The organism is Aliivibrio sifiae, from assembly GCF_002954715.1.
Lineage (GTDB): Bacteria > Pseudomonadota > Gammaproteobacteria > Enterobacterales > Vibrionaceae > Aliivibrio > Aliivibrio sifiae.
The window spans coordinates 1,832,344-1,890,014 of the sequence record NZ_MSCP01000001.1 but is presented as its reverse complement, the minus strand read 5'-3'; the positions used below and the strand labels follow the sequence as shown (position 1 = coordinate 1,890,014).

The window sequence follows — 57,671 nt, the reverse complement described above, 5'->3', positions numbered from 1 at the left end:
AAAAACACCGATAGTCGTTTCTTCTACAGGTCATATAAGAGGCTACTTATATAATGCAGCGATACTAAATAACAACCTTTCTTTTGCTCATAACTTGAAAGCAGTAAGTAATAGCCAAGGGATCTTAATTATTAGTAATGGTGAGATAATTGCATCAAGCCTTAAAAAAGGATCTGAAGAATATAAAGAGATAGAGAGTGTTATTTCTAATCCTAAGTTAATTTTACCTAATAAGATCTTAAACTATACCCCATTGAATATTAAGTCATTGAATGGCTCGCTATCTATATTGTCGTTAAAAAATAAAAATAATATTGAGCAACTAGAACAGCGTTTTATTTATAGTGTCATCTTGTCTTTCTTTGTTCTTATTGCTATTGCTGTTTTAGTTAGAGGCCTTTTTGAGCATAAGATACTATTAGCGTTAAATTCGTTGTTAAACTATACCAATGATGCATCGAAAAAAGACGCAAATATTCATTATTTAGGCAGTGGTATTGTTGAATTTGATCATATTGGTAAGCAGTTAGAACAAACATTTGTTGAATTAATTGAAGCAAAAGAAGAAAGTCATAGAGCTCAAGCTGCAGCTGAAAAATCAACTCAGGTTAAGTCAGATTTTTTAGCCAGAATGAGTCATGAAATTCGAACCCCTCTTAATGGTATTTTGGGTATTTCTAGTTTATTGAAGCAAACTAATTTGACGGTTGAGCAGAAAAAGCAAATTTGTATACTGCATCAAGGTGGTGAGCACTTACTTGCGGTATTAAATGATGTATTGGATTTTTCTCAAATAGAACAAGATAAGCTGAATATTAACTATGAGTTGTTCGTATTAAATGATGTATTAGAAACAATTAATGCGATATATACTCCCCTTTGTAAGGAAAAGGGCATTGAATTTATTATTGAAAATAAAGTAAATAATCAAGATCTAGTGAATTCAGATCAGGTGAGATTAACGCAAATATTATTTAATTTATTAAGTAATGCCGTTAAATTTACTGAACATGGCCATGTAAAATTAACGGTGTGCTTAGATACTCAAGGTTCTCAATCACTACTTAATCTTAATGTTGACGATACAGGATTAGGGATTTGCAGCGATGAACAATCACGTATGTTTGAACCCTTTGTTCAAGTTGAATCTACAGATATAAGAAAGGTTGGCGGTAGCGGTTTAGGTTTGGCAATAGTAAAGCAGCTGTTAGACCTACTTTATGGCAGTATTTGTGTTAAAAGTGAATTGGGGGTTGGGTCTTCTTTTTACGTAAAAATTCCTATCTCGGTGATTGAAGCGACAGAAGATCCTCCAAGTATAGAAAGTTTGAATGTTGAATCTCAATTACCAACTAATTTAAATGTATTATTGATTGAAGATAATAAATCGAATGCTTACATTGCTAAAGCATATTGTCAGAAATACAACCTAAAAGTTGAATGGGAAATATCAGCAAAAGCAGGAATCGAGAGATTACGAGAGAAGTCATTTGATCTTATTTTAATGGATAATCAAATGCCTGAAATGAGTGGGATTGAAGCCACTAAATACATACGTAGAGAGTTAAATTTAATGACCCCTATATATGCTTATACTGCTGATGTTTTAAAAGAGGCAAGTGATGAGTTCTTATCTGCTGGCGCTAATTACATCATTACTAAACCAATCAAAGAAAAATCTATTTTAGATGCTTTGTTTTTTTACAAATCAACGATTCGATCTAAGTATTAACTTTAAATTAACTGCGTTTAATGCGAACCACTTTCATGATTTCAATATCAAATCCTGCAATTTTTTCCAATGCTGGATAATAGGTTAAATTCACTTTTGCGCCTTTGAGAGACTGGTATGCTTTTGTTCTATTAAATTTAAATGGAGCATTACAGTTTTCAATCATAATGGTATGCTGTATCCAATCACCAGTATCTCGTTGCGTATGAGACGTTACTTTTACTTCTACGCTATGAGTGAGTTGTTGATGTTTATTCAGCATTTTATCTACGTCTGATTTCATTACTATTACCATGTAAAGTGTACAAAACTATGTGTCATAGTGAGAGATAAAAGGATGTTAGTCAATCAAACAAGGAGTTCATCATGTCTAAGAAAGTGTATTGTATTGCTCAGTTTTTACCAAAAGAAGGTAAATTAGATGCACTGTTTTCTGTATTACAGAGCCTAGAGCCTAATACCATGCGTGAAGATGGTTGCTTACAATATACAGTCACTCGTCAGTTACAAAGTTCATTTGCTGAAGGTCAGAGCTTTCCTATTGCATTTAATGAAATTTGGGCTGATAACACAGCGTTTGAAGCACATTGTCAGCGTGAAGAAATTAAGCAATTTTTCGAGCAGCAATGTATAGCTGAAGATGGGTTAGTGGATGAGTGGAATGTATGTATTTATACCGATGAGCCTAGTAATTTTGATGCGCCAAAATTAAGTTAAATTTTACAATCATTACATACAAAAAATGCCACAGAGTTGTGGCATTTTTTATTAAAGTGAGATTAGATTATAAATCTAAATAATCTCTGATTTGTTTTTCAATGCCTTTTGCATCTAAGCCTAACTCAGCATGCATCTCTTCCTGCGTTCCTTGGTCAATAAATTGATCAGGTAAACCAAGTTGTAATACTGGTTTAATCAGGCGATTTTTCATTAAGAATTCGACGACACCAGAGCCTGCGCCACCAGAAATTGCATTTTCCTCAATCGTGACAAGAACATCATGGTTAGTCACTAACTCACACAATAGAGCTTCATCAAGCGGTTTGACAAAGCGCATATCGGCAACGGTGGCATCTAATTGTTCTGCAGCTTCTAAGCTACTAGCTAAGAAAGTGCCGAAATTTAAAATCGCAACACGTTCACCTTTTTCTGTGATTTTTGTTTCACGAATTAGGCGGCCTTTGCCTATTTCTAATACTTGCATATCGTTAACTACTTCTGCGCCAGTAGCACTACCTCTAGGGTAACGAACTGCACTCGGGCCTTTGTGTTTGTGGCCCGTATAAAGCATTTGACGGCATTCATTTTCATCACTTGGTGTCATGATAACCATATTAGGAATGCAGCGCATAAAGCTGATATCAAAAGCACCTTGATGGGTTTGGCCATCGGCGCCAACTAAACCTGCACGGTCAATGGCAAACATCACTGGGAGGTCCATAATTGCCACATCATGGATCAGTTGGTCATAACCGCGTTGTAAAAAGGTGGAGTAAATGGCAACAATAGGGTTATAGCCGGCAATCGCCATCCCGCTTGCTAAAGTAACAGCGTGTTGCTCAGCAATGGCAGCATCAAAATATTGTCTTGGAAATTCTTTAGAGAAACGCACCATACCAGAGCCTTCACGCATGGCTGGTGTGATTGCCATTAATTTTTCATCTTCTTTTGCCATATCACAAAGAAAATCACCAAAAATGTTGGAGAAGGTTGGTTTTCCTCCTGATGATTTTGGTAAAGAATCATTGCTTGGATCGAATTTTGGTACACCATGATAGCTGATTGGATCTTTTTCAGCTGGCTCATAGCCTTTGCCCTTTTTCGTCATAATGTGTAAAAACTGCGGTCCTTTAAGGTTACGCATGTTTTTAAGAGTACGAACGAGCTCGTTCACATCATGTCCGTCTACAGGACCAATATAATTGAAACCTAACTCTTCAAACATGGTGCCAGGAACGACCATACCTTTTAGATGTTCTTCAGTACGTTTAAGCAGTTCTTTAATCGTAGGTGTACCAGAAAGAACTTTTTTACCACCTTCACGAATAGACGTATATAAGCTGCCTGATAATACTCGAGCAAGTTGATTATTTAGAGCACCTACATTTTCTGAAATTGACATCTCATTGTCGTTTAAAACAACTAACATATCAGGGTGAATATCACCGGCATGATTTAACGCTTCAAATGCCATACCTGCAGTAATTGCACCATCACCGATAACACTAACGACTTTGCGGTTTTCCTGTTCTTTTTCAGCACAAATAGCCAAACCTAACGCAGCACTGATTGAGGTCGATGAATGACCGACAGAGAGGACGTCATATTCACTTTCATCACGCCATGGGAATGGGTGTAATCCACCTTTTTGGCGGATCGTTGCCAGTTGCTCACGACGACCGGTTAAGATCTTGTGAGGGTAGGCTTGATGACCAACATCCCAGATCAATTGATCAAAAGGCGTATTATAAACATAATGTAAGGCAACGGTCAGTTCAACGACACCAAGCCCTGATGCCAAATGACCGCTAGATTTACTTACGGAATTTAAGAGATAAGTACGTAACTCATCACACAAAGTAGGTAGACTTTCTTTTGGCAAAGAACGTAATTCATCAGGCGTATTTGCCAAAGCCAGAATCGGGTATTTTGAAATATCTAGTGACATAGTATTAGCGCTTATCTGTTTTAGTTTTTACGCGCAATGACGTATTGGGCGAACGCTTGCATTGCATCCGTGTTGTAAGGGATATCATTCAACGCATCAATTGCTGTTTGGTATAATTGTTCAGCTTTCTGTTGAGCACCTTCAAGTCCTAATAGGGCTGGATAAGTACTCTTCTCTAATTCTAGATCAGAACCTTGTGGTTTTCCGAGTGTTTCTGTATCACTAATGATATCTAAAATATCATCTTGAACTTGAAAAGCTAAACCAATAGCATCAGCGTATTTTTCAAGTTGTGGAAGAATTTCTTTGCCCTTCTCACCAGCACATAGTGCACCTAATTGAATAGCACTTTTCATTAATGCCCCTGTTTTATGGGCATGAATTTTTTCTAAAGAAGTAAGGTTAACCAGTTTACCTTCTGCTTGTAGATCAAGAGATTGGCCCATACACATACCAGATGCACCAGAGGCTTTTGATAATACTCTGATCATATCTATACGCGAAGATTCAGCTTCTTTAGTTAATGAACCATTCGCTAAAATTTCAAATGCTAAAGTTTGTAGTGCATCACCTGCAAGAATAGCTGTTGCCTCGTCAAATTTAATGTGACAAGTCGCATGACCACGGCGTAAATCATCATTATCCATCGCTGGTAAATCATCATGTATTAATGAATATGAGTGAATACATTCTACGGCAGCAGCCGCATCATCTGCGAATTCGGCGCTAACCCCAAGCATGTTTGCGGTAATGTAAACCAGATAAGGTCGAGCGCGCTTACCGCCTAATAACAATGCGTATTTCATTGCTTCAGTAAGAGGTTGCTGTTGAATCTCTATTTTTTCAAGCCATTGATTCAACTGATCGATATTACGTTGTTGAAAAATAGGTAATTGGTGTTTAAGTGAATCAGTCATTATCAGTATCAAAAGGCGTTAATTCAGCATTATCATCAGCTTGTAAAAGAATATCGACGCGTTGTTCAGCATCTGTTAGTTTTTCTTGCCCAGCTCTTGCTAATGCAATGCCACGCTCAAATTTCTTTAAAGCATCTTCAAGAGGCAAGTCGCCACTTTCTAGTTGATTGACGACAGAATCCAATTCTTCTATTGCCGCTTCAAATGATAAATTTTCCGGTTTTTTTACAGCCATAATGATTCACTCTTAAAATGATCCAAGAAAGGTAACTCAGAGAGCCTAAAGGGTCAATTGAACTGGTGATAAAGTGATACATAAAAGTAAAATTTAACGGATAAGGGTTATTTTTTCATCAATATAGTAATGAAGTCATGTTTTTTGATAAAAAAATTAAACCATTCATTTCTTTGGTCGATAAGAAAGAAGCGGCAAAAAAGTGATGATATTTATGGCTTAATTTTTGCTTAGCTAATTATAAATAAACACAAGCAGCAAGATAGGGGAGCGCTCTGTGGATTTAGCAACGTTAATAGGCTTAGTTGGTAGTTTTGCATTTATTATTATGGCAATGGTACTGGCAGGTGGTTTAGCCATTTTTATGGACACAACATCGGTTCTTATCGTATTCGGTGGTTCGATCTTTGTAGTACTAATGAAGTTTACGGTAGGCCAATTTTTTGGCGCAGGTAAGATCGCAGTTAAAGCATTTATGTTTAAAACAGATGAACCTGTTGATTTAATTGTAACTATTGTTGAAATGGCAGATGCAGCTCGTAAAGGCGGTTTTCTGGCGTTAGAAGAGAAAGAGATCAGCAATTCATTTATGCAGAAAGGCATCGATTTATTAGTTGATGGTCATGACGCTGAAGTTGTAAAAGCAACATTACAAAAAGACATCGCATTAACTAACGAACGTCATGAAAAAGGCGTTGGCGTATTTACTGCTTTTGGTGATGTAGCACCAGCTATGGGTATGATTGGTACTCTTATCGGTCTAGTGGGGATGTTATCTAACATGGATGATCCTAAATCGATTGGTCCAGCAATGGCGGTTGCACTACTAACTACATTATATGGTTCTGTTATCTCAAATATGATCGCATTCCCTATTGCGCATAAATTGGAACTACGTAAAGAACAAGAAAAATTAAATCGTCGTTTAATTCTTGATGGTATTTTAGCTATTCAAGATGGCCAGAACCCACGTGTTATTGATAGTTATTTACGTAACTACTTAAACGAGAAAAAACGTGTTGTTGATACTGGCGAAGAATAAGACTAGGAGCTAATGATGGAAGATGAAGATAATTGTAAATGTCCTCCTGGCGCCCCTTTATGGATGGCAACATTTGCTGACTTAGCAACACTATTAATGTGTTTCTTCGTATTGTTACTGTCTTTCTCTGAGATGGATGTTTTGAAATTTAAACAAATTGCAGGCTCAATGAAATTTGCGTTTGGTGTTCAGAATGTTCTTGAAGTAAAAGATATCCCTAAAGGGACAAGTGTTATTGCTCAAGAGTTTCGACCTGGTCGTCCTGAGCCGACACCAATTGAAGTTATCATGCAACAAACGATCGATATTCCTCAGAAAACATTAGATTTTCATGATGGTGAGTCAGATCGTGCTGGTGGTACAAAGCGTGATGCTGGTAAGCAAACTGGGGGAGAATCATCTTCAACCTCTACGCAAACGAGTTCACAGAGCGAATCTGAATCGCAAAGTCAGAGTCAATCACAGCAAGAATTAGAAGAAATCATTAAAAAAGCGTTAGAGCGTGAGATTGATGATGGAGCGTTAGAAGTTGAAAATCTAGGGCAGCAATTAGTGATCCGAATTCGAGAGAAAGGAGCGTTTCCTGCAGGGTCTGCCTTTTTACAGCCGAAGTTTCGACCGCTTATTCGTCAAATCGGTGAGCTTGTAAAAGATGTTCCTGGCATTATTCGAGTTTCAGGGCATACCGATAATCAACCAATAGAGTCAGAGCTATATCGCTCTAATTGGGATTTATCTGCTCAACGAGCGGTTTCTGTTGCTCATGAAATGATACGAGTAAAAGGGTTTGATAGTGATCGTTTACGAGTCCGGGGTATGGCATCAACAGAGCCGTTAGTACCGAATAAATCAGCAGCGCAGCGTGCGCGTAACCGCCGTGTTGAAATAAGTATTATGCAAGGTAAACCTCATGAAAGTGATGAGGTTCCAAGTGCTCAGCAGTAACGTTACCGTAAATAGATAATGATGAAAGGCGAGTTGAATTAGCAACTCGTCTTTTTTTTCGGTATAATCTTGCGCCTTAGATTAGGTCTTAAATCCATTTAGTCTACCCTTTTTGATTGTTATTCCACGTCAGTGAAGCCTATATATGAAGTTTATCGTTAAGCCACATCCAGAAGTTTTTGTTAAAAGTGATTCAGTACGTAAGCGTTTTATTCGTATTCTTGAAACGAATTTACGTAGCATCATTAAACGCGAAACAAAAGGCGTTGAAGTGATTAACCGTCGTGATTACATTGAAGTTTCAGGTCTTGATGGCACATATCGTAATGAAGTACTTACGGCTGTTACTCATACTCCAGGTATTCACCATGTACTAGAAGTTAAGCAGAGTGCTTTTGCGGATATGCATGATATCTATGAACAATGTTTAGAGATGAATCGTGAAATTATTGAAGGTAAAACGTTCTGTGTGCGAGTTAAACGTCGTGGTACACATGAATTCACTTCTATTGAATTAGAGCGTTATGTTGGTGGTGGTTTAAACCAAGCGGTTGAATCAGCAAAAGTGCGATTAAAGAATCCTGAAGTAACCGTTAAGTTTGAAGTTGAGAATGAAAAACTGAACTTAGTTATTGCTCGTCATAAAGGTCTTGGTGGTTTCCCTTTAGGTACTCAAGAAGATGTATTAAGCCTTATCTCTGGTGGCTTTGATTCAGGTGTTTCAAGTTACTTGCATATCAAACGTGGTTCAAAAGTACATTATATGTTCTTTAATCTAGGTGGCCCAGCTCATGAAATTGGTGTTAAACAAGTTTCTCATTTCTTATGGAAAAAATACGGTTCATCAGCAAAAGTAAAATTCATTGCAGTTGATTTTGAACCTGTTGTTGCTGAGATCCTTGAGAAAGTAGATGATGGCCAAATGGGTGTTATCCTAAAGCGTATGTTTATGCGTGCTGGTGGTATGGTTGCAGAGAAGTTAGGTATCCAAGGTTTGGTTACAGGTGAAGCGCTAGGTCAAGTATCAAGCCAAACACTGACGAACTTACGCCATATTGATAATGTAACAGATACATTGATCCTTCGTCCGCTAATCAACTGGGATAAAGAAGATATCATTGATGTTGCTCGTCAAATTGGCACAGAAGATTTTGCAAAAACGATGCCTGAGTATTGTGGTGTAATTTCTAAAAAACCAACCATTAAAGCTGAAAAATTCAAGCTAGAAAAAGAAGAAGCTAAGTTTGATTTCTCTATTCTTGAGCAAGTGGTTTATGATGCTCGCGTAATGGATATCCGTGCGATTGAAACTGAAAGCCAAGAACAAGCACCTGAAGTTGAAATGGTATCAGAGTTAGGCTCTGAGGTTGTTGTTCTAGATATCCGTAGTGCGGAAGAAGAAGATGAAAACCCATTAGAGATTGAAGGGGTTGAGGTTAAACACTTACCTTTCTTTAAGATTGCGACCCAATTTGGTGATTTAGACCAATCTAAAGAATACCTTTTATACTGTGAACGCGGTGTAATGAGCCGTCTTCAAGCATTATTGTTGATTGATAATGGCTATAAAAATGTGAAGGTTTACCGTCCGTAAATTGCGGTATTTCAATAGTATAAAATGAGATAAGAGAGCCGAGTAATTAGCTCTCTTTTTTTATGTCTCAGTTTTAAATTGTTGAACCATGAAATCAATAAAGACTCTTAATCGATTAGGCATATGCTGGCTTTTCAAAAACTGTAGCATGACTTCACCGTGATAATTACCTTGTACTTCCCAGTGAGGGAGAACCTCAAGCAATAGCCCTTGTTTTAACTTTTCTTGCACAACGAAGTTAGGAAAAATACCAATCCCAAGATCATGTATGACTGCATTTAACCGCATTTCTGTATGATTAACCACAAAGCGTCCATCAACTTTGATTTGATAGTATTCTGAACCTTGTTTAAATCCCCATTTGTTATCGTGTTGCGTCTCTCCAAGAGATAAACACTGATGTTGATGTAATTCAGAAGGGTGCTTAGGTGTGTCGTTATCTTGTAAATATTTAGGGGTGGCGCAGAGTATGAGGTCAATTTTAGCTAATGATTTGGCAACTAAATTCTCTTGTGGTTGATTGGTCAAATTAAAAATTAAATCCAAATTATCATTGATAGGATCACAACATTGGTCGGTTACTTTTATTTTTAGTTTTATGTTTGGATATAGATTAAGAAACTGAATTAAAAGAGGTTGTAATACTTGGTTTCCAAATGCCTTTGGTGTCGAAATCCTCAGCTCTCCTTCTATTTCATTATTGTTTTTTTCTGAAATATTAATCACTTCTTGAGCATTATCAACGATGCTCTTACAGTAATTATAAGTTTCTTGTCCTGCGATAGTTAATGTCTGTTTTCTTGTTGTTCTTTCTAATAAGGTGGCTTGTAGAGCTTTTTCAAGACGAGATACTTGGCGGCTTACTCCCGATGGAGTCATATCAAGAACTTGTGCTGCTTTACTAAAGCTTTCTGACTCAACCACAGTTACAAAGGCGGCCATGTCTGGTAATAAGGTGACGAGTTTATTTATGTCCATGAGTCACAAAAGATTTGATTTATGTAGGGATTATTTAATTTATCAGCCTGAGGTATCTTAGTGCAAATAAGGATGTGATTTATGTTATCTCACAGGGAAGAAGAGAAGAGCGATGGAAAGGCGTATAGAAAAAGGGCGAGAGCTGCCAGTTAATCAATATTTACCTTCAGTGGTTCTACTACTTGTGGCGTTTTTTTGGGGAACAAGCTATGGAGTAGCAAAAGAAGCATTGCTATTTACTAGTGTATTCGTTTTTTTAGTCATTAGATTTGTTATGACAACACTTGTTTTATTGCCAATCGTTATTTATCAGAAAAATATAGCGCATTGGAAGTCAGTTATTCCAACAGGGGGGGGGTATTTTTGATCTTCGTTTGTGAAACGTATGGTATAAAAAATACGACGGCTTCTAATGCCGCCTTTCTTATTGGTTTATTTGTTGTTTTTACGCCATTTGTTGAATGGTGGGTGAATAAAAAGAAACCAACAAATAAACTCTTTTTATTGTCTATAATCTCTGTTATTGGCGTCTTCTTATTAACCAACGTTACTACACACCAACTCAATATAAATCTGGGCGATATTTTAATGTTAATGGCAGCCTTATTAAGAGGCTTTATGGTCGTATTTACCAAAAAGGTGATGGTCGATAAAGATGTTGACCCGATTATGGTGACAAGTGTTCAATCAAGTGTCGTGTCGATTTTTTCTATCGTATTTCTTTTATCCATCCATGGTTTTGAATGGGTTAATTTGATACCACTTGATTTGTCTTTCTGGTTATTAGCGATCTATCTTGTTTTATTTTGTACGGTGTTTGCTTTCTATGCTCAAAATTACAGTGTGAAAAAGATATCGCCAACCAGAGTGTCGATCTTAATGGGGAGTGAACCGATATTTGGTGCTCTGTTTGCTTTTGCATGGCTAAGTGAAAGCTTTACTATTGTGCAAATTATTGGAGCAAGTCTTATTGTTTCTGCAACATTTATAGTGACGAGAAAAGAAGCCGTGTCATAGGTAAAGAAAGGACCCCAATACCAGATTTATTTGGTGTTGGGGTAAATAGATAAACGATTAGATTTGATGATAATTTAAGTTTGGTAGGGTCACTAAATCCGCAGCTAATTTTGCAGTGAGTTCTTTTCCGCCCAATAATGTTACGATTTCCATTGCAAATTCAAGTGCAGAGCCTGGACCCTGGCTAGTAATTAAATGGTTTAATACATCAGTGAAGACACGTTTAATACGACGATTTTTCTCAGGGATGGCTTCCATTAAGCTTGGGTAACAAGTCATTAGAGCATCTGGATATAAATCGTGATGTTGTAATACAATAGCCGGAGCTGCACAAATAGCAGCAACCCATTTCTCATCGTATTTTTGTTGTTTTAGCATCTCAATTAATAGAGTGCTGTCACGGAAATTTTCCGATCCCTTCAAGCCGCCAGGAAGAACAATACAATCGAACTCCTCATCAGCCACATCCACTAATTTTACATCGGCGGTTAGCGTTACACGTTGTGCTGCCTTCATGGTTAATGCACCATCAAATGCAGTACTAGCAACAGTAACATCAAATTTAGCGCGTTCTAGAATATCAATTACCGTGATAGCTTCTAGTTCTTCTGTTCCAGGAGCTAAGCAAATGAGAATTTTAGTGGTCATAACAAGTTCTCTTCTAATTGTTTTATTTGATTATATAACGTTTCATTAATTGGTGTTGAAATACCATGTTGCTTTGCTTTTTGTAATAGATAGCCTGTAATGAAATCGATCTCGGTTTTTCGTTTATGAAAGCAGTCACGGTTCATTGAAGAGTAGTTCTCAGAGGTCGCTGATATTACTTGATTTACCATTGAAACTAGCTCTATTTCTTCCCATTCGATATCTTCTTTCTGTAATACTTGGTGTACTTCAGTGCAAACATGAATAACATCTTGATTAATATCTGGCTGAGATAACTGTCCATTTTTACATTGATGGATTGCTGTTAAAGGGTTTATCGCACAATTAATGGCAAGTTTTTTCCAAAGTGCAATGTCAATCCCAGGATTCCATTCAATGCTTGGTAAGCTATGTTCTAAAACATTTTGAAGGAACTGGCACTGATTGCCTGAAGCGTTAAATGGACCAATAACAGTATGCCCCATTCCAGTATGTTTGATTGTATGCGAGCTTTCTTTTAGTGCCCCATGCGTGGTGGTGGCCTGTAAGACAGGATGGTGATTAATGTGCGCTTTTATTGCATCAATCGCTCCCATGCCATTATGCATAAAGAGTAATATGGTTTCTTGTGATAATAATGGAAGTAAAGGGAGTAGTGCGCTTTCTACCTGCCAAGCTTTAACGGTAATAAAAAGCAGGTCACAATGAATAAGTGAGTCTTTGTCGTTACAAGAAAAAGAGTGTGATGAATTGTCTTTTGCATTTAAAGAAAGAGAAAGTTCAGAAGGCGTTGAGCTTCTTGTCCATAACGAGACATTATGCCCTGCTTTTTGAAGGTAGCATGCCCATAGGGAGCCAACTGCGCCGGGACCAAGAATAGTGATATTCACAGGTAAATCCAGAAAGAAGAAATAATGAGAGAAGTGTAATAGGTTTACTAGAAAAAACAAAGGCGCTCATGATGAGCGCCTTAGTAGAATAGGTATTCTAAATTAGATTAGAACTTGTAAGTAACACTTAGGTAGTGACTCACGCCTGATGATTCCCAATCGCCACCAAAGCCAGTAGCTGCACCATCTTCTAAGCCGTAGATGTCTTGGTAAGCTTTTAGACCGTAACCAACAGCAAACTGGTTTGAATGCCAGTAGATACCATTAAACATAGCGCCGCCGTTGCTCTTTGTACCAGCTTTACTATCATCCATACCTAATTGGTAATCAATGTAACCTTGGTAAGAAATGAATGAACCGTTATCGAAGAAGTAGAATGGTTTGAACCAGTTAGCCGATACTTGGTAGCCGTTCCAATCTTTAGTGTTTAAATCGTAAAGACCGTAGAAGTTAAGACCAACTTTTCCTAACCAAGGAACCATAATGTCAGAGCCTAAACCCCAGAAAGAGTTATTTACGCCACCGTTGTTGCCGCCCCAGTTAAATAGAGTTGCAACGTACAGTTCTTGGATAGGACCCATAGATAGGTCTTTACCAGTCAGTCCATCTAAAGACATGCGTGGTGCAAATTTCATGAACATTTTATCTGGAGCTGTAGACTTATCTGTGTCGTCTTGGTTTGCTAGGTTAAATACATCAACGTAGCCATAAAGATCAAAAATGCCAGAGCGACCGCCAAATTCCATTTCTAAATAGTCATGTGTATTTTCTGCAGCAGTGCTTGACGCTGGTTTCTCATCGATTGAATACATGTAGTTAAACTGCATGAATTTGAAATCATTCTTATGAGTATCGCCATCTGTGTAATCAGCAGCGAAAGCAGGAGCAGAAAGAGTAGCAAGAACAGATAGAGCTAAAAGGGATTTGCGCATAATGACATCTCTATAGTTATGTATTACTAAAGTAATTAGCGAGTAGTTTAGTACTGCTTTTAAGTTGTGCTCATATTATAGATAAAGTTCACTTTTTTAAATGCAACTTATGTAATCATGATGTTATATATAGATCTTGATCCTGTTTCTATTATTAACTTTAACAATAAGGTGATCTAAATCACTTACTTGACATTGCTCTGACAATAAAGTGTGAACAAGAACAAAAAAGCCCCCTAAATTCGGAGGCTTTAGTAGCGTACTTGTTATTTATTAAGACGCTTAAGAACGTTGAGACTTATCAAGTAGCGCTTTGAAATGCCCTTTAAGCATAAGCAGCATAACCAAACTTGGGATAACCATCACGGCAGTTAATATAAAGAATAATGGCCAACTATTTAAATAGTCAACGAGCTCTCCACTGAAAGATGCCAGAGTTGTTCTACCTAAATTACCTAATGAAGCAAGTAAAGCATATTGAGTAGCAGAAAAAGCCTCTCCCGTTAATATCGTTAAGAAAGAAACAAATGCAACGGTAGAGAAAGCGGTTGTAAAGTTATCAACAAGAATAGTCGCTAAGAATAAATGCTCGTTTGGCCCTACGTTTGCAATCAAGGCAAACATTAAATTACTTGCTGACATGGCGATACCGCCGATCATTAGGCCTTTAATGACACCAAAACGAACATTGATTAAACTGCCTAATAAAGTAAAGAAGACCGTCGCACCCCATCCAATAAGTTTTGAATAGTAACCAATTTGTTCATTACTAAAGCCAATTTCTTTATAAAAAGTAATCGACATTCTGCCTAGGAAAGCTTCCCCAATCTTAAACAAGAAAACAAAGAGTAGTAAGGTACATGCTGTTTTTACGCCATTACGATTGAAGAAATCGTAAAACGGCTCAATAACCGTTACGGTAAACCAAGCTGCAACTTTAGAATGTACGACTTTATTGTGTCGAGCTTCCGCTTCGTGTTGAAGTTCGTCACGTTTAGTTTTTGGCTCTCCAACGAGTAGAGTAAAGACCATTAATAAGGCAACAATAGCAGCCATTCCATAATAAACACCATTCCAACCAATGCTGTCAGCATTTACAAACGCTAGGTATCCAGGAAGTGAGTAGCCGGTCCACCAACCTATTACAGCCATTGCAGAAGCTTGCGGCATTTTACTTGATTCTGATTTAGGGAAGGTATCAATACGGAATGCATCAATAGCGACGTCTTGTGTTGCCGATGCGGTAGCAATTGCCAAAGCAAACATCGATGTGAGTGCTAAATTATTTGCTGGGTCTAATCCTGCAATTTGTAAGGTACAAATAAAAACGATTGATTGGCATAAGAAAATCCAACTACGACGCTGACCTAATTTATTTCCTAAAAAAGGTAATTTTACACGGTCAACAAGTGGAGCCCACATGAAATTAATAGCATAAACAGCAAAAACAGATCCAAAATAACCAATGGCAGCACGAGTTAATCCCGCATCTTTAAGCCACCCTGACATGTTTGAGCCAATAAGAACCCATGGAAAACCACTCGAACAACCGAGCATGAAAACCCAAAGCAGGCGTTTATCCATGTAGCTTTTAATGGCTGTTTTCCATTGCATGGAATGAGACATGAAACGCTCCTTGTTATTGTAAAAAGAGATAGAAAAAGCAAAGCAGCCCGAAAGCTGCTCTGTAATTTAGTTATTTTACCGTGATTATTTAATCAATGTTGCTTTAGTTATGATAATTGGCTCAACAGGTATATCTCGCATTCCATTAGGGAGTGCTTTGGTTTTCTTTGTTGCCATTTGTTGAATAACATCAAAACCTTGAGTTACTTTACCAAAAACAGCATAACCTGGTGGGCGCTGACTTCCGTTTAAAAAATCATTGTCATTAAGATTAATATAAAATTGGCGAGTGGCTGAATCAGGGTTATTAGTTCGAGCCATTGCAATCGTTGCTGTATCGTTCTCTAGCCCATTCTTGCCTTCATTTTTGATTGGACCATAACTTGATTTTTTCAGCATGTCTTTATCAAAACCACCGCCTTGAGCCATAAAGCCTGGAATAACTCGGTGAAATTGAGTGCCCACATAGCTGCCGTCTTCAACATAACGAATAAAGTTGGCAACTGAAATAGGTGCTTTCTCTGAGTTTAATTCAACAGTGAAATTACCTAGCGTTGTTTCGAATTTTACCGATTCAGCAAATGCGGCATTAGTGAATCCAAGAGCTGCGATTAATAGGGCTACTTTAGATGTCGATTTCATCATTAGAAATTACCTTTAATGTAGGTTTGTAGTTCTTCATCTACAGCAATCTTATCTAGTACTGCATTTAAAAGATCATTAAGAACCGCTTCGATATCTTGGTTATCAGCACTCATTGAGCCTGTTTTTTCTGACACACCGTTGTATGTTTTTACAAACTTCCCTTTTGGTGTCTCAGCTGTAATTTGCAGTTTAACTTGAGTTTTGATTTCATTGCTCATTAGTGAATGTTGGACACTAACTAGAGCTTCAATGATGTCTAAACGCAATGTGTTATCACTATCTACAGTAATAACAAATCCTTGTGTTTTTAACTGTGTTGCCAATGCATCTTCAAGTGTTACACGTAGGTTTTGTTTCGCGTGAATTGGTTGTACGTTTTGGCGTCCGTTATCGATAACGGCAACATACTGTGCTGTACGTAAGTCACTGCTATCTAAAGTTAGTTTTACACCGTCTACGATTTGATGTGCATTTGATGAAGCAACAGGCTGGATATCCAACTGAGGATCAGAAGGAGCGCTACATGCAGCTAAAAATAAAGCAGAAAGGGCGATAATGGCCTTTTTCATTGGGATATCCTTTTTTATTTTGATTTTTCAGCTTTAACAGCTTCTAAAATAACGAATTTTGAATTGCTAGCAATGGTGGTGACGTTTTCTTCACCAAACAAGCGACATAATTTATCATCATAATCAAGATGACGGTTTCCAATAACTAATAATTTTCCTTCTTTACATAAGATGTGCTTAGCATCACAGAACATTTGCCACGCGATATGGTCAGTAATGGCTTGTCCTTGATGGAAAGGAGGGTTACATAGTACTAAATAACTACTGTGTTTTTTAAAGCCATCTAAGCAATTGTTGGCAATAAATTGGAATTGACGTTCTTTGCCTAAATTGACTTCTAGATTACGGCGAGCAGATTCAACGGCCATAAAGCTTTCATCTACACAGGTAATACGAGCTTCAGGGTTCAGTTGAGCAGCTTTAACGCTAAGAACACCGTTACCACAACCTAAATCAATAATATGGCGTAATTCAGGATCGACTGGGATATGCTCAAGCATAAAGCGAGCGCCTTGATCTAAGCGTTCACCAGAATAGACATTAGGGTAATTTAATAAATCAATGTCTTCATTATCAACACTCCAGCATACAGCCTCTGCAATAGTTGCGGGGTTGGTCGCATTTGCATTTGAAAGCACTAAACGATGCTTCTTCCAAGCTAAAGAGGTTTTAGTTTCACCTAAATAATCTTCAAACAACTCAAGAGTTGAACTGTGAATTTCCTTAGCTTTATTAACCGCAATGATTGGGCATTCAGCAGTCATCGATTGACGAAGTTGTTGAAGCTGCCATGTTAGCATGCGGTTGTTTTTAGGGATCTGCATTAACACAAGGTCAAAACCTTGAGGCATATCTTCTGTTGATGTAATTAGCTGCACACGATTGCATTGGTTACGCTGTAGATTTTTTAAAGTACCACGTTGAGCAACGAAAGAATCGGTCATCATAGTCACGTTATGCTTTTCAGAGAACCAACAAGATAAAGCTCCAAAATTATCATTTAAGATAAGGATGTTTTTTCCATCTTCTAAGTTTAATTCTTCGACATGATTAATGATGTATTCATCACCAGCATCCCAAGCTTGTAATAATTCTTGAGCGCGTTTTGGGTAACGCTGTAAATTCAGGTTTCGATCAAATAAACATAATTCGGTTTTCATAATTTAGATCTTCAATAAGGTACGCTTCTGGCTATTGTCGCAAATGGTGTATAAAGTGGAAATAGAAGAATTCAAATAAAGAAAGGAATTATATGATTCAGCATCAAATTGAACATAAATTGCGCAATGAACTGTCGTCGTCGTACTTAAAAGTATTAAATGAGAGCTATATGCACAATGTGCCCGAAGGCTCTGAGAGTCACTTCAAAGTGATTGTAGTGAGTGATGAATTTGAAGGTAAACGTTTATTGGCTCGTCATCGAATGATAAATGCCATTCTCGCGGACGAATTAGCAAATCATATTCATGCGCTTGCTATCCACACTTATACTGAAACTGAGTGGGAAGCATTAGATACCGAAAAAGTACCATCATCGCCTAACTGCATGGGTGGTTCAAAAAGTTAACAATGAAACGAGAATGTTTAATTTTTAACATAAAGTAAATAAATGTTACTTTCAATTGTTAAAATATGAACAACTATTGATGTCATTGCTACTAAGGTGGTATTTTTTGATTTTGGACAATAATTGTGCACTGGATCTAAAATGCTTAAACCATTTCAATGATTTCTAACAATGAAGCGCAAAAAATTGTGGGAATCTGGCTATTGAACGTGGCATCCACACCATAAAAAATGCTAGAATCTTCCGCCTTAAAATAGCTTTTTTCGTCTTTATGTAAAAAGCATATTGCTAAAATGTTACGCTCATGGTGATTTTGTCACTTGGGGTTAGCAGATTAGTAATGTCGTGTCTTATATAGAATCCTTTTTCCCAATAAAATTAGTGCAAGTGCGTATGATTACAATAAAAAAGGGTTTGGATCTTCCTATTGCAGGAGTTCCAACTCAGGTGATTAATGATGGTAAAGCCATCAGTAAAGTCGCCTTGCTTGGCGAAGAGTACGTCGGTATGCGTCCTACGATGCATGTCCGCGTAGAAGATGTAGTAAAAAAAGGTCAAATTCTTTTTGCTGATAAAAAGAATCCTGGCGTTATTTTTACTGCTCCAGTAAGTGGTAAAGTTGTTGAAATTAACCGTGGTGCAAAACGTGTACTTCAATCTGTAGTTATTGCAGTTGAAGGCGAAGAGCAGGTTACTTTTAATAACTATGCAGCAAATCAGTTAGCTTCTCTTGACCGTGATGCGGTTAAGCAACAGCTTATTGATTCTGGTGCATGGACTGCATTACGTACTCGTCCGTTCAGCAAGGTTCCAGCGATCGATTCTGAAACAAAGGCTATCTTTGTTACTGCTATGGATACTAATCCTTTAGCAGCTGATGCAGAAGTGATCATTAACCAACAAGAAGAAGCTTTTGTTGCAGGCTTAGATTTATTATCTGTATTAACGGGTGAGAAGGTTTATGTATGTAAGAAAGGAGGTAGTTTACCTCGTTCTTCTCAAAGCAATGTTGAAGAACATGTATTTGATGGACCTCATCCAGCAGGATTAGCAGGTACACACATGCATTATTTGTATCCAGTGGATATAAATAATGCTGCGTGGAGTATTGGCTACCAAGATGTAATTGCTTTTGGTCAACTTTTCTTAACGGGTGAAATTTACTCGGACAGAATCGTTTCTCTAGCTGGACCTGCAGTAAATAATCCTCGTTTAGTTCGTACTATTACTGGTGCTAGCTTACTTGAATTAACAGACAGCGAAGTTATGCCTGGTGAAGTACGAATCATTTCTGGTTCAGTATTAAACGGTACCCAAGCGTCTGGTCCTCATGGCTACCTTGGTCGTTACCATCAACAAGTATGTGTACTTCGTGAAGGTCGTGAGAAAGAATTGTTTGGCTGGGCTGTCCCAGGTAAAAATAAATTCTCAGTTACTCGTTCATTCTTGAGTCACCTATTCTCAGGTCAAGTGTTTAACATGACGACAACTACTAACGGTAGTGATCGTGCAATGGTGCCAATTGGTAGTTACGAACGTGTAATGCCATTAGATATGGAACCAACAATGTTATTACGTGATCTTTGTGCTGGTGATGTTGACAGTGCAGCGCGTTTAGGTGCATTAGAATTAGATGAAGATGATCTAGGTCTATGTACTTATGTGTGCCCTGGTAAATATGAGTATGGTCCAATGCTTCGTGAGATCTTGGATACCATCGAGAAGGAAGGGTAATCGATGAGCCTTTTAAAGTTTATTGAAAAAATTGAACCTCATTTCGAACCTGGTGGAAAACATGAAAAATGGTTTGCTCTGTATGAAGCAGCAGCAACTCTTTTTTATACACCAGGTACGGTAACAAAAGGTGGTTCACATGTTCGTGATAGCGTTGATTTAAAACGTATCATGATCATGGTTTGGTTTGCAGTATTCCCAGCAATGTTTTGGGGTATGTATAACGCAGGTAACCAAGCAATTGTTGCTCTTGAGCACATGTATTCTGGCGCTGAACTAGCTGGTGTAATTTCTGGCAACTGGCATTACTGGTTGACTGAAATGCTTGGCGGTACAGTAAGTGCTGATGCTGGCTGGGGCAGTAGCATGCTACTGGGTGCTACTTACTTCTTACCTATCTATGCAACCGTATTTTTGGTTGGTGGTTTCTGGGAAGTATTGTTCTGTATGGTGCGTAAGCATGAAGTAAACGAAGGCTTCTTTGTTACTTCTATTCTTTTCGCATTGATCGTTCCACCAACACTTCCTTTATGGCAAGCAGCGTTAGGTATTACCTTCGGTGTTGTTGTTGCTAAAGAGATCTTTGGTGGTACTGGTCGTAACTTCCTTAACCCAGCACTTGCGGGTCGTGCATTCTTATTCTTTGCATACCCAGCTCAAATTTCAGGTGATGCGGTTTGGACTGCTGCTGATGGCTTCTCTGGTGCAACAGCACTTAGCCAATGGGCACAAGGCGGTCAAGGCGGTCTAGTTAATACAGTAACTGGCAACACTATCTCTTGGATGGACGCATTCATTGGTAATATCCCAGGTTCAATTGGTGAAGTTTCGACTCTTGCTTTGATCCTTGGTGGCTTAATGATCGTTTACATGCGTATTGCATCTTGGCGTATTATTGCGGGTGTAATGATCGGTATGGTTGCAGTATCAACACTGTTTAACCTGATCGGTTCTGATACAAACGCAATGTTCAGCATGCCTTGGCATTGGCACCTAGTTCTAGGTGGTTTTGCATTCGGTATGATCTTTATGGCAACAGACCCAGTATCGGCGTCATTTACCAATAAAGGTAAGTGGTGGTACGGTATTTTAATTGGTGGTATGGCTGTAATGATCCGTGTAGTTAACCCTGCGTACCCTGAAGGTATGATGTTAGCTATTCTGTTTGCAAACCTATTTGCTCCACTGTTTGATAACCTTGTAGTTGAAGGTAACGTGAAACGGAGACTAAAACGCTATGGCAAGTAATAACGATAGCATTAAAAAAACACTCGGTGTTGTTATTGGTTTGAGCTTAGTGTGTTCAATCATCGTATCAACAGCTGCTGTTGGCCTGCGTGATAAGCAAAAAGCGAACGCAGTGCTTGATAAGCAAAGCAAAATTGTTCAAGTTGCTGGCGTAACTGGTGAAGGTACTGTTCCTGAGCTATTTGCAGCAAACATCGAACCTCGTCTGGTTGATTTTAAAACCGGTGAATTTGTTGATGGTGATGCCGCGACTTACGATCAACGTAAAGCAGCAAAAGATCCAAAACAATCAATTAAGCTAACTGCTGAGCAAGATAAAGCTAAGATCATTCGTCGTGCTAATCTAGGTGTTGTTTACCTAGTTAAAAGCGGTGATACAGTATCTAAAGTTATTATCCCTGTTCACGGTACTGGCTTATGGTCAATGATGTATGCATTTGTTGCAGTTGAGACTGACGGTAACACAGTTGCGGGTATCACTTACTACGATCAAGCGGAAACTCCGGGACTTGGTGGTGAAGTTGAAAACCCAACGTGGCGTGCACAATTTGTAGGTAAGAAACTGTTTGATGAAAATCATAACCCTGCAATTAAGATTGTTAAAGGCGGTGCTCCAGCTGGTTCTGAGCACGGTGTAGATGGTCTTTCTGGTGCAACGCTAACAGGTAACGGTGTTCAACACACGTTTGACTTCTGGTTAGGTAATGATGGCTTCGGTCCATTCCTTGCTAAAGTTCGTGATGGAGGTCTGAACTAATGGCTAGCGCAAAAGAAATTAAAAAGAGCATTTTAGCGCCGGTGTTGGATAACAACCCGATCGCGCTTCAAGTTCTTGGTGTATGTTCGGCTCTAGCTGTAACTACTAAACTTGAGACGGCTTTTGTTATGACGTTAGCAGTAATGTTTGTTACTGCTTTGTCTAACTTATTCGTTTCGCTAATTCGTAATCACATGCCAAACAGCGTTCGTATCATCGTACAGATGGCGATCATTGCTTCTTTGGTAATCGTTGTTGACCAAGTATTGAAAGCATATCTTTACGATATCTCTAAACAGCTTTCTGTATTTGTTAGTTTGATCATTACAAACTGTATTGTAATGGGTCGTGCTGAAGCGTTCGCAATGAAGTCTGCACCACTTCCATCTTTCATCGATGGTATTGGTAACGGTCTTGGTTACGGTTTTGTATTGATGACAGTTGCATTTTTCCGTGAACTTTTAGGTTCTGGTAAACTGTTTGGTGTTGAAGTTCTTCCACTTGTTTCTAACGGTGGCTGGTACCAACCAAATGGTATGATGCTTCTAGCGCCATCTGCATTCTTCTTAATTGGTTTCATGATCTGGGCTATCCGTATCATTAAACCTGAACAAGTAGAAGCGAAGGAGTAAGGTCGAAATGGAACATTATATTAGTTTACTTGTTAAATCGATCTTCATCGAAAACATGGCGCTTTCATTCTTCCTAGGTATGTGTACGTTCTTAGCCGTGTCTAAGAAAGTTAAAACATCGTTTGGTCTTGGTGTTGCGGTAGTTGTTGTTCTAACAATTGCGGTACCGGTGAACAACCTTGTTTATACTTACTTACTGAAAGAAAATGCGATTGTTGCTGGTGTTGATTTAACATTCCTTAGCTTCATTACCTTTATTGGTGTTATCGCTGCCCTTGTACAAATTCTAGAAATGATCTTAGACCGTTTCTTCCCACCTTTGTACAATGCGTTAGGTATTTTCCTTCCGTTAATCACAGTTAACTGTGCAATTTTCGGTGGTGTATCTTTCATGGTTCAACGTGACTATAACTTTGCTGAATCGGTAGTATACGGTTTCGGTTCTGGTGTTGGTTGGATGTTGGCTATCGTAGCACTTGCTGGTATTCGTGAGAAAATGAAATATTCAGATGTACCTCCTGGTCTTCGTGGCCTAGGTATTACTTTCATTACAGTAGGTTTAATGGCGTTAGGCTTTATGTCTTTCTCTGGTGTTCAACTGTAGGGTAAGCACCCAATAATAAGGAATAACAAATGCAAAGCATTATTCTTGGTGTAGCGATGTTTACCATTATAGTATTGGCTTTGGTATTGGTGATTTTATTCGCTAAATCTAAACTAGTACCTTCAGGTGACATTACTATCTCTGTAAACGGCGATCCTGAAAAAGCGATCATTACACAACCTGGTAGCAAATTACTTAACGCTCTTGGTAGCGCTGGTATCTTTGTATCATCAGCATGTGGTGGTGGTGGCTCTTGTGGTCAATGTCGTGTGAAAGTGAAATCTGGCGGTGGTGATATTCTACCTACAGAGCTTGATCACATTTCAAAAGGTGAGGCTCGCGAAGGTGAGCGTCTAGCATGTCAAGTTGCAATGAAAACTGACATGGAAATCGAACTTCCAGAAGAAATCTTTGGTGTTAAAAAGTGGGAATGTACCGTTATCTCTAATGATAACGAAGCTACTTTCATCAAAGAACTGGCTCTTGCTATCCCTGATGGTGAAGAAGTTCCATTCCGTGCTGGTGGTTACATTCAAATTGAAGCTGAACCACATCACATTAAATACGCAGATTTTGATGTTCCTGAAGAATATCGTGGTGATTGGGATAAGTTTAACTTGTTCCGTTACGAATCTATCGTTAAAGAGCATTCGATCCGTGCTTACTCTATGGCTTCATACCCAGAAGAGAAAGGCATTATCAAGCTTAACGTGCGTATCGCAACTCCGCCGCCAAATAATCCTGACGTAGCTCCTGGTGTTATGTCATCTTATATCTGGTCTTTAAAAGAAGGTGACAAATGTACTATTTCTGGTCCATTTGGTGAATTCTTTGCGAAAGATACTGATAATGAAATGGTATTTATCGGTGGTGGTGCAGGTATGGCGCCAATGCGTTCTCATATCTTTGACCAACTTTTACGTCTTAAATCAACACGTAAAATGTCTTACTGGTATGGTGCACGTTCTAAGCGTGAAATGTTCTACGTTGAAGATTTTGATGGTCTAGCGGCTAACAATGAAAACTTCGTATGGCACTGTGCTCTGTCTGATCCTATGCCAGAAGATAACTGGGATGGTTACACTGGCTTTATTCACAACGTACTTTATGAAAACTACTTGAAAGATCATGAAGCTCCAGAAGATTGTGAATACTACATGTGTGGTCCACCAATGATGAACGCTGCTGTAATCGGTATGCTGAAAGATCTTGGTGTTGAAGATGAAAACATCTTACTAGATGACTTCGGTGGTTAATCCATTGAAGTAAGAAACATTGGCTGACTCATTACTGAGTCAGCCTTTTTTCGTATTAACGAGCTATATTTAACCTGACAAAGTACAGGGTTATAGGTTTTTTAAATCTATATTCCTGTGTATTGTTTACGTTATTTTAATGTATTTTAATTAAGGAGTTGGCAGTGATTGTCAGTGTTACTCATTTAGTGAATAAAACTAAAATTGTTTTGTTATCTTGCTTAGCGTTAGTTTTGCTTTCAGGTTGTGGTGATCAACGTGAGCAAATATATATAAATGGTCCGACAATGGGGACTAGCTACAATATTAAATTCATTAATAAAGAAGGTTTACCTACAACAGAAGAAATCCATGCAGAAGTGGATAGAAAACTCGAACTTGTTAATGATCAAATGTCGACATATCGCCAAGATTCTGAGTTAAGCCTATTTAATCAAAGTACAGATTTAACCCCGTTTACTGTTTCTAAAGATACTGCAACAGTAATCAACGAAGCGATTCGTTTAAATCAAATGACGGAAGGTGCATTAGATATTACGGTTGGTCCATTAGTTAATTTGTGGGGTTTTGGTCCAGAAGCTCGCCCTGAAGTAGTTCCTACTGAAGAAGAACTAAATGCTCGTCGTGAGATCGTTGGTATCCAACATTTAAGTGCGACAGCGATAACAGTGACAAAAGATATCCCAAATCTTTATGTGGATCTTTCAACCATTGCAAAAGGTTGGGGTGTTGATGTTGTAGCTAATTATTTAGAAGAATTAGGCATTACTGACTACATGGTTGAAGTCGGTGGTGAAATGCGAGTTAAAGGCAACAATAAAGAGAATGTTGCTTGGCGTATCGCAATTGAAAAACCATCAGTAGATGAACGTTCGATCCAAGAGATTATTGAACCTGGACATCATGCTGTAGCTACATCTGGTGATTACCGTATTTATTTTGAAAAAGAGGGTGTTCGTTATTCTCATATCATTAACCCAATTACAGGTAAACCAATTGCTAATAAAGTTGTCTCAGTTACAGTACTTGATAAATCTTCAATGACCGCTGATGGCTTAGCAACAGGCCTAATGGTGTTAGGTGAAGAGAAGGGCATGGAAATCGCCAACAAAAACAATATTCCTGTTTTCATGATAGTGAAAACAAAAGATGGCTTTAAAGAGATAGCTTCTAAAGCCTTTAAGCCTTTTTTGAAATAAGTGAGTAGATAATGAGTACTTTTCTAATTACATTTGGTGTTTTCTTAGCGGTAATTGGCGCAATGGCTATTGGCTATATTGTGCAACGTAAAGTCGTTAAGGGGAGCTGTGGCGGTCTTGGTGCAGTTGGTATTGATAAGGTATGTAACTGTCCTGAACCATGTGATGCGCGTAAGAAACGTGAAGCGAAAGAAGCGATTAGAGCTGAGAAACTGGCTGCGTGGGAAAAAGATCGTATAGCATAATCATCATCATTAAATAAAAGCAAACAGCACCTACTATAGGTGCTGTTTTTTTATTTAATGATTAATAGTTTGTATATTAAATAGTTCAACGCTATTATTTAACTGTGTATTTATACAGTTTATTGACATGAGCGCTGAAAGCAAAAGCTTACCATTACAAGAGAAACCACGGGTGCAAAAGATAATTCATATTGATATGGATTGTTTTTACGCAGCAGTAGAAATGCGGGATAACCCTGCTTTGCGTAATGTTCCTTTGGCAGTTGGTGGTCATGAAAGACAGCGCGGTGTATTAAGTACTTGTAACTACGAAGCTAGAAAGTTTGGTATCCATTCAGCAATGCCAACAGGTAAAGCCTTAAAGCTTTGCCCTAACCTTATTGTTGTTCCTGGAAGAATGCAGGTATACAAAGAGGTATCTCATCATATCCATCGTATATTCAGACGATATACCGATAAAATAGAGCCTTTATCTTTAGATGAAGCTTATTTAGATGTGAGTAACTGCTCACTTTTACATGGTTCTGCGACATTAATAGCAGAGCAAATCCGTAAAGATATTTTTAACGAGTTAGCCTTAACGGCATCTGCAGGTATCGCGCCACTTAAATTCCTAGCAAAAATAGCCTCTGACCTTAATAAGCCCAATGGTCAATATGTCATAACTCCTGAGACGGTTATGGCGGAAGTTAATAAATTACCCTTAGAGAAAATACCTGGGGTTGGAAAGGTTAGCTTAGAGCGTTTACATCAATGTGGGCTATATACGTGTAATGATGTTCAAAACAGTGATCAACGAGATCTGTTGTTGAGGTTTGGAAAAATGGGGGCTTCTTTATGGAAGCGCTCTCATGGCATTGACGAACGTGAAGTAATTACAGAGAGAAATAGAAGGTCAGTAGGAGTAGAAAGAACCTTTACTCATAATATTAGTTCGTTTGAAGAATGCTGGTCAGTGATTCAAGCTCGACTGTATCCTGAACTAGAAAAGCGACTCTTAAAAGCAAATGGTTCATTAGATATCGCTAAACAGGGTATAAAGATTAAATTTGCAGACTTTCAACAAACGACGATAGAGCACGTACATCATCACCTTACTTTACCTTTTTTCGAAGAATTACTTATTGAAGTTTTAGAAAGGAAAAAAGGGCGAGAAATTAGATTAATAGGCGTAAGTGTAATGCTAAAAGATAAAGAGGTATTTCAGCAATTAAGCTTAATTTAAAGATTATCCATTAAGCTTGATGTGACGTTAATGATACTTATGTTTATAAAGTGAGACTTGAGTGTGAGTGACTCGTTCTTACTTTGTTTTTTATCGTTAGCGATAATTTAGGTGTTTGTAATATAAAGTGTTTTTTCTAGAGGTTACAAAAGCAGCACTATATAATTCCGTTTCAAAATTTATAAGATAATAATTATACAGAAACGGTTGTTTATGAAATTTACAAAATGTGCGTTGGCGTTAAGTTTAGTTTTTCCTACAGTGGCAGTTTCTGCGCCACTACTTTCTTTAGATACGTTAACGAATCAAGAGAAAATTCAACAAACCAATGCATGGTTAGAAATAGATACAAAAGCATTCCAGCATAATATTGATACATTAAAACAAACATTATCTGAAAGCACAAAAGTATGTGCGATCATGAAAGCGGATGCTTATGGTAATGGTATTGAAGGATTAATGGCTTCTGTTATTGACCGCAATGTAGATTGTATCGGTATTACCAGTAATGAAGAAGCTCGCATTGTTCGAGCTAAAGGTTTTGAAGGCGAAATCATGCGTGTTCGCGCTGCTACACCAAATGAGATTGAATCAGGGTTAACTTACCAAATTGAAGAACTGATAGGATCGAGTGAGCAAGCAAATACGATCGCTAAATTAGCAAAACAAAACAATACGATTATTCCCGTTCATTTAGCGATCAATGCTGGTGGAATGGGGCGTAATGGCTTGGATTTAACTCAATTACAAGGAAAGAAGGAAGCATTAAATATTGCTTTTAATGGCCACATTAATATCGTTGGTATTATGACTCACTTCCCTAATGAATCTGTTGATGAGATTCGCACAAAGCTGAATTTATTCAAACAAGAAAGCCAATGGCTTATCGATGAAGCTCAGTTAAATCGTGAAAATATTACTCTTCATGTTGCCAATTCTTACACTACAATTAACTTACCTGAAGCACACTTAGATATGGTTCGCCCTGGTGGTCTACTTTATGGTGATATGCCAAGTAACCCCGAGTACAAACGTATCGTTCGCTTTAAAACATCTGTAGCGTCTTTAAACTACTTGCCAAAAGGCAGTACTATTGGTTACAGCAGTACTTATGTATTAGGTCGTGATTCTATTCTTGCCAACTTACCATTAGGTTATTCTGATGGTTATGTACGTTCTATTGGTAATAATGGTTATGTATTAATTAATGGTCAAAAGGCAAATGTTGTTGGTGTTACTTCAATGAATACAACAATGGTTGATGTCACTGATATTGCAGATGTTCAACCGGGTGATGAGGTTGTTCTTTTTGGCTCTCAAAATGAAGAAACAATTGAAACTAAAGAAATGGAAGCATTTAGTAGTCGTAGCATGCCTGAGTTATACGTTATTTGGGGCGCAACTAATCCAAAAGTATATTTCTAATTAATTGTAGTTAGTATAAATAAAAACGGTCAGCATATGCTGACCGTTTTTTTATTAACAACTAATGGATTATTTCTTAGGGATGTTCTCTAAGATAGCAACCATTTGCTCCCAATAAAGAGCAACCGTGTCAATTTTCACTTTCTCATCTGGAGAGTGAGGGAATTTGATTGTTGGACCAAATGAAATCATATCCATTTCTGGATAAGGCTTCTTAAATAGACCACATTCAAGACCTGCGTGAATAACCATAATATTTGGTTTATTTCCGTAGATACCTTCATAAACATCACGGAAAACATGCATGATTTCAGAATCAGCATCAGGCTTCCAACCAGGGTAAGTACCAGAGAAGGTGACTTGTGCGCCTGCTAATTCAGCAACAGAAGAAAGCATACCCTCAACCATACTACGACCCGAATCCATTAGTGAACGGATAAGACAAAGAATAGTAATAGAATCTTCATCTGTCGTAATAACACCAACATTCAAAGACGTTTCAACCACACCTTCAATATCATCACTCATACGGATCACACCGTTTGGACACGCATTCAATGTTGCAATAAAGCGTGCTTGAGTCGACGATGTTAAGGCTTTATCTGCAGAAACCGCTTCATTGAAGGTCATGATACCGGTTTCTACTCGGCCTAGTTCAGCTTTTAGTAAATCAGTATAAAACGTGAATAGCTCGGCAAGTTTTGCTTCGTTCTCAGCAGGAACGGCAACAGTTGCAAACGCTTCACGAGGAATTGCATTACGTAAACTACCACCACGGAATTCAACTAGACGTAAATCAAGCTCAGCAGCATGACCAGCAAGGAAGCGCCCTAATAGTTTGTTTGCATTACCACGACCTGTGTGAATATCACAACCAGAGTGACCGCCTTTTAGGCCTTTTAAGGTAATTTGACGAGTAACATAACCTGTTGGTAATGCTTCACGTTCGATATTCAGTTTGATAGCACCATCAGCACCACCAGCACAACCCATGTAGATTTCACCTTCTTGCTCAGAGTCTGTATTTAAAAGGATATCACCTTCTAACCAACCGGCCTCTAAACCGAAAGCGCCAGTCATGCCTGCTTCTTCATCGATAGTTAGCAATACTTCAAGAGGACCATGTTTGATTTCATTTGATGCTAAAACAGCAAGACAAGAAGCCATACCCATGCCGTTATCCGCACCTAATGTAGTGCCTTTTGCAGTAACCCACTCACCATCAATGTATGGCTGGATTGGATCTTTAGTAAAATCATGATCAGTATCTTCGTTTTTCTGCGGAACCATGTCGATATGAGCTTGAAGAACGACGCCTTTGCGGTCTTCCATTCCTGCAGTAGCTGGTTTTTTAATGAAAACATTACCAGTAGGATCACGGCGAACCTCTAAACCTTCATTTGTTGCCCATTCAATAATATATTGAGCTAGTGCTTCTTCATACTTAGAAGGGTGAGGGATTGAACAAATTTTGTCGAAAAACTGCCACAATGGTTGAGGGCTAAGTTGAGTGATCTCTGACACAAGGATCTCCTTTCTGAAACAAGATTTATTTAGAAATGCTCTATTAACGTGAGCAATTGATTGTTAATTTAACTCAGTATACCCCTGAATTTAGCCAATTACTCTGTTTGATATCGTAATTACATTATCAGGTTTGGTGAAAGCATAGTGGGAATATCTTTATTTTTTAAATAGCAAACGATTACGTAATAAAATTACACTTTATGTATATTGTTTGGACTTATTCGCTATTTTATGTGAGCTGAGTCATGTTTTTCTTGTAATTAATTTTCATGGTGCTATAGTTATCTCATCTGCTGAACAGCAGAAAGTAAATGCTCAAAGGATGAGTCCGATTTATCGCCTCCAAGGAACCGAGATCAATTCTATTGTTTTTAACTGTCAATTGATAAGGTGATGTTATGTCTTTTTTAAGTTCTTCAAGTTTCTGGAACCAACGCTCTGTTTACACAAGTCAATTTGTTTACCCAGCTTGCTTTGGTTACTAATAAAACTTCGGTTTTATGCGTAAAGTTATACCCCTATAATTGGAATTCTATTTTACCCAACTAGGGTGACTTATATTCTCCGCCATCCAAATCATTTGGGTGGCGTTTTTTTTGCCTTTAAATTATTTCCTTTCTACCTAACCTCTTTTCTTTTTTTATTATCCTATTGATTTAATGAGTAAATACTTGTTTTTTAAAATTAGTGTATTCACTTTATTTATTATAAGCTCATTAAATGGATAACTATCGCTAGAAATTCGTATAATTCCTCTTTATAATCCTCAGCCAATCGATTACGCAAACGTTTAGATTGCAAAAATACTCTAAGGATTACTCAAATGCTTGAGAAACTATTTCAACTAAAAGAAAACGGTACGGATGTTCGTACTGAGGTTATTGCAGGGTTAACCACCTTCTTAACCATGGCTTATGTCATTTTCGTTAACCCAGCAATTTTAGCTGACGCAGGTATGGATAAAGGCGCAGTATTTGTAGCAACTTGTATTGCTGCTGCCATTGGTTGTTTTATTATGGGATTTGTTGCTAACTTCCCAATAGCTCAAGCTCCAGGTATGGGATTGAATGCCTTTTTTACTTATACCGTCGTTCTTGGTATGGGTCATACGTGGCAAGTAGCATTAGCTGCTGTATTTATGTCGGGTGTTTTATTCATACTGTTAAGTTTGTTTAAAATTAGAGAATTAATTATTAATTCAATTCCTCTTTCTCTACGAACTGGGATCTCAGCAGGTATTGGTTTATTTCTTGCTTTTATTGCCTTGAAAAACTCAGGTATTGTTGTTGATAATCCAGCAACACTAGTTTCAATGGGGCACATTAATAGCTTCCCAGCCGCAATGGGAGCACTGGCTTTCTTTTTGACTATTGCATTGGTACATCGTGGCTATAAAGCAGCTGTAATGATTGCAATTTTAGCTGTCACGGCTATTTCATTACTTTTCGGTGATGTTCAATATGCCGGGATCATGTCAATGCCACCAAGTATCGCACCTACATTTTTACAATTAGACTTTTCTAGTGCGTTTGAACTCAGCATGTTAACCGTTGTTTTTGCTTTCTTATTTGTTGATTTATTTGATACCGCTGGAACGTTAGTTGGCGTTTCTCAAAAAGCAGGGATCATGGATAAAGATGGTAATATCCCTCGCTTAAATAAAGCATTATTAGCAGACTCGACTGCAACATCTGTTGGTGCTTTATTAGGTACATCCAATACTACATCATACATTGAAAGTGTTGCAGGTGTGGCCGCTGGTGGCCGTACAGGTTTAACCGCTGTTGTTGTTGGTGTGCTATTTCTTTTGGCTCTGTTTTTCTCTCCTTTAGCAGGGATGGTTCCAGCTTATGCTACTGCTGGTGCATTGTTTTATGTTGCGATTTTAATGATGTCAGGTCTTGTAAGCATAGATTGGCGAGATCTTACTGAAGCAGCCCCTGTTGTTGTGGTATGCTTGCTTATGCCTTTAACCTTCTCTATTGCTGATGGTATTTCTTTGGGCTTTATCTCTTATGCTGCAATCAAATTATTAAGTGGTAAAGGTCGCGATGTTCATATCAGTGTTTGGGTTCTTGCTGCACTATTCACGCTGAAATTTATTTTTACGGCATAGTCGTTGATGACTGTGTCACTTAGAGGTTTTGTCAATTATGGCTAATAAATTTGTAATTACTTGGGATAACATGCAGATGTATACTCGTCAGCTTGCTGAACAGTTACTTCCTGCGGAACAATGGAAAGGTATTTTGGCTGTGAGCCGTGGTGGTCTAGTACCTGCTGCTATTCTAGCTCGTGAGTTAAATATTCGTTACGTTGATACTGTTTGTATCTCAAGTTACGATCATGATCATCAGCGTGATATGACGGTTGTTAAAGCGATGGAAGGTGACGGTGAAGGCTTCATTATCATCGATGACTTAGTTGATAGTGGTGATACTGCAGTTAAACTACGTGAAATGTACCCTAAAGGTAAATTGGTAACAGTATGTGCTAAACCTGCCGGTATTCATTTAGTTGATGCATATGTTGTTGATATCCCACAAGATACGTGGATTGAACAACCATGGGATATGGCAGTAACATACGTAGATCCTATTTGTAAAAAGTAATCGAAATCAAATTGATAAAAATGACTCTCTTGTAGGGTCATTTTTTTTGTCTGGTATTTGATTTTATTGTGAACGGCGTATTCCTCTTAGGTCTTTCAGTATATAGTAAAGGCAATGAACCTTTGTATTATTGGTGTGTGCGATGTCTCAATCTGAAAGTGAAAATCTCTCCGTAACTTTATTTAAAAACCAGAAGCAAGCTTTAGAGACATCAGGTCTCGTTCCTTATCTTCCAAGTAGTTTAGAGCAAGTCTCAGCGAGTGGAGAGAGAAGTTGGTATCGAGAACTTCGTCGTCCCCAGTGGATTTGGCAAGGGGTTGAACCTATAGAATTGGAATCCATCCTTGCTCGAATCGCCAGTAGTGATAAAAATAGAACTCGTGATGAATGGTTAGATACTGTCAGTGGTTATCATGCTGGAAATTGGGCTTATGAGTGGATTCATGCGGGTACTGAGCATCAAAAAAAAGCAGCAGAATTGACAGGTAATGAGGCTGCTGAAGAGTGTTTTAAAGCCAGTCTGTACTTTAGCATTGCAGGTTATCCACATATTAAAGGTGATAATTTAGCAACACAGGCTCAGGTTCTTGCAAATAAAGCGTATGACATGGCTGCGCAACAAATTTCTCATCGAATAGAGAAAATTAAAGTGCCGTATAAAGGCAAAAAAATCACCTGTTATTTACATTTGCCAAGCACCGAAAAACCATTACCTGTTGTGATTGTGAGTGGTGGTATGGATTCATTACAAACGGATATGTGGCGTTTATATCGTGACTTTCTTGCGCCAAATAATATGGCAATGCTAACGCTTGATATGCCATCGATTGGCCACAGTTCTCAGTGGCCCTTAACGGAAGACTCTAGTTGCTTACATCAAGCAGTGTTGAATCATTTACCTAATATCCCATGGGTTGATCGTTTTCATGCGGCGGTAATGGGATTTCGATTTGGCGGTAATGTGGCGTTACGTCTTTCTTTTTTAGAACCTGATAGATTAAAAGCGTGTGTGGCTCTTGGTGCTCCGATCCATCATATTTTATCGAACTCAGCCCAATTAAAGAAAATGCCTAAAATGTATTTGGACATTTTAGCGTCTAGATTAGGTAAGCAAGTCGTTGATATAAGTAGCTTAACTAGCCAAATGCAAGCGTGGTCTTTAAAGAATCAAGGCTTCCTTTCTGGTGGTAGAAAAACGTCAGTATCAGTCCTTTCGATTGGTTTACAAGGTGATCCTGTTTCTCCTAAATCAGATAACAAACTAGCGGCGTTATTTAGTCAATACGGGAAAGGGATTGAGCTGAAGAGCAAGACGTTGCATAGTGGTTATGAGGAAGCGCTAAACCAGATGATTGAGTGGATAAAAGAAGAAATGAAGCAATAATCTAACATTTTATTCCTCTTATTAAAGTGAAATATCATTAAATCGTATTTTTGGCTTGTACTGTTCTGATTTGCTTGCTAAAAATAGGGTGTTTTTTCCATTATTGTTACGATGAATATATTTTCGTAACTCAAAACATTATTAGTTAAATAGGTAGTAGGGAATTGAATACACAATCTCAAACCATAGTCGTTAAACTTGGTACAAGTGTACTCACCGGTGGCACATTAAAACTTGATAGAGCACATATGGTTGAACTTGTTCGTCAATGTGTCCATCTAAAAAAGTTAGGCCACCAAGTTATTGTTGTTACATCTGGAGCGATTGCTGCTGGTCGTGAGCATCTTAACTACCCCGAACTACCCAAAACCATGGCCAACAAGCAGTTATTGGCTGCGGTTGGTCAAAGTTGCTTAATTCAAGCATGGCAAAGTTTATTTGCAATCTATGGCGTTGATGTTGGTCAAATGCTGTTAACTCGTGCTGATTTAGATGATCGTGAGCGTTACTTGAATGCTCGTGACATGCTTAAAGCACTACTTAAAAATAATATCGTTCCTATTGTAAATGAGAACGATGCAGTAGCAACGAATGAAATTAAAGTGGGTGATAATGATAATTTGTCAGCACTAGTCGGAATACTTGCCGGAGCAGATAAGCTGTTATTATTGACCGATCAGTCTGGTCTATTTACCGCAGATCCGCGCAAAGACCCAAAAGCTGAATTGATTAAAGAAGTTCACACTATCGATGAAACATTACGTAAGATTGCAGGTGGCAGTGGCACGACGTTAGGTACTGGTGGCATGGCGACTAAATTGCAGGCGGCAGATATTGCGCGTCGTGCAGGTATTGAAGTCGTTATTGCAGCAGGCAGTGCAGAGAATGTCATTAGTGATGTTGTACACTCTAAGCCACAGGGTACGAAATTCTTACCGGTTGAATGTGCGTTAGAGAGTCGTAAGCGTTGGATTTTAGCTGGTCCTGCGTCTAATGGTACGATTGTGATTGATGATGGTGCAGTTAATGCAGTACAGCAAAAAGGCAGCAGCTTATTGAGCAAAGGGATCACCTCTATTTCAGGTTCTTTTGTTCGTGGTGGCGTTGCTAAGATTGTAAATACTAAAGGTGAGCTGATTGCTCGTGGTATTTCTCGTTACTCAAGTGACGATTTAAATAAGATTTTAGGTAAACACAGTCAGGATATTTACGCAGTATTAGGTTACGAATATGGACCTGTAGCTATCCACCGCGATGATTTAGTACTGATTTAGTAAAAGGATATAGTGTGAATTTAGTAACCATGGGTCAAGCAGCAAAAGCTGCTGCGTTTGACTTAGCTGTTATACCAACAGCTCAAAAGAACAAAGCTCTAGCTATTATCGCTGATGAGCTAGAAGCAAATAAAGATGCAATTTTGGCTGCTAATGCAAAAGATATTAAAGCAGCAGTAGAAGCGGGCATTTCTGAGGCAATGCAAGATCGTTTATTACTAACAGAAGAACGTTTGGTTGGTATTGCTAACGATGTCCGTAACGTGATTAGCTTGAATGATCCTGTTGGCAGTGAGATTGACAGCAAAATGCTTGAAAATGGGATGTCACTTTCTCGCCGTCGTGTGCCAATTGGTGTTATTGGTGTAATTTATGAAGCACGTCCAAATGTGACGATCGATATTGCTTCGTTATGCTTAAAAACAGGTAATGCAAGTATTCTCCGTGGTGGTAAAGAGACGTTCTTTTCTAATATGGAGTTAGTTAAGGTTATTCAAGTCGCTCTTGAAAAAGCAGGTTTACCAGCAGCCTCAGTACAATACATTGAAAAGCCTGATCGCGAATTGGTTTCTGAATTACTACGTCTTGATGATTATGTAGATATGATTATCCCTCGTGGTGGTGCAGGTCTTCATAAAATGTGTAAAGAAAACAGTTCAATTCCAGTTATCATCGGTGGTTTTGGTATTAGCCATGCGTTTGTTGATGATAGTGCAGATTTAGAAAGAGCCTTGTTGGTTGTTGATAATTCAAAAGCTCAACGCCCATCAGCGTGTAATGCATTGGATACGTTATTGGTTCATGAAGCGGTAGCACCACAATTCTTAGCATTGCTTGCAGATAATATGGCTGGCCGTGTTGACTTAGTTGCTGAGCCTAAAGCATATGCATTATTAAAAGAATTTAAAGATGTATCACTACGTGAAGCGCAAGAAGGTGACTTTGATACTGAATGGTTAAGTTATACGTTAGGCGTAAAAGTAGTTGCTGATGTAAATGAAGCTGCGGCGCACATGCAAACACATAATGCGAGCCATTCAGATACGATCTTAACAAATAATATTGAGTCGGCAGAGAAATTCATTAATACAGCAGGTTCTGCTGCTGTGTATGTGAATGCGTCAACACGCTTTACTGATGGCGCTCATTTTGGTTTAGGCGCAGAAGTCGCTGTATCTACTCAGAAGCTTCATGCTCGCGGTCCTATGGGGTTAGAAGAGCTAACAAGTTATAAATGGGTAGGTAAAGCAGATTATCTAATCCGTAGTTAATCACTCTTCAATTAGCATCTAGCAAATAAATAAAAAGGTTGACGCCAAACGTCAACCTTTTTTATTTCCTGAATCCTGAATTACTTAACTTCTTCGCCTTTTGCTTGAAGATCAGCATGGTAAGAAGAACGAACAAATGGTCCACAAGCGGCATGAGTAAACCCAAGCTCAAGTGCGATTTCTTTTAGTTCATCAAACTCAGCAGGTGGAACGTAACGTTCAACAGGTAAGTGGTGGCGACTTGGTGCTAAATATTGACCTAGTGTTAACATCGTTACACCATGAGCTCGTAAGTCTTTTAGTACTTGAACAATCTCTTCTTTTGTCTCACCTAGCCCCATCATAACACCAGACTTTGTTGGTACTGTGGGATGCTGTTCTTTGAATTTCTTCAATAGATCAAGTGACCATTGGTAATTGGCACCAGGTCGCACTTTACGATATAAACGCGGTGCAGTTTCTAAGTTGTGGTTAAACACATCTGGTGGGTTGCCATGCATAGCATCTAATGCACGATCCATTCGGCCACGGAAATCAGGTACTAGTGTTTCAATACGGATCTCAGGGTTTAATTCACGAATTTCACGGTTACAATCAGAAAAATGCTGTGCACCACCATCACGTAAATCATCACGGTCTACAGAAGTGATTACAACATATTTCAGTTTCATGTCTTGAATCGTTTTTGCCAACTTCTTCGGCTCTTCTGCTTCAGGAGTCACTGGGCGGCCATGAGCAACATCGCAGAAAGGGCAACGACGAGTACAAATTGCACCTAAGATCATAAAGGTAGCTGTACCGTGGTTAAAACATTCTGCTAGGTTAGGGCAAGAAGCTTCTTCACATACAGAATGAAGGTTATTTTTACGCATTGCAGATTTGATTTCATCAATACGTTTGCTGCTTGACGGAAGTTTAATTTTCATCCATTCAGGCTTGCGTAATACTTCTTTTTTCTCGGTTGGCATATTTTTAACTGGAATTAATGCCATTTTGTCGGCATCGCGGTATTTCACGCCTTTTTCCATTTGAATTGGCTTACTCATGATGGCTGCTTTCCGTTATGTACTCAATATCAGTGTAATCAAGTAATGTTGTTAATTCTTTAATTAATAGAGGATGAACATCTTCAACGTGTTCTGCTTTATTCTCTACTGTATCATTTTCTTTTACTAAATCATGCAGTTGTATCATCTCCATTCCAGCATAGCCACAAGGGTTAATACGAAGAAAAGGAGATAGGTCCATATTTACATTCAGAGCTAATCCATGGAAGGAACAGCCTTTACGAATGCGAAGACCAAGGGAGCATATTTTTTTATTATCAACATACACGCCTGGAGCATCAGGTCGTGCAGCTGAGGTAATACCAAATTGCCCCAAAGTATTAATCACAGTATTTTCAATATGAGTGACTAGTTCGCGTACACCTGTATTTTTACGGCGTAAATTGATCAATACGTAAGCGACTAGCTGGCCAGGGCCATGGTAGGTCACTTGCCCGCCGCGATCACTTTTGACAACCGGAATATCACCAGCAGCAAGAACGTGTTCTTCTTTACCTGCCTGTCCCTGTGTAAATACAGGGTTATGCTCTACTAACCAAACTTCATCGCACGTGTTTTCATCGCGCTCATCAGTAAAAGTATGCATTGCCTTCCACACCGGCTCATAATCTTGTCGGCCAAGGTTTTTAACTACTAGACGCTTGTTCAATAGGATCACACTTGATTTGAAAATTTACGCCAATGATAGCAAGGATAGAAAGGAAGGAATAGATAAGAAATGTAGGGGTATATCAAAAGTTAAAAATGGTAGGTAATATTTTCTGCTAAATTGAGGGTGTTATTACCTACCAAGTATATTAAAGAACCATGCGAACCATTTCGATTTCTGCTAGTTCTTTATATAGTGTTTCTACTTGTTCAATCGATGTCGCTGTAATACTTACAGATACAGAGTTGTAGTTACCTTTGCCACTTGCTTTTACTTGTGGCGTGTAGTCACCAGGAGCATGGCGTTGAATTACTTCAAGTACAAGTACAGGAAGGTCTTCGTGAGCAAGGCCAACGGCTTTATAAGTAAATTTACATGGGAATTCAAGAAGATCTTTTAGCTTTGGTTGCTCTTGCATAACCGTCTCCAATCGAGAGTGGATAAATATTAGAACGTAATTTTACTGTGACCTAAGTCAGATAACAAGAGTTATAAGTTATCGAGTTTATATCACTAAAAATCAGATATAAAAAAGGCGACCTAAGCCGCCTTTATCAATTAGTTAGCCAGTATTTAGCTTAACCAACCCTTAAACATTAAAACAATGTAATCAATTAAGCGGCTAAAAATACCACCTTCTTCTACATTATTTAGTGCTAATAATGGATATTCAGCAATATCTTCACCATCAACTTGATAGAAAAGCTTACCTACAACATCACCTTTAGAGATTGGTGCTTCTAGTGTTTTTTCTAGAACAAAGCTTGCTGTCATTTTCTTCGCTTGACCACGAGGCAAGGTTACATAAGTATCTTCAGCGACACCAAGAGCGACTTCATCTGTGCTACCCATCCATACTTTTTCAGTAACGAAGGTTTCATCAGCTTTGTGTGGAGATACTGTTTCAAAGAAACGGAAACCGTAGTTTAGAAGCTTCTTACTTTCAGCTTTACGAGCATTACCAGATTTAGTGCCCATAACTACTGCAACTAAACGCATTTTACCTTCGGTGGCAGAACTTACTAGATTGTAACCTGCACCATCAGTATGACCTGTTTTGATACCATCAACATTCATACTTTTATCCCACAATAAGCCATTACGGTTATATTGTGTAATGCCGTTGTAGGTATATGATTTTTGAGAATAAACACGGTATTCTTCAGGTACGTCACGGATCAGAGCTTGGCCAATAAGAGCCATGTCATAAGGAGTCGAGTATAGGTCTTTGCTATCTAAGCCATGAACATTACCAAAATGTGTATTTTCAAGTTTTAGAGTTTTACCCCATGCATTCATTAGATCAACAAAAGCATCTTCAGAGCCTGCAACGTGTTCAGCCATAGCAACACAAGCATCATTACCTGATTGAACGATAATGCCTTGGTTTAAATCGCGTACTTTAATTGTACTACCAACTTCAATGAACATTTTTGATGAGCCAGGGAAGTTTTTAGCCCATGCATTTTTACTAATAACAACATCGTCATCCATTGAGATATTGCCACTCTCAATTTCTTGACCGATAACATAGCTTGTCATCATCTTAGTTAAACTTGCTGGATTCATACGTTCATTCATGTTCTTTTCGGCAAGAACTTTTCCTGAATGGTAATCCATTAGTACGTAACCCTTTGCCGCAATCTGAGGTGCATTAGGGATAACTGCTGGTGCAGCAACGGCAACGGTTGAGCCAAGAATTAAGCTCGATAAAATGATTCGTTTTAACTGTTTCGCTGAATTTTTCATAATAATAACTTTGCACTGTGAGGTAGTGAAACTGAATACATAATAGCAGATTTGAATATCATGACCAGATGTGTAATTAAATAACTGATTTTCTATGAAAAGAAAGCTAATAAAAATTCATAGATCTCAGTTTTACTTAAAAGATATCTTATTGTTATATAAAGACAATGCTAAATTGAACTAGTTCAATTAATGCTGTCTTTCTAAATTTAGCATGATATCCAGTTACAATATTTACTTAACGTTGACATTCAAGAAGGCTATTTTTTAAGTTCTTGAATTATAAATGCTGAAATGTAACTATTATTCTTGGCTTCTAATAGCGTTCCATCTGCAATATCACGATCTAAAAATGGGCCTAAACGTACACGATAAACAGAATTTGATTTAATAATGTTTGTTGGACTATTGAATTGCTTTTGTAGTTTTTCGGCTGCCTTTTTTGCACCATCTTCACTTTTTAATGCAACCATTTGAATGTAATACTGGTTTGGGTCTATTGCATGCCACTCATGGGAATTTTTAGGTTTATCAACTGAGATATATTCAATTTTTACGTTCGCTGTGCCTGTTTTTATGACATCTAGCTTTGTTGCTGCCGCAAAACTTAAATCAATAATGCGACCTTCATGAAAAGGCCCACGATCATTAACGCGAACAATTGCAGTTTTGCCATTGTCTTTATTGATTACCTTTACATAGCTTGGAATGGGCAGTGTTTTGTGAGCGGCACTCATTGAGTACATATCATATACTTCACCATTTGATGTTTTGTGCCCATGAAATTTTTTACCATACCAAGAGCTTTTTCCTTCTTGAGTAAAGCCTTTTGGCTCTTTAACTATTGGATAGTTTTTACCTAATAAAGTGTAATCTTTATTGCCGTATAAACTTTTCGGCTCATAACGAGGATGAGCATCTTCAACATGTTCAACGGAAATAGGTACATGAGGAGCTATATCACTATCTATTTGATAGCGACCAGCATTAGGTTCGTCTTTATTTACTGGAGGCTCAGAAGCACAGCCTGCTAATACAAGAGTCAGTGCGAGTAAAAAAATGCGCATTAATTAGCCTTTGAGTGAACTTTTCTATGTGTATGAATTGACATTAGAATACCAAAACCTGCCATTAGAGTTACCATTGAGGTTCCGCCGTAACTGACTAATGGAAGTGGGACGCCAACAACGGGAAGAATGCCGCTTACCATGCCTATATTCACAAAGATATAAACAAAAAAACTTAACACTATACTGCCTGACATCATTCGACCAAAAGCCGTTTGAGCTTGACTTGCTAAGAATAAACCGCGACCAATTATGAATAAATAAATGGAGAGTAACGCCATAACCCCAATTAAGCCCCATTCTTCTGCTATAACGGCAAAGATGAAATCGGTATGGCGCTCAGGAATAAACTCTAATTGAGATTGTGTTCCATGTAACCATCCTTTACCAACTAAGCCTCCAGAGCCAATTGCGATTTTTGATTGGATAATATGGTATCCAGCACCAAGTGGATCTGATTCTGGATTAAATAATGTTTGTACCCTTACTTTTTGATAGGGGCGCATTAAGAAAAACCATAAAATTGGGATAAAGCCACCCACAGCCACCGCAGCTGCGCAGATTATTTTCCAACTGATCCCGGCCAAGAAAATTACAAATACACCAGACGCTGCAATTAAGATTGAAGTGCCTAAATCGGGTTGTTTTGCAATCATAATGGTTGGAACAAATACCATTAATAACGCACAAAAAAGAGTTTTGATACTTGGTGGTAACGGTTTATTACCAATATATCGAGCCACCATTAAAGGGACGGCGAGTTTTATTAATTCGGAAGGTTGAAAACGTACAAATCCAAGATTAAGCCATCGTTGAGCGCCTTTAGAAGCTTCACCAAAAAAGAGGACACCTAATAATAAAATGATACCAATAGTGAATAAGTAAGGGGCGGCACCTTCGTATGCTCTAGGAGATATTTGAGCGAGTACAAACATAACACCTAATGAGAGAAGCATACGCATGGCTTGTTTATCCATCATCAACAAACTCTGACCACTGGCACTGTACATAATGACAAGAGCGCAAGCCATCAATAGTAAAATGCCTAGTAGTAGTGGTAAATCGATGTGGATACGGTGGAAAAAATCTCTATTCTTTCCTGATGCGATATCTACTCTCATTATTTTTTAGTTACCTCTTCTGAATTCGGAAGCAGTACATGGTCAAATACACTACGTGCAATTGGTCCACCTTGGGTTGAACCGCCACCCCCGTTTTCTAGAACGAGTGAAATGATGACTTTAGGATCTTTGGCTGGAGCAAAACCAGTAAATAAAGCATGGTCACGTAAGCGTTCAGCGATTTCATCTGCATTATATTCTTGGCCATTTAAGCCAAAAACTTGTGATGAACCTGATTTACCTGCGCTGACATAGGGGGTTCCTGCAAAAATACGTCTGGCGGTGCCTTTTGGTCCATTGTTCACTAAAATCATTCCATCAACGGCTAGTTGCCAATAGCTGTCTTTTATCCCTTTAATCGGAGGGTATGGATCTGGTTCAAATGGTGTTTCCGTATCATTACTAATAATTGCTTTTAGTAAATGGGGCGCCTGTACTTTACCGTGATTAACCAATACTGATGTCGCCTTAGCTATTTGCATTGGTGTCGCAGTCCAATAACCTTGACCAATACCAACAGGGATCGTATCTCCCTGATACCAAGGTGTACGGAAACGAGAGACCTTCCAATCCCTAGTTGGCATATTGGCTTTACTTTCTTCATGAATATCGATGCCGGTATAGTCACCGAAACCAAATTTCATCATCCAAGTAGATAAGCGGTCAATTCCCATATCAAAAGCGATTTGATAAAAGAAAGTATCAACAGATTCTTCAATGGCTTGCTTTAAATTCACCGTACCATGACCCCAACGCTTCCAATCTCGGAACGGTCGGGTTTTTGAATTTGGAATGCGCCAGTATCCAGGGTCGTTACGTGTTGTGAACGGTGTGACTATTTTTTCTTCTAATGCTGATACCGCAATAAAAGGTTTTACCGTTGATGCTGGAGGATATATACCAAGAGTCGCTCGGTTAACCAACGGTCGATCTATGTCATTTAATAAGGCATTGTAATTTTTACTTGAAATACCATGCACAAATAAGTTTGGATCGTAACTTGGGCTAGAGACCATGGCTAATACAGCACTGGTATTTGGTTCTAAAACAATCGCAGCACCACGTCGGCCATTAAGTTGTTTTTCAACAAACTGTTGTAACTCTATATCAAGGTTTAATACGATATCTTTACCTGGGATTGGTGGTACATATTTAAGAGTACGAACAACACGACCACGGCTATTTACTTCGACTTCTTGATAACCTGCTGTGCCGTGAAGAACATCTTCATAGTAACGTTCGATACCGAGTTTACCGATATCACGCGTTGCTTGATAATTTGCGTCTTTTTCTTCACGAGCTAAACGAGCTAGATCTCGATCATTAATTTTGGCAACATAGCCAAGTACATGGGTAAAGGTTTTACCATAAGGATAAAAGCGTTTTAGGTAGGCTTTAACTTCAACCCCTGAGTATTTGTGCTGATTAACGGCAAAAACTGCGACTTGTTCTTGAGTTAATTGAGATAATATAGGGACTGATTTAAAACGGCGTGTACGACGACGTTCTTTTTGGAAATCATCAATATTATCTTGAGTAATTGGCAGGATTTTTTGCAACTCTGCGAATAACAAAGGTAGGTTTTCTACTTTGTCTGGGGTGATTTCTAAATTAAAAACAGGGCGATTTTCCGCTAAGGGAACGTGATTACGGTCAAAAATAAGTCCTCGGTTAGGAGCGATAGGGACAATTTTGATCCGGTTATCATTTGAGCGTGTTTTATAATCTTGAAACTCATTAATTTGAATATTGTACAAATTAGTCAATAGCAGACCAATAAGCGCAATGATCCCCGCAAACGAGACGATTGCGCGGGAAGCAAATAGTCTCGTTTCGGCGTGATAATCACGAATTTGTGTGCGTTTGCGCTTAATCAACTCTTATTCTCTGTGGTAAGGATGATTGGCTGTAATGCTCCATGCTCGGTATAAGCTTTCGGCCATTACAACACGAACAAGAGGGTGAGGGAGTGTTAAAGGAGATAAAGACCAACTTTGTTCTGCCGCGGCTTTACATGCTGGAGATAACCCTTCTGGACCTCCAATCAGTATAGATACATCTCGGGCATCTAATTTCCATACTTCTAACTGCTCTGCTAGTTGCTCTGTATCCCAACGCTTACCCGGAATATCTAGAGTGACAATGCGGTTACCTTTTGGTACTGCAGCAAGCATTGCTTCCCCTTCTTTTTGAAGAATTCGTGCAATGTCTGCATTTTTACCGCGCTTACCAGCGGTGATCTCTACAAGTTCAAGAGGCATGTCTTTTGGGAATCGGCGACTATATTCTTTATAGCCTTCTTCAACCCATTTTGGCATTTTAGTACCAACAGCAATTAATTGAAGTTTCAAAGAATTAGCTCCATAGCTTTTCTAGTTGATATAGCTCACGATGTTCTTCTTGTAAGATATGAATCATGACGTCACCCATATCTACAACAACCCATTCACCTTCTGCTTCGCCGTCTACACCGTATGGCATTAAACCAACTTCTCTTACTTTATCTGAAACATTAGAGGCAATTGAGCTTACATGGCGTTTTGATGTGCCTGTACATACAATCATAAAATCGGTAATGCTTGATTTGTCACGAACATCAAGAGTTATGATGTTTTCAGCTTTCATATCATCAACGTGGTTGAACAGAAAATCATGCAGTTCTTTATCTTGCAAAGTAATCACCTAGAAATGGGTTATTTATAAGGAGTATATCAGTGAAACTCGGTTAATGAGAGAAGTTGGGTGTCACTGAAATGTGAATATTACACATGTCTAATGTCAATTGGCTAAGTTGTGGCCAACAATTAGTATCAAAATCTGTTTTTGTCGCAATTTCCATTCTCGCTAGTGAGCGAATTAAATGTTGTATTTGCACCATTGATAAACGTTGCAAGGCAGCTTGGTACAAAGCACGGCGGTTTTGCCAAACTTTATGGCGGTCAAAAACAGTAAACATAGCTTCACCTTGAGTGATTGCTTGTTGAAAGTTCTGTAATACAAAGAGTTCTTTTTGCAATGTTCTTAAAAGAATCACCATTTCAGTACCTTCGCTCTCTAATTGACGAAGGATCCTTTGTGCTCGTTTTGCTTGACCTGACAGTAAAGTGTCAACTAATTGAAAAGGTGTGAAATGATTATTTCTATTTAGCGCTTCTTCAATACGAATTAAAGTTAGTAAGCCGTCAGGGTATAAAAGAGCTAACTTATCTAAACTTTGTGCAAGGGCAAGTAGGTTACCTTCATGCCATTGAGCAAGCATTTGTATTGCCTCTGCATCTGGTTGTAATTTTAGCTTTTTACAACGCTGTTGAATAAAACGAGGTAGCTGTTGATTATCGGGCGTATTACAAGGAACAAACAAACCAAGCTGAACTAATGCTTTAAACCACTGGCTATTTTCTTGAGCTTTATTAACTCTTGGCCCTTGAACGACTAATAAAATATCATCGTGAAGAGCTGGTACCAGTTCTTTGATTTTATTGGTGTGTGCTGTTGTAATTCCAGTTTCTGGAATGGTAAGTTCAAGTACTTGTCGAGATGAAAATAAGCTTAAAGCTTGAGTGCAATCAAAAATCAATTCCCAATCGAGTTGTTTATCGAGTGTGAATTGATGCTTTTCTTCAAAGCCATGCGTGAATGCTGTTTGGCGAATGATATCAAGGCTTTCTTGTTTTAATAGTGGTTCATTACCAAATAATAGGTAGCACTGACGTAAACCACGTTCTAAATTTTGCACTAATTGTTCTGGGAATATTCTCATCGTTATTGTGCGTTGTCTGCTGATGAGTTCATTGTTTTAATGACTTCTTTTGTTGCTACTGTTGTTTCGGATTTATCAGCGTTCGTAATGGTGTCATCTAGCACTGTTTCATCATTATCATCAGCTTTCAGGCGAGCCATTTGACGTAAGATTTGCTCTGCAGCTTGAGTGCGCATTTCATCTTCAATCATGTCTCGTTCAACTGATTTTGCCAATGCAGTTAATGGGTTATCAAGGTAATTACGGTTTACGGTTGTTGTGTAGGCTTTGATGTCATGCTCAGGAATAAGTACGCTATAACTAACAGTGTAGGTTAATTCTAATTCAGCAGCGCGACTGTTTTGATAAAGAGAGAGCGTTCTTTCACTGATACTTTCACTAATTAAGTTCAAGCTAGGTGTAACGGTTGTTGGAGCAACTTGGCTGATCCCATTCATTCTAAGTTGTTTTTGTACGTTACGGGTTAAATCACTGTATTGGTCAAAACTGGTTAGTGATATTTCGTGCAATTCTTCAGGAAGAAGGTAATTTCCACGTAGATGAAAACCACATGCGGAGATCATGAGTGATAGAGTTAATACAATTGTTGTACGAAGAGAAAATAGAGATAAAAGTCGTTTCACCGAGTAACTCCCTCAAATGGTGATAAAAATGTTTATTTAATTATTCTATAGGTAATGCGATATATTGCATAAGATAAAACACTTAAATAAACATAAGCGGATAATTCCGCTTATGTTTTAAATAGAAAAGTAATTAGAAAAAAGGTTCAAATTACTTTTTTGCTGCTAATTAATAAACCAGTAAATTGGTAAAATTAGTTAGCTACAATGTTTAATAGTTTGCCCGGTACATAGATAACTTTACGGATAGTTAAACCATCTAAGAATTTAATTGCGTTTTCATCTTTTAGACCAAGCTCTTTAACTTGCTCTTCTGTTGCATCAGCAGCAACAATCAGTTTTGCACGCAATTTACCGTTAATCATAACAACGATAGTTTTTTCATCTTCAACAAGTGCTTTTTCATCAAATGTTGGCCATGCCGCTGTATCGATGTTTGATTCACCTAATGCATCCCACATTGCAAAGCTTGCGTGCGGAGTCATTGGGTAAAGCATAACAACAACTGCTTTTAGCGCTTCATCAAGAAGGGCACGGTCTTGTGCTGATCCTTGAGGTGCTTTATTAAGCTTGTTCATCAACTCCATGATTGCAGCAATCGCTGTGTTGAATGTTTGGCGACGGCCAATATCATCACTTACTTTTGCAATGGTTTTGTGAACATCACGACGTAGTGCTTTTTGGTCACCAGAAAGAGCGGCAACATCTAACGCGTCAGTTGCGCCTTTTGTTGTGTGCTCGTGAACTAATTTCCATACACGCTTAAGGAAACGACTTGCGCCTTCAACGCCTGATTCTTGCCATTCTAGAGTCATATCAGCAGGTGCTGCAAACATCATGAATAGACGTACTGTATCAGCGCCAAACTTATCAACCATCTCTTGAGGGTCAATACCGTTGTTTTTAGACTTAGACATTTTGATCATGCCTGAGTGGTCAACGTTACGGCCTTGGTTGTCGATTGCTTTCTCGATGCGACCTTTTGCGTCACGCTCAATCGTTACATCTGTTGGTGCGATCCACTCTTTTGTGCCTTTTTCATTAGTGTGGCTAAATGCATCTGCAAGTACCATACCTTGACATAAAAGTTGCTTGAATGGTTCATCAGAGTTTACATAGCCCGCATCACGTAGAAGCTTGTGGAAGAAGCGAGAGTAAAGAAGGTGCATACATGCGTGTTCAATACCACCAACGTATTGGTCTACTGGTAACCAGTAGTTTGCTTTTTCTGGGTCTAGAATATCGTCAGCTTGTGGTGAACAGTAACGTGCATAGTACCAAGATGATTCCATGAAGGTATCAAAGGTGTCTGTTTCACGTAGTGCTGGTTCGCCGTTGAATGTCGTTTTTGCCCATTCTTTATCAGCTTTGATTGGACTAGTTACACCATCCATTACCACATCTTCAGGAAGAATTACTGGTAGTTGGTCAGCAGGAACAGGGTGAACTTCACCATCTTCCGTTGTTACCATTGGGATTGGAGCACCCCAGTAACGTTGACGAGAAACACCCCAGTCACGTAGACGGAAGTTTACTGTTTTCTTGCCTTTACCTTCTGCTTCTAATTTCGCAGCGATGGCATCAAATGCCTCTTGGAAAGCAAGACCGTCGAATTCACCAGAATCAAACAGAACGCCTTTTTCAGTGTAAGCCGCTTCAGATACGTCTACATCAGAACCATCTTCAGGTTTAATCACAGGGATGATATCTAAGTTGTATTTAGTTGCAAATTCATAATCACGTTGATCGTGAGCAGGAACTGCCATTACAGCACCCGTGCCGTAATCCATTAATACGAAGTTTGCGACAAAAATTGGCACTTCACGACCGTTAAGAGGGTGGATAGCACGTAGGCCTGTATCCATACCTTTCTTTTCCATCGTAGCTAATTCAGCTTCAGCAACTTTGGTGTTACGACATTCTTCAGTGAAAGCGAATAGCTCAGGGTTTGTTGCTGCCGCTTTCTCTGCAAGAGGATGACCTGCTGCGATACCAACGTAAGTTACACCCATTAGCGTATCTGGACGTGTGGTATATACTTCTAAAGGAGCTTCTTCGCCGTTAACAGCAAAAGATAGCTCTACGCCTTCAGAACGACCAATCCAGTTGCGTTGCATGGTTTTAACCATTTCTGGCCAACCATCAAGGTTATCTAGATCATCAAGAAGCTCTTGTGCGTATTCGGTAATTTTAATGAACCACTGTGGAATTTTCTTTTGTTCAACAGGGGTATCACAGCGCCAACAACAACCGTCTTCAACTTGTTCGTTTGCAAGAACAGTTTGGTCATTTGGGCACCAGTTTACAGAAGAGGTTTTCTTATAAACTAAGCCTTTGTTATACAGCTTTGTGAAGAATTCTTGTTCCCAGCGGTAGTACTCAGGTGTACAGGTTGCGAATTCACGATTCCAATCGTAACCAAAACCTAATAGTTTAAGTTGGTTTTTCATGTATTCGATGTTTTCGTAAGTCCAAGGCGCAGGTGCTGTTTTGTTTTTAACCGCTGCATTTTCAGCAGGAAGACCAAACGCATCCCAACCAATAGGTTGCATTACGTTTTTGCCTTGAAGACGCTGATAACGAGAAACCACATCACCGATGGTGTAGTTACGTACGTGACCCATGTGTAGACGACCACTTGGGTATGGGAACATTGAGAGGCAATAGAATTTTTCTTTGCTTGCGTCTTCAGTTACAACAAATGTTTTGTTGTCGTCCCAATGTTTCTGGATCTTTTGTTCAAGATCCTGTGGATTATATTGTTCTTGCATCGATTTACCCAGTTATGTCAGTGGATCACAAAATTTGTGAGATCGGTTTGATCAGATAATACTTGATCAGCATAGAATAACTAATGGAGCGCTTATACTCAAGCGACCTGATAACCTTTAACTCACTCTTCGCTATATAAATCTAGCGAATTCTTGGAGGTGACTTATGTCTAAGCAAAAAACAGGTTATAACGCTGTCTTTGAGCGTGTGATGAATGTATTGGAAAGAAGCCCTGAAGAATTTCAGCATTGGGCTAAATCATCAGAAGAGGTGGTTGAAGCGGCCTCTGATATGACCAAAGACGAACTGGAATTAATTTCAAGTTATGTAAGAAGAGATATTAAAGAGTTTGCGCAAAGCTATGAGGAGAGTAAAACAACGTTTCCTGATTCTCCTTTTTACCGATTAATTGCAGATTCAATTTGGCATGGTTTACTTGAAATTACAGATAAAACGCAAGTGGAATGGAAAGAAGTGTTTGATGATTTAGAGCATCAAGGGGTTTACCAAGCTGGTGAAGTGGTCGGTTTAGGTATTTTAGTGTGTGAAAAGTGTGGTCACCGAGAGCAATTTAATCATGCTCAAATTATTCAACCATGCACGCATTGTGAAAATGAAGCGTTTACACGCGTGTCATTGAAACCATAGCTCTTCACTATTTGAAAGAAAGATGGTCTGTATCTCAAGATGATATACAGACCCTTTGTGTGATTATCGACGCTTACACCAAGCAATAGCCAACGATAACATGACAAGCAGATACAGGGGCCATGTTCCCCAATAACGATAAGGGGTGGTTCCTGTTGTCGGGATCACTTCACCACGCAATACCGCCGTTGTAAATTGTGGGATTTGCTCAGTAATATTGCCTTTATGATCAGTGATAGCTGTTACTCCATTATTTGTAGAGCGAATGACAGGTTTACCTGTTTCTAATGCTCTCATTTGAGCCATTTCCATATGTTGTAATGGCCCAATCGAAGTACCAAACCAAGCATCATTAGAAAGCGTTAAAATGTAATCCGTTTGCTCGGTAATGTTTTCTCGAACTTGTTCACCGTAGACTATTTCATAGCATAATGCTGGAGCTAAGCGTGTACCGCTTGCTTCCATATTTGGTTGAATGTAATCACCACGACTGAATGAAGACATTGGTAGATTAAAGATAGGAGCCAATGGACGAAGTAATTTCTCAAAAGGTACAAATTCACCAAAAGGAAGAAGGTGGTGCTTACTGTATCTTGGCTGATCAGTATAATCATAACCACCAGTTCCATTCATCCCTAAAGAAATTATATTGTTATAAAAATTACCAGTAGGGCTTTGACCAACAACACCAGTGATAATAGTACTATTATTCATTGTGGCAGCACTATCAAGATTACGTAAAAAACTTGGTATTTCCATTTCTAATGCAGGGATTGCCGCTTCTGGCCAAACAATTAAATCCGCATCCCAATTCTTACGTGTTAAATCCATATATTTCATGATGGTTGGCCAACGTTCCCTTGGTAACCATTTTAAGGCTTGGTTGATATTACCCTGAATTAGAGCCACTTTAGTTACTTTATCTGGCTGAGGGGTGACCCAATCAAAAGGCTTAATCGCAAAAGAGGTTGCAGCAAGAATTGCAGGTATTAGTAATAAGCCCCATTTTTTTTCTAATAGAGCGTAAGCAATAGCCCCTGAAGAAATGAGAATAATAGCCGTGATCCCTTCAACACCAAAAATAGGTCCCCATACTGATAATGGGCTGTCTATTTGGCTGTAGCCTAACCATAACCAAGGAAAACCAGTAAATACCCAACCACGAAGCCAATCTGTAACCAACCACAATGCAGGTAAAGCGAGTAGGTATTTACTTAACGATGAATGTGAAAAGAATCGAGTTGTTAGGAAGGAAAATAACATCGGGTAAAGAGCAAGGTAACTGATAAGGCCAATCATTAAGAAAAGACCAGCAGCCATTGGCATGCCACCAAAATTATCGATACTGACATGAACCCAGCTTACACCTGCGCCAAAATAGCCTAAGCCCCAAACAAAGCCTAACCAAGTTGCTCGTTTCGTTGTTTGTTGGTGTAATAATAAAAATAAGCAAAGTGGAGAGATAAAAGCAAAAGGCCATAAAGAATAGGGAGCAAAAGCCAATGTGGCACCTGCACCAGAGATAATGGCAATAAGAAGGCGAATAAGGTAATGATTCAAAAATGGCATGGAAGGTCTCAAACAAATAATGAAAGAACAGTTAGGTAATATCAGTTGTTGTAATTAGTCTTCAAAAGTCTGATAAAGTTCAGCCGCTTATTGCTAAGCGGCTGAGGATATTACTCTTCTTCGTGTTTCTTTTCCGATTCTTTTTCAGGAATCGTCACTTGAAGTTGTATGATGCGACGGTTATCGGCAGCGGTGACTTTAAAAGTAAAGCCTGATATTTCGATAGTTTCGCCGCTTTCAGGTAAATGCCCAAAACTGGTTAATACTAAACCGCCAACGGTATCAATCTCTTCGTCACTGAAGTGTGTTGAAAAAGCGTCATTAAAGTCATCGATTTCAGTTAAGGCTTTCACAGCAAAAGTGTGTTTGCTTAACTGACGGATGTCTTTTTCTTCTTCGTCATCAAACTCATCTTCAATATCCCCAACAATTTCTTCAAGGATATCTTCAATGGTAACTAAACCAGAAACTCCACCAAACTCATCGACTACGATGGCCATGTGGTAACGCTCTTCTCTAAACTCTTTTAAAAGTTTATCAACACGTTTGCTTTCTGGTACTACAACAGCAGGTCGAATAACTTGTTCGATCTCAAAGGCTTCACAATCTGAGCCTAAGTACCTTAGTAAGTCCTTCGCAAGGAGTATTCCTTCAACATGGTCTTTATCCTCACTGATCACAGGGTAGCGTGAGTGTGACGCTTCTATGATTGTTGCTATCAGTGATTCTAGATCTTGTGTTTTCTCTACAGTGACCATCTGAGAGCGCGGTAACATGATGTCTCGAACTCTCATTTCAGATATTTCCATTACACCTTCGAGCATGTCTCGAGTGTCGTGGTCAATAACTTCATTTTCCTCAGAGTCTCTAAATACATCTACCAATTCTTGGCGATCTTTAGGTTCCCCTTGAAATAGTTGGGAAAGGCGTCCTAAGAAGGACTTTCTACTCGGACCTTCTGTATTCTGTGAATTTTCGTCGTTCATGGCTTCTTTAAAAGTAGTTGCTATCAATGTGGATAGCTCACATAAGTAACTATTGGATTATTCCAACAATTATTTCTCAGCGAGATACGGGTCTTCAAAGCCCATTTCTTGCATTAATTCTGTTTCGAGAGATTCCATCTCTTCAGCTTCTTCATCCTCGATATGGTCATAACCTAGCAGATGAAGACTGCCATGTACAACCATATGCGCCCAATGTGCTAATAAAGGCTTGTTTTGCTCAACAGCTTCTTTTTCAACAACTTGACGACAGATGATTAAATCACCTAATAAATCGATTTCAATTTCGGGCGGTGCTTCAAATGGGAAAGACAATACATTAGTTGGTTTATCCATACCGCGGTATTGATGGTTTAACTCATGACTTTCTTTTTCATCTACAATTCGGATTGTTAGTTCTGCTTGTGGTTGAAATTGAGGAAGCACTGCATTTAGCCAAGACATAATGTCTTTTTCAGAAGGCAGGCCTTTTTCATTTTCACATGCAATTTGTAGATCGAGTTCAATGCTCATGGCTCACCTAAATTTATCGTACTAGTTATTTTCAGAGTCGATTAAACGTGCTTCACGTTCCTGCTTTCGACGCTGTTCTTCTAGTTTACGCTCTTTTTGATCATTTGCTTCCCATTTTTCATAGGCATTTACAATACGGGCGACAACCGGGTGGCGGACAACGTCATCGGCAATAAAGAAATTGAAGCTAATTTCATCAACTTCAGATAATACTTCAATAGCGTGACGTAAACCTGATTTAGCTCCACGGGGTAAATCTATTTGAGTGACATCGCCTGTAATTACCGCACGAGAATTAAAACCAATACGAGTTAAGAACATTTTCATTTGTTCTACAGTGGTGTTTTGGCTCTCATCTAAAATAATAAAAGCATCGTTTAATGTACGACCACGCATATAGGCCAGTGGTGCTACTTCAATTACATTACGTTCGATGAGTTTTTCAACACGCTCAAACCCAAGCATTTCAAATAGCGCATCATAAAGAGGACGTAGGTAAGGGTCGACTTTCTGGCTTAGGTCACCTGGTAAGAAACCCAGTTTTTCGCCTGCTTCAACCGCTGGACGGGTTAGAAGAATACGACGAACTTCTTGTCGTTCAAGTGCATCAACTGCTGCTGCAACTGCTAAATAGGTTTTACCAGTACCGGCAGGACCAATACCAAACGTAATATCATGAGTTACCATATTGGTTACATATTGCGCTTGGTTTTCTGTTCGTGGTTTTATAAGGCCTTTCTTAGTCTTGATAAAGATTTCTTTGCCATAAGGGATGGTAGAAACGTCTTCTTTGTCTTGCTCTAATATGCCTGATTCTTTTACCGCTAAGTGGATCTGTTCAGGTTCAATATCAGGATATTGATTTTTAACAGGTGCAGTGTCTACGTATAGATCTTTTAAAATATCAACCGCAGCAGAAACAGTATGAGGTTTACCTACGACAGTAAAAAGATTGCCACGATAGTTTACTTCTACACCTAAGCGACGCTCAAGGTGCTTTATGTTGTCATCAAATGGACCACAAAGGCTGGATAAGCGTTGGTTATCTGCTGGCTCTAAGGTCAACTCTAATTTGGTTGTTTTAATGCTCAATGTCGCCTCGCATATTAGTAACTATGGGATATATCTATTATTTATTGGGTAAAGAGTAAACTTTCTCAAGACCAAATAAGAAAAAAGATGATCAAGAAACCTCAATCATCTTTTTTTGTCTCGGTTTTTACTGATAATGTCACATTATGGTGTAAAAGTTCCAACACCTAAGTCGTCTTCACGACGTGTTTTTTCCATCATTTCAGAAGGAGAAACTGCAACACGCAAACCCATGTCTTTTTCTGTACGAACTAGCTCACCACGTAGTGAGTTAGTGAATGATTCAGTAATATGAATATCAACAAACTGGCCGATTAACTCAGGACTACCAATAAAGTTAACAACACGGTTATTTTCAGTACGAGCACGAAGTTCCATTGGATTACGTTTTGATGGACCTTCAACTAATGCACGAACTTCTGTATCTAGCATTTGACGAGAGAAGCGTGCTGATTGGAAGTTGATTTGCTGTTGAAGCTCTGCTAAACGGTCTTTTTTCGTTTGTTCAGGGATATCACATGGATAATCAGCAGCAGGGGTACCAGGACGTGGAGAGAAGACAAAGCTGTAGCTCATATCAAAATCTACGTCTTTAATTAGTTTCATTGTGTCTTGGAAGTCTTTCTCTGACTCACCAGGGAAAGCAACGATGAAATCTGAACTGATTAAAATATCAGGACGTGCTTTACGTAGCTTACGAATAATCGATTTATACTCAATAGCAGTATGAGGACGCTTCATCATCGTCAGAATGCGATCTGAACCACTTTGTACTGGTAAATGTAAGAAGCTTACTAATTCAGGTGTATCTTCATATACTGCAACAATATCATCCCCAAACTCTAATGGATGACTTGTTGTAAAGCGCAAACGGTCGATACCATCAATAGAAGCAACCATACGAAGTAATTCAGCAAAAGTACAAATGTCACCATCATAGGTAGGACCGCGGTAAGCATTTACGTTTTGACCTAGTAGGTTAACTTCACGTACACCTTGACCGGCTAGTTGCGCAATTTCAAACAATACATCATCTAATGGGCGGCTAACCTCTTCACCACGAGTGTAAGGAACTACGCAGTAAGTACAGTATTTTGAACACCCTTCCATGATAGAAACAAATGCAGATACACCATCTGCTTTTGGCTCAGGAAGATTATCGAACTTTTCGATCTCAGGAAATGAAATATCCATTACTGGTTTTTCATTTGACTGAGATTGCTTGATCATTTGCGGTAAACGGTGAAGCGTTTGAGGCCCAAAAATAACATCAACATAAGGAGCACGTTGACGAATATGATCACCTTCTTGAGTTGCTACACAACCACCAACACCAATAACTAAGTCTGGTTTTTTATCTTTTAAATGTTTCCAGCGGCCCAGTTGGTGAAACACTTTTTCTTGTGCTTTTTCACGAATTGAACAGGTATTTAATAACAGAACATCCGCTTCTTTTGGATCTTCAGTTAATTCATAACCATTTGCGGCACCTAAAAGATCGGCCATTTTAGATGAATCGTATTCGTTCATCTGGCAGCCCCAGGTTTTGATTAGCAGTTTCTTAGTCATGTAACTTTTTCACTCGTATTTTATTACTAGAATTCGGTACAGTTTTGAGAGACAAGCTCAATCAAAACGGATAGGGCGCGTATTGTACTGCTTTCCACGCTTAATGACTAGATGTAGACGTCCTTGAATATTTTATGGGTATTATTTGAGTGATTCAGATTCAGCGTAAATCACGGTAGAATGAAGGAAATTATTGACTCATATAAGGTCTATGGATGATGAAAGAATATGATTATACGATCGTGGGTGGTGGAATGGTGGGAGCTGCTACCGCTATTGGTTTGTCGAAATTAGGATATAGAGTTGCTGTCATTGAATATAAAGCACCAGATCTTTTTGATGATAGCCAATCAATGGATATTCGTGTTTCTGCTATTTCTCAATCTTCTGTTGACCTACTTGAAGCTTTAGGGGCTTGGCAATACATTAAAGAAATGCGTGTATGTCCTTATAAGCGCTTAGAAACATGGGAACACCCTGAATGTCGAACACGTTTTCATTCTGATGCACTAGATATGGAGCAACTTGGCTTTATTGTTGAAAACCGTCTAATCCAATTAGGGCTATGGCAAGTGTTTTCTACTTTTGAAAATTTGAACGTTATTACTCCTGCAAAAATTGCTGATCTTGAGTTTTTTACTGACCACAATGTGCTGACATTAGAAAATGGCGATAAGATTAAAACAAAATGGGTTATCGGTGCTGATGGCGCTAATTCTTATGTTCGTCAGAAAGCAAAAATAGGGATTACGGCTTGGGATTATCGTCAACATTGTATGTTAATCAATATAGAGACCGCTGAAGCTCAACAAGACATTACTTGGCAGTGGTTTACCCCTTCTGGTCCTCGATCCTTTCTTCCTCTACATGGAAATAAAGGCTCTTTAGTCTGGTATGACTCTCCTCAACGGATTAAACAGCTTTCTTCTATGAACTCAATTCAATTAGAAAAAGAAATTAAAGCGTATTTTCCACAAGAGTTGGGAGAATTTACTGTTGAGCAATCAGGTTCATTCCCTTTAACTCGTCGACATGCTCAAAAATACGTCGATCACCGTTGTGTTTTATTAGGAGATGCGGCTCATACCATTAATCCTTTGGCAGGACAGGGCGTAAATTTGGGTTTTAAAGACGTAAAAGTACTATTAGAAGAAATTGAATCCAAAGGACTTGAGGTAGATAAAGCATTACGTATTTATGAATCAAGACGAAAAGCAGATAACTTAGCTATGCAAAGCAGTATGGATTTGTTTTACACCTTATTTAGTAATTCATTACCAGCGGTTAAATTTTTACGAAATGTCGGTTTAAAACTAGCCGACTCTTCAGGAGCATTAAAAACGCAAGCGTTGAAATATGCATTGGGTTTATAGAAATAATATCAGGGGGGCTAGAGCTTAGGGATGAGTAAAAGCGAATCTGCACAAGGTAGGGTGATCATTTGATCACCCTTTTTTATCACGTGATTGCTAATCTAATTAATCTTGCTACGAAATTATCTGACCATGAACTTAAATTGATTAATATAAGGAGAATATGGATATATGAGAAGATATATTGAAGAGGAGTTGTACAGACGAAAAAAAAGCCCATCAAATTAATGATGAGCTTTCTTAAAAGTGGTTGGGATACCTGGATTTGAACCAGGGAATGCCGGCATCAAAAGCCGGTGCCTTACCGCTTGGCGATATCCCAACAGAGAAGATTAAATCGGTAGTTAAACCAAGATAATACATCTTTAAATATGGTGCGGACGGAGAGACTTGAACTCTCACACCTTGCGGCGCCAGAACCTAAATCTGGTGCGTCTACCAATTCCGCCACGTCCGCGTTCTTCTAGTTGTTAATTAAAACAAAGAGTAGAAATTTTTTATAGTTAGGAGACGAATTGGAGAAGTCTTTCTAACGTTGTCATAATTAATCAGGTTGCATCAATTATGTAAATAGTGGTTGGGATACCTGGATTTGAACCAGGGAATGCCGGCATCAAAAGCCGGTGCCTTACCGCTTGGCGATATCCCAACAGAGAAGATTAAATCAGTAATTAAACCAAGATAATACATCTTTAAA

General features: G+C 38.7%; 55 protein-coding genes and 3 tRNA genes (1 of these 58 running past the window's edge). 25 read left to right on the top strand and 33 right to left on the bottom strand.

Features of this window, described 5'->3' with window-relative positions:
• Positions 1-1,732 carry the 3' portion of a LuxQ periplasmic sensor domain-containing protein gene (locus tag BTO23_RS08435; RefSeq protein WP_105063343.1) on the top strand. Its footprint begins 503 nt before the window's first position, so the window shows 1,732 of its 2,235 coding nt (coding positions 504-2,235); the start codon falls outside the window, past its left edge; the stop codon is at positions 1,730-1,732.
• Positions 1,733-1,739: 7 nt separating this feature from the next.
• Here the strand turns inward: BTO23_RS08435 and BTO23_RS08430 are convergent, their stop codons facing one another.
• Positions 1,740-2,015, bottom strand: a complete 276-nt coding sequence (locus BTO23_RS08430; RefSeq protein ID WP_060993565.1) for a hypothetical protein — start codon at positions 2,013-2,015, stop codon at positions 1,740-1,742.
• Positions 2,016-2,098: 83 nt separating this feature from the next.
• Between BTO23_RS08430 and BTO23_RS08425 the strand changes: the two genes are divergently transcribed.
• Positions 2,099-2,449, top strand: a complete 351-nt coding sequence (locus BTO23_RS08425) for a putative quinol monooxygenase (protein ID WP_105063341.1) — start codon at positions 2,099-2,101, stop codon at positions 2,447-2,449.
• Positions 2,450-2,516: 67 nt separating this feature from the next.
• Here BTO23_RS08425 and dxs read toward each other — a convergent pair whose 3' ends face one another.
• Genes dxs through xseB form a run of 3 tightly spaced genes read right to left on the bottom strand, consistent with a single transcriptional unit; the run spans position 2,517 to position 5,552 of the window.
• Positions 2,517-4,400, bottom strand: coding sequence for a 1-deoxy-D-xylulose-5-phosphate synthase (dxs, locus tag BTO23_RS08420; protein WP_105063340.1), 1,884 nt, complete (start codon positions 4,398-4,400; stop codon positions 2,517-2,519).
• A 20-nt stretch (positions 4,401-4,420) separates the two neighbouring features.
• Positions 4,421-5,317, bottom strand: coding sequence for a (2E,6E)-farnesyl diphosphate synthase (gene ispA / locus BTO23_RS08415; protein WP_060993562.1), 897 nt, complete (start codon positions 5,315-5,317; stop codon positions 4,421-4,423).
• Positions 5,310-5,552 carry an exodeoxyribonuclease VII small subunit gene (xseB, locus tag BTO23_RS08410; protein ID WP_060993561.1) on the bottom strand — a complete coding sequence of 81 codons (243 nt, stop codon included), beginning with the start codon at positions 5,550-5,552 and terminating at the stop codon, positions 5,310-5,312. The genes ispA and xseB overlap by 8 nt, the downstream gene beginning before the upstream one ends.
• Positions 5,553-5,829: 277 nt before the next feature.
• Between xseB and pomA the strand changes: the two genes are divergently transcribed.
• The 3 genes from pomA to thiI all read left to right on the top strand — a co-directional run bounded on the left by pomA (position 5,830) and on the right by thiI (position 9,133).
• Positions 5,830-6,594 carry a flagellar motor protein PomA gene (pomA, locus tag BTO23_RS08405; protein ID WP_060993560.1) on the top strand — a complete coding sequence of 255 codons (765 nt, stop codon included), beginning with the start codon at positions 5,830-5,832 and terminating at the stop codon, positions 6,592-6,594.
• Positions 6,595-6,609: 15 nt separating this feature from the next.
• Positions 6,610-7,539: a flagellar motor protein MotB gene (locus tag BTO23_RS08400; protein ID WP_060993559.1), complete on the top strand. Its 930-nt coding sequence runs from the start codon at positions 6,610-6,612 to the stop codon at positions 7,537-7,539.
• 145 nt (positions 7,540-7,684) lie between these two features.
• Positions 7,685-9,133: a tRNA uracil 4-sulfurtransferase ThiI gene (gene thiI / locus BTO23_RS08395; protein WP_105063339.1), complete on the top strand. Its 1,449-nt coding sequence runs from the start codon at positions 7,685-7,687 to the stop codon at positions 9,131-9,133.
• Between the two features lie 60 nt (positions 9,134-9,193).
• Here the strand turns inward: thiI and BTO23_RS08390 are convergent, their stop codons facing one another.
• A complete protein-coding gene (locus tag BTO23_RS08390) occupies positions 9,194-10,111 on the bottom strand; it encodes a LysR family transcriptional regulator (protein ID WP_060993557.1) in 918 nt (305 codons plus the stop codon).
• A 112-nt stretch (positions 10,112-10,223) separates the two neighbouring features.
• On the opposite strand from BTO23_RS08390, the gene BTO23_RS21495 reads away from it, so the two are divergent.
• Together BTO23_RS21495 and BTO23_RS21585 are read left to right on the top strand one after the other, a co-directional pair.
• The gene (locus BTO23_RS21495) at positions 10,224-10,478 is read left to right on the top strand and encodes an EamA family transporter (protein WP_281260258.1); all 255 of its coding nucleotides are present in this window, start codon (positions 10,224-10,226) and stop codon (positions 10,476-10,478) included.
• Positions 10,475-11,128, top strand: coding sequence for a DMT family transporter (locus tag BTO23_RS21585; protein WP_281260257.1), 654 nt, complete (start codon positions 10,475-10,477; stop codon positions 11,126-11,128). The genes BTO23_RS21495 and BTO23_RS21585 overlap by 4 nt, the downstream gene beginning before the upstream one ends.
• 57 nt (positions 11,129-11,185) lie before the next feature.
• Here BTO23_RS21585 and BTO23_RS08380 read toward each other — a convergent pair whose 3' ends face one another.
• The 7 genes from BTO23_RS08380 to BTO23_RS08350 form a co-directional block, all read right to left on the bottom strand.
• Positions 11,186-11,776, bottom strand: a complete 591-nt coding sequence (locus BTO23_RS08380; protein WP_060993556.1) for a DJ-1 family glyoxalase III — start codon at positions 11,774-11,776, stop codon at positions 11,186-11,188.
• Complete coding sequence (gene panE, locus BTO23_RS08375; RefSeq protein WP_060993555.1) at positions 11,773-12,666, bottom strand: 2-dehydropantoate 2-reductase; 894 nt, start codon at positions 12,664-12,666, stop codon at positions 11,773-11,775. Before panE ends, BTO23_RS08380 begins: the two co-directional genes overlap by 4 nt.
• Positions 12,667-12,773: 107 nt before the next feature.
• Positions 12,774-13,598 (bottom strand): nucleoside-specific channel-forming Tsx family protein, encoded by an 825-nt coding sequence (locus BTO23_RS08370; RefSeq protein WP_061030476.1) that lies wholly within the window; start codon positions 13,596-13,598, stop codon positions 12,774-12,776.
• A gap of 282 nt (positions 13,599-13,880) precedes the next feature.
• The gene (locus tag BTO23_RS08365; protein ID WP_060993553.1) at positions 13,881-15,224 is read right to left on the bottom strand and encodes an AmpG family muropeptide MFS transporter; all 1,344 of its coding nucleotides are present in this window, start codon (positions 15,222-15,224) and stop codon (positions 13,881-13,883) included.
• A gap of 84 nt (positions 15,225-15,308) precedes the next feature.
• Positions 15,309-15,869: a peptidylprolyl isomerase gene (locus BTO23_RS08360; RefSeq protein ID WP_081091616.1), complete on the bottom strand. Its 561-nt coding sequence runs from the start codon at positions 15,867-15,869 to the stop codon at positions 15,309-15,311.
• On the bottom strand, positions 15,869-16,438 hold the full coding sequence (locus tag BTO23_RS08355; protein WP_060993552.1) for a YajG family lipoprotein: 570 nt from the start codon (positions 16,436-16,438) through the stop codon (positions 15,869-15,871). Before BTO23_RS08355 ends, BTO23_RS08360 begins: the two co-directional genes overlap by 1 nt.
• 14 nt (positions 16,439-16,452) lie before the next feature.
• Positions 16,453-17,598, bottom strand: coding sequence for a methyltransferase (locus tag BTO23_RS08350; RefSeq protein ID WP_060993551.1), 1,146 nt, complete (start codon positions 17,596-17,598; stop codon positions 16,453-16,455).
• A 92-nt stretch (positions 17,599-17,690) separates the two neighbouring features.
• Here BTO23_RS08350 and bolA point away from each other — a divergent pair, with 92 nt between their 5' ends.
• The 11 genes from bolA to alr all read left to right on the top strand — a co-directional run bounded on the left by bolA (position 17,691) and on the right by alr (position 28,330).
• Complete coding sequence (gene bolA / locus BTO23_RS08345; RefSeq protein ID WP_060993550.1) at positions 17,691-18,005, top strand: transcriptional regulator BolA; 315 nt, start codon at positions 17,691-17,693, stop codon at positions 18,003-18,005.
• A 393-nt stretch (positions 18,006-18,398) separates the two neighbouring features.
• A complete protein-coding gene (locus BTO23_RS21450) occupies positions 18,399-19,739 on the top strand; it encodes a Na(+)-translocating NADH-quinone reductase subunit A (protein WP_061037248.1) in 1,341 nt (446 codons plus the stop codon).
• Between the two features lie 3 nt (positions 19,740-19,742).
• Positions 19,743-20,987: an NADH:ubiquinone reductase (Na(+)-transporting) subunit B gene (locus BTO23_RS21445; RefSeq protein ID WP_060993548.1), complete on the top strand. Its 1,245-nt coding sequence runs from the start codon at positions 19,743-19,745 to the stop codon at positions 20,985-20,987.
• Positions 20,977-21,744, top strand: coding sequence for a Na(+)-translocating NADH-quinone reductase subunit C (locus tag BTO23_RS08335; RefSeq protein ID WP_060993547.1), 768 nt, complete (start codon positions 20,977-20,979; stop codon positions 21,742-21,744). The genes BTO23_RS21445 and BTO23_RS08335 overlap by 11 nt, the downstream gene beginning before the upstream one ends.
• The gene (locus BTO23_RS08330) at positions 21,744-22,376 is read left to right on the top strand and encodes an NADH:ubiquinone reductase (Na(+)-transporting) subunit D (protein WP_060993546.1); all 633 of its coding nucleotides are present in this window, start codon (positions 21,744-21,746) and stop codon (positions 22,374-22,376) included. The genes BTO23_RS08335 and BTO23_RS08330 overlap by 1 nt, the downstream gene beginning before the upstream one ends.
• A 7-nt stretch (positions 22,377-22,383) precedes the next feature.
• Entirely contained in the window at positions 22,384-22,980 is a 597-nt protein-coding gene (gene nqrE, locus BTO23_RS08325; protein ID WP_060993545.1) for an NADH:ubiquinone reductase (Na(+)-transporting) subunit E, read from the top strand.
• 29 nt (positions 22,981-23,009) lie between these two features.
• Positions 23,010-24,236, top strand: coding sequence for an NADH:ubiquinone reductase (Na(+)-transporting) subunit F (nqrF, locus tag BTO23_RS08320; protein ID WP_060993544.1), 1,227 nt, complete (start codon positions 23,010-23,012; stop codon positions 24,234-24,236).
• A 164-nt stretch (positions 24,237-24,400) separates the two neighbouring features.
• Complete coding sequence (locus tag BTO23_RS08315) at positions 24,401-25,435, top strand: FAD:protein FMN transferase (RefSeq protein ID WP_105063338.1); 1,035 nt, start codon at positions 24,401-24,403, stop codon at positions 25,433-25,435.
• An 11-nt stretch (positions 25,436-25,446) separates the two neighbouring features.
• The gene (gene nqrM, locus BTO23_RS08310; RefSeq protein ID WP_060993542.1) at positions 25,447-25,680 is read left to right on the top strand and encodes a (Na+)-NQR maturation NqrM; all 234 of its coding nucleotides are present in this window, start codon (positions 25,447-25,449) and stop codon (positions 25,678-25,680) included.
• A gap of 127 nt (positions 25,681-25,807) precedes the next feature.
• The gene (gene dinB, locus BTO23_RS08305; protein ID WP_061005128.1) at positions 25,808-26,905 is read left to right on the top strand and encodes a DNA polymerase IV; all 1,098 of its coding nucleotides are present in this window, start codon (positions 25,808-25,810) and stop codon (positions 26,903-26,905) included.
• A gap of 213 nt (positions 26,906-27,118) precedes the next feature.
• A complete protein-coding gene (gene alr, locus BTO23_RS08300) occupies positions 27,119-28,330 on the top strand; it encodes an alanine racemase (protein WP_105054229.1) in 1,212 nt (403 codons plus the stop codon).
• Between the two features lie 69 nt (positions 28,331-28,399).
• Here alr and BTO23_RS08295 read toward each other — a convergent pair whose 3' ends face one another.
• A complete protein-coding gene (locus BTO23_RS08295; RefSeq protein ID WP_105063337.1) occupies positions 28,400-29,854 on the bottom strand; it encodes an aminoacyl-histidine dipeptidase in 1,455 nt (484 codons plus the stop codon).
• Between the two features lie 826 nt (positions 29,855-30,680).
• Between BTO23_RS08295 and BTO23_RS08290 the strand changes: the two genes are divergently transcribed.
• The 5 genes from BTO23_RS08290 (at position 30,681) to BTO23_RS08270 (ending at position 36,398) form a co-directional block, all read left to right on the top strand.
• The gene (locus BTO23_RS08290; RefSeq protein WP_060993538.1) at positions 30,681-31,973 is read left to right on the top strand and encodes an NCS2 family permease; all 1,293 of its coding nucleotides are present in this window, start codon (positions 30,681-30,683) and stop codon (positions 31,971-31,973) included.
• A gap of 37 nt (positions 31,974-32,010) precedes the next feature.
• Positions 32,011-32,469 (top strand): xanthine phosphoribosyltransferase, encoded by a 459-nt coding sequence (gene gpt / locus BTO23_RS08285; RefSeq protein ID WP_045101484.1) that lies wholly within the window; start codon positions 32,011-32,013, stop codon positions 32,467-32,469.
• Positions 32,470-32,611: 142 nt separating this feature from the next.
• A complete protein-coding gene (gene frsA / locus BTO23_RS08280; protein ID WP_105063336.1) occupies positions 32,612-33,853 on the top strand; it encodes an esterase FrsA in 1,242 nt (413 codons plus the stop codon).
• Between the two features lie 164 nt (positions 33,854-34,017).
• Entirely contained in the window at positions 34,018-35,127 is a 1,110-nt protein-coding gene (proB, locus tag BTO23_RS08275; protein WP_081091617.1) for a glutamate 5-kinase, read from the top strand.
• Positions 35,128-35,141: 14 nt separating this feature from the next.
• Positions 35,142-36,398 carry a glutamate-5-semialdehyde dehydrogenase gene (locus BTO23_RS08270; protein WP_170066707.1) on the top strand — a complete coding sequence of 419 codons (1,257 nt, stop codon included), beginning with the start codon at positions 35,142-35,144 and terminating at the stop codon, positions 36,396-36,398.
• Between the two features lie 80 nt (positions 36,399-36,478).
• Here the strand turns inward: BTO23_RS08270 and lipA are convergent, their stop codons facing one another.
• The 12 genes from lipA to leuS all read right to left on the bottom strand — a co-directional run bounded on the left by lipA (position 36,479) and on the right by leuS (position 49,205).
• Entirely contained in the window at positions 36,479-37,444 is a 966-nt protein-coding gene (lipA, locus tag BTO23_RS08265) for a lipoyl synthase (protein WP_061005116.1), read from the bottom strand.
• Positions 37,437-38,123, bottom strand: coding sequence for a lipoyl(octanoyl) transferase LipB (gene lipB / locus BTO23_RS08260; protein ID WP_060993533.1), 687 nt, complete (start codon positions 38,121-38,123; stop codon positions 37,437-37,439). Before lipB ends, lipA begins: the two co-directional genes overlap by 8 nt.
• Positions 38,124-38,262: 139 nt before the next feature.
• A complete protein-coding gene (gene ybeD / locus BTO23_RS08255) occupies positions 38,263-38,532 on the bottom strand; it encodes a DUF493 family protein YbeD (RefSeq protein ID WP_060993532.1) in 270 nt (89 codons plus the stop codon).
• Between the two features lie 155 nt (positions 38,533-38,687).
• On the bottom strand, positions 38,688-39,863 hold the full coding sequence (locus BTO23_RS08250) for a serine hydrolase (protein ID WP_060993531.1): 1,176 nt from the start codon (positions 39,861-39,863) through the stop codon (positions 38,688-38,690).
• A 260-nt stretch (positions 39,864-40,123) separates the two neighbouring features.
• Positions 40,124-40,930, bottom strand: coding sequence for a septal ring lytic transglycosylase RlpA family protein (locus BTO23_RS08245; RefSeq protein WP_105063335.1), 807 nt, complete (start codon positions 40,928-40,930; stop codon positions 40,124-40,126).
• Positions 40,930-42,051: a rod shape-determining protein RodA gene (rodA, locus tag BTO23_RS08240; RefSeq protein WP_105063334.1), complete on the bottom strand. Its 1,122-nt coding sequence runs from the start codon at positions 42,049-42,051 to the stop codon at positions 40,930-40,932. Before rodA ends, BTO23_RS08245 begins: the two co-directional genes overlap by 1 nt.
• Positions 42,051-43,928 (bottom strand): penicillin-binding protein 2, encoded by a 1,878-nt coding sequence (gene mrdA, locus BTO23_RS08235; protein WP_060993528.1) that lies wholly within the window; start codon positions 43,926-43,928, stop codon positions 42,051-42,053. The genes rodA and mrdA overlap by 1 nt, the downstream gene beginning before the upstream one ends.
• A 3-nt stretch (positions 43,929-43,931) precedes the next feature.
• Entirely contained in the window at positions 43,932-44,402 is a 471-nt protein-coding gene (gene rlmH / locus BTO23_RS08230) for a 23S rRNA (pseudouridine(1915)-N(3))-methyltransferase RlmH (RefSeq protein WP_060993527.1), read from the bottom strand.
• Between the two features lie 4 nt (positions 44,403-44,406).
• On the bottom strand, positions 44,407-44,724 hold the full coding sequence (gene rsfS, locus BTO23_RS08225) for a ribosome silencing factor (protein WP_060993526.1): 318 nt from the start codon (positions 44,722-44,724) through the stop codon (positions 44,407-44,409).
• A gap of 52 nt (positions 44,725-44,776) precedes the next feature.
• Positions 44,777-45,811 carry a DNA polymerase III subunit delta gene (holA, locus tag BTO23_RS08220; RefSeq protein ID WP_105063333.1) on the bottom strand — a complete coding sequence of 345 codons (1,035 nt, stop codon included), beginning with the start codon at positions 45,809-45,811 and terminating at the stop codon, positions 44,777-44,779.
• 2 nt (positions 45,812-45,813) lie between these two features.
• Positions 45,814-46,374, bottom strand: coding sequence for an LPS-assembly lipoprotein LptE (locus tag BTO23_RS08215; protein WP_172795098.1), 561 nt, complete (start codon positions 46,372-46,374; stop codon positions 45,814-45,816).
• A gap of 254 nt (positions 46,375-46,628) precedes the next feature.
• Positions 46,629-49,205 carry a leucine--tRNA ligase gene (gene leuS, locus BTO23_RS08210; protein WP_105063332.1) on the bottom strand — a complete coding sequence of 859 codons (2,577 nt, stop codon included), beginning with the start codon at positions 49,203-49,205 and terminating at the stop codon, positions 46,629-46,631.
• A 166-nt stretch (positions 49,206-49,371) separates the two neighbouring features.
• Between leuS and BTO23_RS08205 the strand changes: the two genes are divergently transcribed.
• Positions 49,372-49,854: a zinc ribbon-containing protein gene (locus BTO23_RS08205; RefSeq protein ID WP_060993522.1), complete on the top strand. Its 483-nt coding sequence runs from the start codon at positions 49,372-49,374 to the stop codon at positions 49,852-49,854.
• 63 nt (positions 49,855-49,917) lie between these two features.
• Here the strand turns inward: BTO23_RS08205 and lnt are convergent, their stop codons facing one another.
• The 5 genes from lnt to miaB form a co-directional block, all read right to left on the bottom strand.
• Positions 49,918-51,423, bottom strand: coding sequence for an apolipoprotein N-acyltransferase (gene lnt / locus BTO23_RS08200; protein ID WP_105063331.1), 1,506 nt, complete (start codon positions 51,421-51,423; stop codon positions 49,918-49,920).
• A 110-nt stretch (positions 51,424-51,533) separates the two neighbouring features.
• Positions 51,534-52,409 (bottom strand): CNNM family magnesium/cobalt transport protein CorC, encoded by an 876-nt coding sequence (gene corC, locus BTO23_RS08195; protein ID WP_060993520.1) that lies wholly within the window; start codon positions 52,407-52,409, stop codon positions 51,534-51,536.
• 69 nt (positions 52,410-52,478) lie between these two features.
• Complete coding sequence (gene ybeY, locus BTO23_RS08190; RefSeq protein WP_060993519.1) at positions 52,479-52,940, bottom strand: rRNA maturation RNase YbeY; 462 nt, start codon at positions 52,938-52,940, stop codon at positions 52,479-52,481.
• Between the two features lie 21 nt (positions 52,941-52,961).
• Positions 52,962-54,032 (bottom strand): PhoH family protein, encoded by a 1,071-nt coding sequence (locus tag BTO23_RS08185; RefSeq protein WP_060993518.1) that lies wholly within the window; start codon positions 54,030-54,032, stop codon positions 52,962-52,964.
• Between the two features lie 144 nt (positions 54,033-54,176).
• Positions 54,177-55,601, bottom strand: a complete 1,425-nt coding sequence (gene miaB / locus BTO23_RS08180) for a tRNA (N6-isopentenyl adenosine(37)-C2)-methylthiotransferase MiaB (RefSeq protein ID WP_060993517.1) — start codon at positions 55,599-55,601, stop codon at positions 54,177-54,179.
• Positions 55,602-55,819: 218 nt separating this feature from the next.
• Here miaB and BTO23_RS08175 point away from each other — a divergent pair, with 218 nt between their 5' ends.
• On the top strand, positions 55,820-56,974 hold the full coding sequence (locus BTO23_RS08175) for a 2-octaprenyl-3-methyl-6-methoxy-1,4-benzoquinol hydroxylase (RefSeq protein WP_172794776.1): 1,155 nt from the start codon (positions 55,820-55,822) through the stop codon (positions 56,972-56,974).
• Between the two features lie 247 nt (positions 56,975-57,221).
• Here the strand turns inward: BTO23_RS08175 and BTO23_RS08170 are convergent.
• The 3 genes from BTO23_RS08170 to BTO23_RS08160 all read right to left on the bottom strand — a co-directional run bounded on the left by BTO23_RS08170 (position 57,222) and on the right by BTO23_RS08160 (position 57,623).
• Positions 57,222-57,296 (bottom strand) — tRNA-Gln (locus BTO23_RS08170).
• A 50-nt stretch (positions 57,297-57,346) separates the two neighbouring features.
• Positions 57,347-57,431 (bottom strand) — tRNA-Leu (locus BTO23_RS08165).
• A 117-nt stretch (positions 57,432-57,548) separates the two neighbouring features.
• Positions 57,549-57,623 (bottom strand) — tRNA-Gln (locus BTO23_RS08160).
• Between the last annotated feature and the right edge of the window lie 48 nt (positions 57,624-57,671).

What these genes read in the sequence shown, in the direction of transcription:
- BTO23_RS08430 (WP_060993565.1), bottom strand. Translation starts at nt 2,015, where the DNA reads ATGAAATCAGACGTAGATAAAATGCTGAATAAACATCAACAACTCACT.
- BTO23_RS08425 (WP_105063341.1), top strand. Translation starts at nt 2,099, where the DNA reads ATGTCTAAGAAAGTGTATTGTATTGCTCAGTTTTTACCAAAAGAAGGT.
- dxs (WP_105063340.1), bottom strand. Translation starts at nt 4,400, where the DNA reads ATGTCACTAGATATTTCAAAATACCCGATTCTGGCTTTGGCAAATACG.
- ispA (WP_060993562.1), bottom strand. Translation starts at nt 5,317, where the DNA reads ATGACTGATTCACTTAAACACCAATTACCTATTTTTCAACAACGTAAT.
- xseB (WP_060993561.1), bottom strand. Translation starts at nt 5,552, where the DNA reads ATGGCTGTAAAAAAACCGGAAAATTTATCATTTGAAGCGGCAATAGAA.
- BTO23_RS08400 (WP_060993559.1), top strand. Translation starts at nt 6,610, where the DNA reads ATGGAAGATGAAGATAATTGTAAATGTCCTCCTGGCGCCCCTTTATGG.
- thiI (WP_105063339.1), top strand. Translation starts at nt 7,685, where the DNA reads ATGAAGTTTATCGTTAAGCCACATCCAGAAGTTTTTGTTAAAAGTGAT.
- BTO23_RS08390 (WP_060993557.1), bottom strand. Translation starts at nt 10,111, where the DNA reads ATGGACATAAATAAACTCGTCACCTTATTACCAGACATGGCCGCCTTT.
- BTO23_RS21495 (WP_281260258.1), top strand. Translation starts at nt 10,224, where the DNA reads ATGGAAAGGCGTATAGAAAAAGGGCGAGAGCTGCCAGTTAATCAATAT.
- BTO23_RS08380 (WP_060993556.1), bottom strand. Translation starts at nt 11,776, where the DNA reads ATGACCACTAAAATTCTCATTTGCTTAGCTCCTGGAACAGAAGAACTA.
- BTO23_RS08370 (WP_061030476.1), bottom strand. Translation starts at nt 13,598, where the DNA reads ATGCGCAAATCCCTTTTAGCTCTATCTGTTCTTGCTACTCTTTCTGCT.
- BTO23_RS08365 (WP_060993553.1), bottom strand. Translation starts at nt 15,224, where the DNA reads ATGTCTCATTCCATGCAATGGAAAACAGCCATTAAAAGCTACATGGAT.
- BTO23_RS08360 (WP_081091616.1), bottom strand. Translation starts at nt 15,869, where the DNA reads ATGATGAAATCGACATCTAAAGTAGCCCTATTAATCGCAGCTCTTGGA.
- BTO23_RS08355 (WP_060993552.1), bottom strand. Translation starts at nt 16,438, where the DNA reads ATGAAAAAGGCCATTATCGCCCTTTCTGCTTTATTTTTAGCTGCATGT.
- BTO23_RS08350 (WP_060993551.1), bottom strand. Translation starts at nt 17,598, where the DNA reads ATGAAAACCGAATTATGTTTATTTGATCGAAACCTGAATTTACAGCGT.
- bolA (WP_060993550.1), top strand. Translation starts at nt 17,691, where the DNA reads ATGATTCAGCATCAAATTGAACATAAATTGCGCAATGAACTGTCGTCG.
- BTO23_RS21450 (WP_061037248.1), top strand. Translation starts at nt 18,399, where the DNA reads ATGATTACAATAAAAAAGGGTTTGGATCTTCCTATTGCAGGAGTTCCA.
- BTO23_RS21445 (WP_060993548.1), top strand. Translation starts at nt 19,743, where the DNA reads ATGAGCCTTTTAAAGTTTATTGAAAAAATTGAACCTCATTTCGAACCT.
- BTO23_RS08335 (WP_060993547.1), top strand. Translation starts at nt 20,977, where the DNA reads ATGGCAAGTAATAACGATAGCATTAAAAAAACACTCGGTGTTGTTATT.
- BTO23_RS08330 (WP_060993546.1), top strand. Translation starts at nt 21,744, where the DNA reads ATGGCTAGCGCAAAAGAAATTAAAAAGAGCATTTTAGCGCCGGTGTTG.
- nqrE (WP_060993545.1), top strand. Translation starts at nt 22,384, where the DNA reads ATGGAACATTATATTAGTTTACTTGTTAAATCGATCTTCATCGAAAAC.
- nqrF (WP_060993544.1), top strand. Translation starts at nt 23,010, where the DNA reads ATGCAAAGCATTATTCTTGGTGTAGCGATGTTTACCATTATAGTATTG.
- nqrM (WP_060993542.1), top strand. Translation starts at nt 25,447, where the DNA reads ATGAGTACTTTTCTAATTACATTTGGTGTTTTCTTAGCGGTAATTGGC.
- dinB (WP_061005128.1), top strand. Translation starts at nt 25,808, where the DNA reads ATGAGCGCTGAAAGCAAAAGCTTACCATTACAAGAGAAACCACGGGTG.
- alr (WP_105054229.1), top strand. Translation starts at nt 27,119, where the DNA reads ATGAAATTTACAAAATGTGCGTTGGCGTTAAGTTTAGTTTTTCCTACA.
- BTO23_RS08290 (WP_060993538.1), top strand. Translation starts at nt 30,681, where the DNA reads ATGCTTGAGAAACTATTTCAACTAAAAGAAAACGGTACGGATGTTCGT.
- gpt (WP_045101484.1), top strand. Translation starts at nt 32,011, where the DNA reads ATGGCTAATAAATTTGTAATTACTTGGGATAACATGCAGATGTATACT.
- frsA (WP_105063336.1), top strand. Translation starts at nt 32,612, where the DNA reads ATGTCTCAATCTGAAAGTGAAAATCTCTCCGTAACTTTATTTAAAAAC.
- lipA (WP_061005116.1), bottom strand. Translation starts at nt 37,444, where the DNA reads ATGAGTAAGCCAATTCAAATGGAAAAAGGCGTGAAATACCGCGATGCC.
- ybeD (WP_060993532.1), bottom strand. Translation starts at nt 38,532, where the DNA reads ATGCAAGAGCAACCAAAGCTAAAAGATCTTCTTGAATTCCCATGTAAA.
- BTO23_RS08250 (WP_060993531.1), bottom strand. Translation starts at nt 39,863, where the DNA reads ATGAAAAATTCAGCGAAACAGTTAAAACGAATCATTTTATCGAGCTTA.
- BTO23_RS08245 (WP_105063335.1), bottom strand. Translation starts at nt 40,930, where the DNA reads ATGCGCATTTTTTTACTCGCACTGACTCTTGTATTAGCAGGCTGTGCT.
- rodA (WP_105063334.1), bottom strand. Translation starts at nt 42,051, where the DNA reads ATGAGAGTAGATATCGCATCAGGAAAGAATAGAGATTTTTTCCACCGT.
- holA (WP_105063333.1), bottom strand. Translation starts at nt 45,811, where the DNA reads ATGAGAATATTCCCAGAACAATTAGTGCAAAATTTAGAACGTGGTTTA.
- BTO23_RS08215 (WP_172795098.1), bottom strand. Translation starts at nt 46,374, where the DNA reads ATGATCTCCGCATGTGGTTTTCATCTACGTGGAAATTACCTTCTTCCT.
- leuS (WP_105063332.1), bottom strand. Translation starts at nt 49,205, where the DNA reads ATGCAAGAACAATATAATCCACAGGATCTTGAACAAAAGATCCAGAAA.
- BTO23_RS08205 (WP_060993522.1), top strand. Translation starts at nt 49,372, where the DNA reads ATGTCTAAGCAAAAAACAGGTTATAACGCTGTCTTTGAGCGTGTGATG.
- lnt (WP_105063331.1), bottom strand. Translation starts at nt 51,423, where the DNA reads ATGCCATTTTTGAATCATTACCTTATTCGCCTTCTTATTGCCATTATC.
- corC (WP_060993520.1), bottom strand. Translation starts at nt 52,409, where the DNA reads ATGAACGACGAAAATTCACAGAATACAGAAGGTCCGAGTAGAAAGTCC.
- ybeY (WP_060993519.1), bottom strand. Translation starts at nt 52,940, where the DNA reads ATGAGCATTGAACTCGATCTACAAATTGCATGTGAAAATGAAAAAGGC.
- miaB (WP_060993517.1), bottom strand. Translation starts at nt 55,601, where the DNA reads ATGACTAAGAAACTGCTAATCAAAACCTGGGGCTGCCAGATGAACGAA.
- BTO23_RS08175 (WP_172794776.1), top strand. Translation starts at nt 55,820, where the DNA reads ATGAAAGAATATGATTATACGATCGTGGGTGGTGGAATGGTGGGAGCT.